The 57,671-nt window shown below is 47.1% G+C and carries 57 protein-coding genes, 6 tRNA genes and 1 riboswitch (1 of these 64 cut by a window edge); of the genes, 40 read left to right on the top strand and 23 right to left on the bottom strand.

Annotated features, from left to right (window positions below; all coding sequences use genetic code 11):
* Nucleotides 1-99: 99 nt before the first annotated feature.
* Nucleotides 100-933 (bottom strand): ABC transporter permease subunit, encoded by an 834-nt coding sequence (locus MKY01_RS07075; protein ID WP_127551326.1) that lies wholly within the window; start codon nucleotides 931-933, stop codon nucleotides 100-102.
* The gene (locus MKY01_RS07080) at nucleotides 926-1,831 is read right to left on the bottom strand and encodes an ABC transporter ATP-binding protein (protein ID WP_127551324.1); all 906 of its coding nucleotides are present in this window, start codon (nucleotides 1,829-1,831) and stop codon (nucleotides 926-928) included. Before MKY01_RS07080 ends, MKY01_RS07075 begins: the two co-directional genes overlap by 8 nt.
* Before the next feature lie 445 nt (nucleotides 1,832-2,276).
* Between MKY01_RS07080 and MKY01_RS07085 the strand changes: the two genes are divergently transcribed.
* Together MKY01_RS07085 and MKY01_RS07090 are read left to right on the top strand one after the other, a co-directional pair.
* Entirely contained in the window at nucleotides 2,277-4,112 is a 1,836-nt protein-coding gene (locus MKY01_RS07085) for an HSP90 family protein (RefSeq protein WP_127551322.1), read from the top strand.
* Nucleotides 4,112-5,161, top strand: coding sequence for a hypothetical protein (locus tag MKY01_RS07090; protein WP_127551320.1), 1,050 nt, complete (start codon nucleotides 4,112-4,114; stop codon nucleotides 5,159-5,161). Before MKY01_RS07085 ends, MKY01_RS07090 begins: the two co-directional genes overlap by 1 nt.
* A 152-nt stretch (nucleotides 5,162-5,313) precedes the next feature.
* On the opposite strand, the gene MKY01_RS07095 is transcribed toward MKY01_RS07090, so the two are convergent.
* The 4 genes from MKY01_RS07095 to MKY01_RS07110 all read right to left on the bottom strand — a co-directional run bounded on the left by MKY01_RS07095 (nucleotide 5,314) and on the right by MKY01_RS07110 (nucleotide 9,978).
* Complete coding sequence (locus MKY01_RS07095) at nucleotides 5,314-7,521, bottom strand: serine hydrolase (protein ID WP_127551318.1); 2,208 nt, start codon at nucleotides 7,519-7,521, stop codon at nucleotides 5,314-5,316.
* Between the two features lie 50 nt (nucleotides 7,522-7,571).
* Nucleotides 7,572-8,342, bottom strand: a complete 771-nt coding sequence (locus MKY01_RS07100) for a DUF3169 family protein (protein ID WP_127551316.1) — start codon at nucleotides 8,340-8,342, stop codon at nucleotides 7,572-7,574.
* Nucleotide 8,343: 1 nt separating this feature from the next.
* Nucleotides 8,344-8,553: a helix-turn-helix transcriptional regulator gene (locus MKY01_RS07105; RefSeq protein WP_017690042.1), complete on the bottom strand. Its 210-nt coding sequence runs from the start codon at nucleotides 8,551-8,553 to the stop codon at nucleotides 8,344-8,346.
* A gap of 174 nt (nucleotides 8,554-8,727) precedes the next feature.
* Nucleotides 8,728-9,978, bottom strand: coding sequence for an MFS transporter (locus tag MKY01_RS07110; protein ID WP_339286003.1), 1,251 nt, complete (start codon nucleotides 9,976-9,978; stop codon nucleotides 8,728-8,730).
* A 123-nt stretch (nucleotides 9,979-10,101) separates the two neighbouring features.
* Here MKY01_RS07110 and MKY01_RS07115 point away from each other — a divergent pair, with 123 nt between their 5' ends.
* Entirely contained in the window at nucleotides 10,102-11,985 is a 1,884-nt protein-coding gene (locus MKY01_RS07115; protein ID WP_339286005.1) for an ABC transporter substrate-binding protein, read from the top strand.
* Nucleotides 11,986-12,228: 243 nt separating this feature from the next.
* Here the strand turns inward: MKY01_RS07115 and MKY01_RS07120 are convergent, their stop codons facing one another.
* On the bottom strand, nucleotides 12,229-13,722 hold the full coding sequence (locus MKY01_RS07120) for a serine hydrolase (RefSeq protein WP_339286007.1): 1,494 nt from the start codon (nucleotides 13,720-13,722) through the stop codon (nucleotides 12,229-12,231).
* A 248-nt stretch (nucleotides 13,723-13,970) separates the two neighbouring features.
* Between MKY01_RS07120 and MKY01_RS07125 the strand changes: the two genes are divergently transcribed.
* The 6 genes from MKY01_RS07125 (at nucleotide 13,971) to MKY01_RS07150 (ending at nucleotide 22,756) form a co-directional block, all read left to right on the top strand.
* Complete coding sequence (locus tag MKY01_RS07125; protein WP_339286009.1) at nucleotides 13,971-15,167, top strand: DUF4367 domain-containing protein; 1,197 nt, start codon at nucleotides 13,971-13,973, stop codon at nucleotides 15,165-15,167.
* Between the two features lie 394 nt (nucleotides 15,168-15,561).
* A complete protein-coding gene (gene alr, locus MKY01_RS07130) occupies nucleotides 15,562-16,749 on the top strand; it encodes an alanine racemase (RefSeq protein WP_339286011.1) in 1,188 nt (395 codons plus the stop codon).
* A 260-nt stretch (nucleotides 16,750-17,009) separates the two neighbouring features.
* Complete coding sequence (locus tag MKY01_RS07135; protein ID WP_017690037.1) at nucleotides 17,010-17,291, top strand: ribbon-helix-helix protein, CopG family; 282 nt, start codon at nucleotides 17,010-17,012, stop codon at nucleotides 17,289-17,291.
* A gap of 3 nt (nucleotides 17,292-17,294) precedes the next feature.
* Nucleotides 17,295-17,645, top strand: a complete 351-nt coding sequence (locus MKY01_RS07140; protein ID WP_024630714.1) for a type II toxin-antitoxin system PemK/MazF family toxin — start codon at nucleotides 17,295-17,297, stop codon at nucleotides 17,643-17,645.
* Between the two features lie 234 nt (nucleotides 17,646-17,879).
* Nucleotides 17,880-20,069, top strand: a complete 2,190-nt coding sequence (locus MKY01_RS07145) for an alpha-galactosidase (protein WP_339286013.1) — start codon at nucleotides 17,880-17,882, stop codon at nucleotides 20,067-20,069.
* Between the two features lie 464 nt (nucleotides 20,070-20,533).
* Nucleotides 20,534-22,756, top strand: coding sequence for a Tex family protein (locus MKY01_RS07150; protein ID WP_253506395.1), 2,223 nt, complete (start codon nucleotides 20,534-20,536; stop codon nucleotides 22,754-22,756).
* A 179-nt stretch (nucleotides 22,757-22,935) separates the two neighbouring features.
* Here the strand turns inward: MKY01_RS07150 and cmpA are convergent, their stop codons facing one another.
* The gene (gene cmpA, locus MKY01_RS07155) at nucleotides 22,936-23,079 is read right to left on the bottom strand and encodes a cortex morphogenetic protein CmpA (protein WP_017690033.1); all 144 of its coding nucleotides are present in this window, start codon (nucleotides 23,077-23,079) and stop codon (nucleotides 22,936-22,938) included.
* Between the two features lie 182 nt (nucleotides 23,080-23,261).
* Nucleotides 23,262-23,618 (bottom strand): hydrolase/acyltransferase, encoded by a 357-nt coding sequence (locus MKY01_RS07160; RefSeq protein ID WP_339286015.1) that lies wholly within the window; start codon nucleotides 23,616-23,618, stop codon nucleotides 23,262-23,264.
* 119 nt (nucleotides 23,619-23,737) lie between these two features.
* Between MKY01_RS07160 and MKY01_RS07165 the strand changes: the two genes are divergently transcribed.
* The 5 genes from MKY01_RS07165 (at nucleotide 23,738) to MKY01_RS07185 (ending at nucleotide 26,899) form a co-directional block, all read left to right on the top strand.
* Complete coding sequence (locus MKY01_RS07165) at nucleotides 23,738-24,199, top strand: SprT family protein (protein WP_017690031.1); 462 nt, start codon at nucleotides 23,738-23,740, stop codon at nucleotides 24,197-24,199.
* A gap of 137 nt (nucleotides 24,200-24,336) precedes the next feature.
* The gene (locus MKY01_RS07170; protein ID WP_127551303.1) at nucleotides 24,337-25,044 is read left to right on the top strand and encodes a response regulator transcription factor; all 708 of its coding nucleotides are present in this window, start codon (nucleotides 24,337-24,339) and stop codon (nucleotides 25,042-25,044) included.
* Nucleotides 25,022-26,638, top strand: coding sequence for a HAMP domain-containing sensor histidine kinase (locus MKY01_RS07175; RefSeq protein ID WP_339286019.1), 1,617 nt, complete (start codon nucleotides 25,022-25,024; stop codon nucleotides 26,636-26,638). The genes MKY01_RS07170 and MKY01_RS07175 overlap by 23 nt, the downstream gene beginning before the upstream one ends.
* 90 nt (nucleotides 26,639-26,728) lie before the next feature.
* Nucleotides 26,729-26,804: transfer RNA gene (locus MKY01_RS07180), tRNA-Asn, on the top strand.
* 6 nt (nucleotides 26,805-26,810) lie between these two features.
* Nucleotides 26,811-26,899, top strand: a tRNA-Ser gene (locus MKY01_RS07185).
* A 222-nt stretch (nucleotides 26,900-27,121) separates the two neighbouring features.
* On the opposite strand, the gene MKY01_RS07190 is transcribed toward MKY01_RS07185, so the two are convergent.
* A complete protein-coding gene (locus MKY01_RS07190; protein WP_282319061.1) occupies nucleotides 27,122-27,820 on the bottom strand; it encodes a winged helix-turn-helix domain-containing protein in 699 nt (232 codons plus the stop codon).
* Nucleotides 27,821-27,927: 107 nt separating this feature from the next.
* On the opposite strand from MKY01_RS07190, the gene MKY01_RS07195 reads away from it, so the two are divergent.
* Nucleotides 27,928-28,587, top strand: a complete 660-nt coding sequence (locus MKY01_RS07195) for a flavin reductase family protein (RefSeq protein ID WP_339286023.1) — start codon at nucleotides 27,928-27,930, stop codon at nucleotides 28,585-28,587.
* A gap of 283 nt (nucleotides 28,588-28,870) precedes the next feature.
* A complete protein-coding gene (locus tag MKY01_RS07200; RefSeq protein WP_339286025.1) occupies nucleotides 28,871-29,542 on the top strand; it encodes an MgtC/SapB family protein in 672 nt (223 codons plus the stop codon).
* Between the two features lie 64 nt (nucleotides 29,543-29,606).
* On the opposite strand, the gene MKY01_RS07205 is transcribed toward MKY01_RS07200, so the two are convergent.
* A complete protein-coding gene (locus MKY01_RS07205) occupies nucleotides 29,607-30,503 on the bottom strand; it encodes a Cof-type HAD-IIB family hydrolase (protein WP_036610865.1) in 897 nt (298 codons plus the stop codon).
* 4 nt (nucleotides 30,504-30,507) lie between these two features.
* On the bottom strand, nucleotides 30,508-31,284 hold the full coding sequence (locus tag MKY01_RS07210; protein ID WP_017690024.1) for a DeoR/GlpR family DNA-binding transcription regulator: 777 nt from the start codon (nucleotides 31,282-31,284) through the stop codon (nucleotides 30,508-30,510).
* Between the two features lie 306 nt (nucleotides 31,285-31,590).
* On the opposite strand from MKY01_RS07210, the gene MKY01_RS07215 reads away from it, so the two are divergent.
* The 4 genes from MKY01_RS07215 (at nucleotide 31,591) to MKY01_RS07230 (ending at nucleotide 32,539) form a co-directional block, all read left to right on the top strand.
* Nucleotides 31,591-31,662: transfer RNA gene (locus MKY01_RS07215), tRNA-Glu, on the top strand.
* 106 nt (nucleotides 31,663-31,768) lie between these two features.
* Nucleotides 31,769-31,844, top strand: a tRNA-Lys gene (locus tag MKY01_RS07220).
* A gap of 17 nt (nucleotides 31,845-31,861) precedes the next feature.
* Nucleotides 31,862-31,944 (top strand) — tRNA-Leu (locus MKY01_RS07225).
* Between the two features lie 169 nt (nucleotides 31,945-32,113).
* Nucleotides 32,114-32,539, top strand: coding sequence for a helix-turn-helix transcriptional regulator (locus MKY01_RS07230; protein ID WP_036610863.1), 426 nt, complete (start codon nucleotides 32,114-32,116; stop codon nucleotides 32,537-32,539).
* A 108-nt stretch (nucleotides 32,540-32,647) separates the two neighbouring features.
* On the opposite strand, the gene MKY01_RS07235 is transcribed toward MKY01_RS07230, so the two are convergent.
* The 6 genes from MKY01_RS07235 to MKY01_RS07260 are packed head-to-tail and all read right to left on the bottom strand — an operon-like array spanning nucleotide 32,648 to nucleotide 37,431.
* Entirely contained in the window at nucleotides 32,648-33,619 is a 972-nt protein-coding gene (locus MKY01_RS07235; protein WP_339286027.1) for an urease accessory protein UreD, read from the bottom strand.
* Nucleotides 33,525-34,244: an urease accessory protein UreG gene (gene ureG / locus MKY01_RS07240; RefSeq protein ID WP_017690021.1), complete on the bottom strand. Its 720-nt coding sequence runs from the start codon at nucleotides 34,242-34,244 to the stop codon at nucleotides 33,525-33,527. The genes MKY01_RS07235 and ureG overlap by 95 nt, the downstream gene beginning before the upstream one ends.
* A 33-nt stretch (nucleotides 34,245-34,277) precedes the next feature.
* Complete coding sequence (locus MKY01_RS07245; protein ID WP_339286028.1) at nucleotides 34,278-34,973, bottom strand: urease accessory UreF family protein; 696 nt, start codon at nucleotides 34,971-34,973, stop codon at nucleotides 34,278-34,280.
* A 33-nt stretch (nucleotides 34,974-35,006) separates the two neighbouring features.
* Nucleotides 35,007-36,725 (bottom strand): urease subunit alpha, encoded by a 1,719-nt coding sequence (gene ureC / locus MKY01_RS07250; RefSeq protein ID WP_036610857.1) that lies wholly within the window; start codon nucleotides 36,723-36,725, stop codon nucleotides 35,007-35,009.
* Complete coding sequence (locus MKY01_RS07255) at nucleotides 36,722-37,111, bottom strand: urease subunit beta (protein ID WP_036610844.1); 390 nt, start codon at nucleotides 37,109-37,111, stop codon at nucleotides 36,722-36,724. Before MKY01_RS07255 ends, ureC begins: the two co-directional genes overlap by 4 nt.
* Nucleotides 37,112-37,128: 17 nt before the next feature.
* Nucleotides 37,129-37,431, bottom strand: coding sequence for an urease subunit gamma (locus tag MKY01_RS07260; protein WP_076209470.1), 303 nt, complete (start codon nucleotides 37,429-37,431; stop codon nucleotides 37,129-37,131).
* Between the two features lie 261 nt (nucleotides 37,432-37,692).
* On the opposite strand from MKY01_RS07260, the gene urtA reads away from it, so the two are divergent.
* The 5 genes from urtA (at nucleotide 37,693) to urtE (ending at nucleotide 42,589) form a co-directional block, all read left to right on the top strand.
* Nucleotides 37,693-38,943 carry an urea ABC transporter substrate-binding protein gene (gene urtA / locus MKY01_RS07265; protein WP_282319054.1) on the top strand — a complete coding sequence of 417 codons (1,251 nt, stop codon included), beginning with the start codon at nucleotides 37,693-37,695 and terminating at the stop codon, nucleotides 38,941-38,943.
* Between the two features lie 182 nt (nucleotides 38,944-39,125).
* Nucleotides 39,126-40,031, top strand: a complete 906-nt coding sequence (urtB, locus tag MKY01_RS07270) for an urea ABC transporter permease subunit UrtB (RefSeq protein ID WP_101314096.1) — start codon at nucleotides 39,126-39,128, stop codon at nucleotides 40,029-40,031.
* A 21-nt stretch (nucleotides 40,032-40,052) separates the two neighbouring features.
* A complete protein-coding gene (gene urtC / locus MKY01_RS07275; protein ID WP_076319163.1) occupies nucleotides 40,053-41,144 on the top strand; it encodes an urea ABC transporter permease subunit UrtC in 1,092 nt (363 codons plus the stop codon).
* Nucleotides 41,107-41,916 carry an urea ABC transporter ATP-binding protein UrtD gene (gene urtD, locus MKY01_RS07280; protein WP_127544206.1) on the top strand — a complete coding sequence of 270 codons (810 nt, stop codon included), beginning with the start codon at nucleotides 41,107-41,109 and terminating at the stop codon, nucleotides 41,914-41,916. Before urtC ends, urtD begins: the two co-directional genes overlap by 38 nt.
* Nucleotides 41,894-42,589 (top strand): urea ABC transporter ATP-binding subunit UrtE, encoded by a 696-nt coding sequence (gene urtE / locus MKY01_RS07285; RefSeq protein ID WP_282319049.1) that lies wholly within the window; start codon nucleotides 41,894-41,896, stop codon nucleotides 42,587-42,589. The genes urtD and urtE overlap by 23 nt, the downstream gene beginning before the upstream one ends.
* Before the next feature lie 30 nt (nucleotides 42,590-42,619).
* On the opposite strand, the gene MKY01_RS07290 is transcribed toward urtE, so the two are convergent.
* The 3 genes from MKY01_RS07290 to MKY01_RS07300 form a co-directional block, all read right to left on the bottom strand.
* A complete protein-coding gene (locus tag MKY01_RS07290; RefSeq protein WP_253506406.1) occupies nucleotides 42,620-43,255 on the bottom strand; it encodes a hypothetical protein in 636 nt (211 codons plus the stop codon).
* Between the two features lie 27 nt (nucleotides 43,256-43,282).
* Nucleotides 43,283-43,486 (bottom strand): hypothetical protein, encoded by a 204-nt coding sequence (locus tag MKY01_RS07295; protein ID WP_017690011.1) that lies wholly within the window; start codon nucleotides 43,484-43,486, stop codon nucleotides 43,283-43,285.
* A gap of 266 nt (nucleotides 43,487-43,752) precedes the next feature.
* Complete coding sequence (locus MKY01_RS07300; protein WP_162158974.1) at nucleotides 43,753-44,454, bottom strand: urease accessory UreF family protein; 702 nt, start codon at nucleotides 44,452-44,454, stop codon at nucleotides 43,753-43,755.
* Nucleotides 44,455-44,898: 444 nt separating this feature from the next.
* Here MKY01_RS07300 and MKY01_RS07305 point away from each other — a divergent pair.
* Nucleotides 44,899-44,981, top strand: a tRNA-Leu gene (locus MKY01_RS07305).
* 149 nt (nucleotides 44,982-45,130) lie between these two features.
* Here the strand turns inward: MKY01_RS07305 and MKY01_RS07310 are convergent.
* A complete protein-coding gene (locus tag MKY01_RS07310) occupies nucleotides 45,131-45,610 on the bottom strand; it encodes a glutathione peroxidase (RefSeq protein WP_036610823.1) in 480 nt (159 codons plus the stop codon).
* A 371-nt stretch (nucleotides 45,611-45,981) separates the two neighbouring features.
* Nucleotides 45,982-46,157, top strand: a riboswitch (cyclic di-AMP (ydaO/yuaA leader).
* 115 nt (nucleotides 46,158-46,272) lie between these two features.
* Here MKY01_RS07310 and MKY01_RS07315 point away from each other — a divergent pair.
* Both MKY01_RS07315 and MKY01_RS07320 read left to right on the top strand, forming a co-directional pair.
* Nucleotides 46,273-46,671, top strand: a complete 399-nt coding sequence (locus MKY01_RS07315; RefSeq protein WP_235193755.1) for a hypothetical protein — start codon at nucleotides 46,273-46,275, stop codon at nucleotides 46,669-46,671.
* Between the two features lie 127 nt (nucleotides 46,672-46,798).
* Nucleotides 46,799-47,482 (top strand): HAD family hydrolase, encoded by a 684-nt coding sequence (locus MKY01_RS07320; protein ID WP_339286032.1) that lies wholly within the window; start codon nucleotides 46,799-46,801, stop codon nucleotides 47,480-47,482.
* Between the two features lie 104 nt (nucleotides 47,483-47,586).
* Here MKY01_RS07320 and MKY01_RS07325 read toward each other — a convergent pair whose 3' ends face one another.
* Complete coding sequence (locus MKY01_RS07325) at nucleotides 47,587-48,882, bottom strand: Nramp family divalent metal transporter (protein ID WP_036611122.1); 1,296 nt, start codon at nucleotides 48,880-48,882, stop codon at nucleotides 47,587-47,589.
* A 400-nt stretch (nucleotides 48,883-49,282) separates the two neighbouring features.
* Here MKY01_RS07325 and MKY01_RS07330 point away from each other — a divergent pair, with 400 nt between their 5' ends.
* The 12 genes from MKY01_RS07330 to MKY01_RS07385 form a co-directional block, all read left to right on the top strand.
* Nucleotides 49,283-49,702, top strand: a complete 420-nt coding sequence (locus MKY01_RS07330; protein WP_036610819.1) for an organic hydroperoxide resistance protein — start codon at nucleotides 49,283-49,285, stop codon at nucleotides 49,700-49,702.
* A 210-nt stretch (nucleotides 49,703-49,912) separates the two neighbouring features.
* The gene (locus MKY01_RS07335) at nucleotides 49,913-50,158 is read left to right on the top strand and encodes a zinc ribbon domain-containing protein (RefSeq protein ID WP_036610816.1); all 246 of its coding nucleotides are present in this window, start codon (nucleotides 49,913-49,915) and stop codon (nucleotides 50,156-50,158) included.
* A 99-nt stretch (nucleotides 50,159-50,257) separates the two neighbouring features.
* A complete protein-coding gene (locus MKY01_RS07340; RefSeq protein WP_036610814.1) occupies nucleotides 50,258-50,536 on the top strand; it encodes a hypothetical protein in 279 nt (92 codons plus the stop codon).
* Between the two features lie 187 nt (nucleotides 50,537-50,723).
* Nucleotides 50,724-51,146, top strand: a complete 423-nt coding sequence (locus tag MKY01_RS07345; protein ID WP_036610812.1) for a thiol-disulfide oxidoreductase DCC family protein — start codon at nucleotides 50,724-50,726, stop codon at nucleotides 51,144-51,146.
* Nucleotides 51,147-51,245: 99 nt separating this feature from the next.
* Nucleotides 51,246-52,109, top strand: coding sequence for a DUF6612 family protein (locus MKY01_RS07350; protein WP_339286033.1), 864 nt, complete (start codon nucleotides 51,246-51,248; stop codon nucleotides 52,107-52,109).
* Between the two features lie 210 nt (nucleotides 52,110-52,319).
* A complete protein-coding gene (locus MKY01_RS07355) occupies nucleotides 52,320-52,703 on the top strand; it encodes a VOC family protein (RefSeq protein ID WP_047842030.1) in 384 nt (127 codons plus the stop codon).
* 161 nt (nucleotides 52,704-52,864) lie between these two features.
* The gene (locus MKY01_RS07360) at nucleotides 52,865-54,082 is read left to right on the top strand and encodes a ParA family protein (protein WP_339286034.1); all 1,218 of its coding nucleotides are present in this window, start codon (nucleotides 52,865-52,867) and stop codon (nucleotides 54,080-54,082) included.
* Nucleotides 54,079-55,383, top strand: coding sequence for an ATPase, T2SS/T4P/T4SS family (locus MKY01_RS07365; protein WP_339287112.1), 1,305 nt, complete (start codon nucleotides 54,079-54,081; stop codon nucleotides 55,381-55,383). The genes MKY01_RS07360 and MKY01_RS07365 overlap by 4 nt, the downstream gene beginning before the upstream one ends.
* 40 nt (nucleotides 55,384-55,423) lie before the next feature.
* Nucleotides 55,424-56,167: a type II secretion system F family protein gene (locus tag MKY01_RS07370; RefSeq protein WP_051153986.1), complete on the top strand. Its 744-nt coding sequence runs from the start codon at nucleotides 55,424-55,426 to the stop codon at nucleotides 56,165-56,167.
* A 12-nt stretch (nucleotides 56,168-56,179) separates the two neighbouring features.
* On the top strand, nucleotides 56,180-57,049 hold the full coding sequence (locus MKY01_RS07375; protein WP_339286035.1) for a type II secretion system F family protein: 870 nt from the start codon (nucleotides 56,180-56,182) through the stop codon (nucleotides 57,047-57,049).
* Nucleotides 57,050-57,060: 11 nt separating this feature from the next.
* Nucleotides 57,061-57,252, top strand: a complete 192-nt coding sequence (locus MKY01_RS07380) for a Flp1 family type IVb pilin (protein ID WP_282319039.1) — start codon at nucleotides 57,061-57,063, stop codon at nucleotides 57,250-57,252.
* Nucleotides 57,233-57,671, top strand: the 5' portion of a protein-coding gene (locus tag MKY01_RS07385) for a TadE/TadG family type IV pilus assembly protein (RefSeq protein WP_339286036.1). 239 nt of this gene lie beyond the right edge of the window; the window shows 439 of its 678 coding nt (coding positions 1-439); it begins with the start codon at nucleotides 57,233-57,235; its stop codon lies beyond the right edge, outside the window. Before MKY01_RS07380 ends, MKY01_RS07385 begins: the two co-directional genes overlap by 20 nt.

The raw sequence follows: 57,671 nt of genomic DNA on the forward strand, positions 1-57,671 counted from the left end.
ATATATCTCCACATCATAACCTGCACTTATTTATTTCTCAATCTGTATAGCGGAGCGACAGTGTAGTTTGTTGAATTTCGTCGCTACACTCCACATCATTCAGATCTGACTTTCCGCCAGTTGCTGACGACTATTCCACGACGTGACCAGACGAAGAAGAACCACACTTATGAGCAGGAGCACTGCTCCAATCATGACTAACATCCAAGGACCAATCAGCAGCATGCCACTGGCTTGACCAGCGACTAAGGCGATGAGGGGGAGGACAATTAATCCGCCGAGCTGATAGGCTTCCTGGAACCCACGGACCTTGGCCGAGATCAGGACGTTTAATAAAATGACCATAAGACTGCAAGCGGGAACAACCCACACGACAAGTATTATCCAGTTCAGATTGGGAAACATCAACGTTCCAAACATGGGATACATCAGAATATTGGCAATGATTCCGTAGATCAGGAAAGTAACCCAGGATAATAGAATGGAAGGGATCAGGGCAGCTAGCACTTTACCTTTAAAAAGAGTGTCCATGCTGATCGGTGTGAACAACAACCCTTCCAGCGTCTTGCGTTCCTTCTCACCAGCGAAACTATTGGCCGTCAGAATACTGGAGGCCATCACCGGAATGATGAGAAACAAGGGAGCGAACATATACATGGCCAAGTAATAGACAATACGATGATTATCTGTAGGCATGGAAGCAAGCTGAGGAATCTGTCCACCATGGGTTAACGCATCCAATGATTCGAGCAGAAAGCTGATGTTGCCCAGAGAACGAAGTTCCATTCTGGAGGCCGCCCACAGGAGAGCAGAGGGCATAATGATTCCGATAATCAGTGGAACGATCAACATGGGCAGCCAGAGCTGAACGCTGGCTGTGACGGACCGAATATCTTTACGTACCAGTGCACGTATGGCTTGGCGGTTATTCATGGTGGTGTGCCTCCCTTATGGCAAAATAGATACTTTCCAGATCACTGCCCGTGATGCGGGCCTGATAGACTTGACCATGCTCCGTTAATTGCCTTAGCAGTAATGGAATGTCTTCACGTGATGTAAGCTGAAACGTCGCTTTATGTGCGGAGATGATTTCAGGTGTGTAGTTGGTTGCTGTGTGCCATCCATCCGGCATGTCGGCTTCTACTTCGAGCTTCGGAGTGGACAGGTACCGGCTAACAATCTCCTGTTCCGTGCCTTCCTCCACGATGCGCCCCTTTTCCATGAAAATATAATGATCACAGACGGCTGACAGTTGGGACAGCACATGGGATGAGACCAGGATTGTCATCTTTTCTTCCTTATTTAACTGACGGATAATGCGTAGCACCATCTGAATTCCATCCGGATCCAGGCCATTGGTGGGCTCATCCAGAAACAGGATGGAAGGACGGTGCAAGAGTACTCGTGCAAGGCCCAAGCGTTTCTTCATGCCTGTGCTATAGGTGCCGACTTTTCGATGCTGATAATCCTGCAACTCGAACAGATTTACAAGCTCGTCGATTCGTTTCTTGGCATGCTTCAGGCCAAAAACATCTGCGAAGAAAGTCAGATTGTCACGCCCGCTCATATTTTCATATAATCCACTTTGCTCGGTAAGAGTGCCACACATGGCCAGTACTTTCTCTGCCTCACAAGCGGTGTCCAATCCGTTAATGGTTACCTGTCCACTGGAAGCGCCCAAAACCCCATTCATGATACGGATCAGTGTGGTTTTGCCCGAACCGTTGGGTCCAATCAACCCGGTGACACTGCCTTGTTTAACTGTAAAACTGACATCATGCAGTGCTTGATGCACTTTGAATTGCTTGGATATGTTGCGTACTTCGATCATGTATATTCACCGTCCGATCTGAGTTTGGAGATTATACGTGTGGTAGGCTGATATCGTTCAAATGGACGACAAAAAAGATCTATTCCTCCTTCAATAGTCCCGAATGTAAGATGCACATTTACCCTGAAGTCTGTCTGAAATCGGGTCTCAGGTTTGTTTTCACTCTGCCTTGTAACATGTATCCTTATTTTAGGGTAGAACATCCGTTTCATTGCTATTCATAACGTGGTAATGGAAGATAAGGCCTTACGTCTCATGAATGCCTGAAATATGCATATAACGCCGGTCTTGGTTATCCAGGGCCGGCTTGACGTGATGTTTTGGCGTGCCTGTCACGGGGAACGTCTGTTTCTAACGATTACATAATGAATTCGTCTAACACATCCATATGAATACATCGTATGGGTACATATTGTGTTTGGACGTAGAGGAAGGTGAGTGAGTCATGACAGCATCCAATGAATATCGTTTTCAAGTGAACCTGAGCGGGATGATCCAGATTTTATCCAACCATCTATATAGCAGTCCTAAAGTGTTCTTGCGCGAACTGATGCAGAATGCGACGGATGCGATTACCGCACGAACGGAGGCGGAGCCAGGGTATCAGGGTGAAGTTCGTGTTGAACTGACGGGAACAGGTGAGCAATTGACCATGATGGTGGAGGACAACGGCATCGGCTTGACTGAAGCTGACATCCATGAATTTCTGGCAATGATTGGACAATCCTCGAAGAGGGGGCAGCAAGCGCTGCTGGATGGAGAGACTTCGTTTATCGGGCGTTTCGGGATTGGGTTGTTATCCTGTTTCATGGTGAGTCACGAAATTGTCATGCTGACGCAATCCGCCAAGGGCGGACCTTCGATGGAGTGGCGGGGCAAGCCGGATGGCACCTATACGATTCGACAGTTGGATACACAGCTGTCCCCGGGGACCAAAGTATATCTGCGTTGCACACCGGACGCGGCGCACTACTTTGAACCGGATTATGTGAAAGAAGCTCTGTTCTATTACGGAGCATTATTGCCGTATCCGGTCACGCTTTATCATGACGGCGTGCAACATGTGGTGAATAGCGAGACCCCGATCTGGCTGATGGACCCTGCACTCGCACGTTCACGCAGAGCGGAGGTATTGGCTTTTGGTGAACGTCTGCTTGGTGAGCAGTTCCAAGACTTCATTCCGTTGACGACAGCTTCAGGCCGTACCGGAGGTATTGCTTTTGTACTGCCACACGCGGTTAATCTGAATGCCAAGCGTTCTCACCGGGTTTACCTGAAGCGAATGCTGATTTCGGAGAAGGCTGAGAACATTTTGCCAGAGTGGGCTTTCTTCGTGAAATGTCTGATTTGGACAGATGAGCTTCAACCGACGGCATCACGGGAACATTTTTATGAAAATGAAAAGCTGGAGGAAGTTCGCTCCGAACTCGGAGACGCACTTCGCAAGGGACTGGCCGACATGGCTGAGAGCCAGACGGAACGGCTTCAGAAGCTGATTCGTCTGCATGCTCTGTCCATGAAGGCATTGGCTGTGCAGGATCAAGCATTCTACGCGATGATTCATCGCTGGTTGCCATTTGAGAGTACGAGGGGTCACCGTGAATTGGGTGAGTTAATTGATGAAGGAGAGACATTGTATTTCACGTCCTCTGTTGATGAGTACCGTCAGATTCATCATGTAGCTTCCGCACAATCGATGCTGGTAATTAACGGTGGTTATATTTATGACAGCGATTTGATGGCGACACTGCCGATGACCGTGCACAACGTACACACGGAGCGGCTACAGCCGGATCAGGTCTCGATGAGTTTCACCGCTGTGCCACCCGCTGAGCGTAATCAGTATTATGATGCGTTGCGACTGGCCGATTCTGCCTTACAGCGCTTCCGTTGTCGGGCTGAGGTGAAAGGGTTTAAACCTTCGGATCTGCCGGTGTTGTTCACGCTGTCTCAGGAATCCTCAACACTTCGTGCGCTTGAAAAAGCAAGCGAGGAGAGCACGGAATTGTTCTCGTCTGTTCTGGGTTCATTGTCTTCTGGCATGAGTTCAGCAGGGTACTCAACTTTGTATTTGAACGTGAGTAATCCGATCATTCAGCGGGTACTGACATCACCGGATGACCAGATGACACCGATTGCCATCGAAATGTTATACGTCAATGCACTGATGATGGGGCATTATGCCATGAGCAAGCAGGAGCTTGAAGTGTTAAATCAGGGCATTGTTCGTTTTATTGATTGGGGTTTGCGTGCCAATACAGATCGTAAGGGAGATGCCTGATGAAGACAGAGATGGATTTTGAAGAACTGATGGACGAGGCCTATGGTTTGCCCAATGGTCCGGCGAAGCTTGGTATGCTGGAGGAAGCGGCAAGAGTTGCCGATGTGAACGGCATGGAGGAAGAGGCATATGAAGCAAGATCGGAGATTGTGGAGACAGCAACATTCTGTGGTTATCCGATGAAAGCACTGATTGCTTTTTCCTGGCAACTGGGCAAGTTCGACCAACAACCCGAAGAATATGATGAAGAAACGTTAATGTGGTCGTACAAATGGATATTGGGCAAGATGCCCGACTTCCCGGAAATATCACGCGAGAAGATCCTAGAGCTGTTGGAGGATTTCGGACGGCGCTTCAAGTCCTACGGTTACAGCGAACGCTCCTACTGGTATTATCGGTTCCGGATCTTTATGGATTTTGGGGAGCTGGAGGAAGCGGGACGTAGTTATGATCGATTCAGAACGATGGATCGTGACTTTATGAGTGACTGCGAAGCCTGTGAGCAGGATGAGATTATGCGATATTTCTTGTTAAAAGGAGACGATGAGAAGGTGTTGGAGGCGGCACAGCCTATCCTGAAAGGGCGTATGAGCTGTGCAGAGATTCCGCATCTGACTTTGTCTGAAATTTTGATGCCGCTATATCGGTTGGGACGGACTGCGGAAGCAGATAAACATCAGACCAAGGGATATCGGCTGATTAAAGGCCAGAACGATTTTGTGCAGAGTTTTGCGGAGCAGATGGATTATCTCACACGTACAAATCCGGCAAAAGGCATTGATGTGCTGGAGGAAACACTGGTGTTCGCTGCTGATCATGAAGATCCTTACGCCAAAATGTTGTTTTATGCCAGAACGGCATCGTTGCTTCGCCGCTGGGTGGAAGAATCTCCACAATACCGATTGCGTCTGCCAGCATCCTTCCCGTATGAAGGCGATCCGGGCGACCTGCTCAAGCTGGCCGATTACTTTGCGGAGCATGCTCAGACCGCTGCAACCAAGTTTGATCAGCGCAACGGGAACCTCCATGTATCTTCGTTGATCGAATAGAGACGGATATAACTTAGTAACCGATCGCTATAATGAGTTATGAAAAGTAACGAAACAGGCTTGTTCAAGAAGGATCGTATCCTTCTGAACAAGCCTGTTTTTTCTTGCATCATAAGCATGATCAATCTAATCGGTATGAAGATGTTTTATTTTTATTGTGCTGAAGTCACAGAAGGGACCGGCGCTGGTACAGGAACCGGCGCAGTTTCAGATGTCTCATCTGCAGGCTCAGCTCCTTCGGCAGGTTCTGCTTGTGGTTGTTGAGCTGCCATCAGTTCAGCGACGATTTGATCTGTTGGTTGGGTAAGCAGCGCATACATGATCGCAGCCTCTTCCTGACGAATCAGAGGTTTGCGGGAAAGGAAATCAACAGAACCATCCTCCATTACCTTCACCTCGGGTCCATGGATACCAAGCTTCGCCATCATCTGAATGGCTGGTACAGCCCATGCATCTGTGTGCCCCGCAAGTTTCACATCATTGAACAGTTCGCTAGGATATTGCAGTTGCATAATTCTCCACATCATGACCATTGCTTCCTGTCGGATAATCACTTGATCCGGCTTAAACTGCTGTTCGTCCGTGCCAGTAATCATACCCAACTCATATCCGAGTTGAATATATCCGGCCGCTGTATGGTCTGCCCAGTCGGTGTCAGCAGGAGGCGTAGTTTTGCTGGGCTTCAATCCACTCAGTTTAAGGGTGTTCTCAATAAATTCAGCTCGTGTTACACCTGTTTTTGGTTGGAAAGACTTGTTGCCATCATTCTCATAATATCCAAGAGATTGTATGGCGTAGATGGCTTCAGCATAAGGACTGTTCTCACGAACATCCCGGAAGCCCATAGGCTTTTGACCTTTTTTCTCATAACCCATAGGGTTGAGGTAAGGTTCTTTCATGTATGTGGTGCCATCTGCATATTCTTTGAATGCTGTGAATTGACCAGTCAATTCATCTTTGAAGAGATTATCTTCCACCTGAATCAGGTTGCGTTGACCTAGGAATACATCGTTAATGCTCAGTTGTCCTGGCTTATCCCCGCCACCTTTCAGGGAACTTACAATCGTGCTAAGTCGAAGATCGGCGTACAATCCGGTGAAGCGTTGCAGCTCAGCTGCGGATTGCGGCGTGTAATCCTTGAACTGTACAGGCTCTGCATATTGTGGGAAGAAGCTCTGAATGAATGCAGGGTAGAACAGATTACGAAGTGCTCCATTTTGATTATACGTCAGGAAAACGCCTGTATTTTGCTCGGGAATAAGGAAGAGATAAGAGCTGAATCCGGTCAGGTCGCCTCCTTTGGTAATGATACTTGGACTACTTCCTGCTCCGGGAAGCTGGAATGCAGCTTCGAATCCATACGTGGTGTTTGGTAACAGTGGATGAATGGAAGAACGGTACTGTTCCATGCTTTTCACTGTGGATTCCTTGAAAATTCGTTTGTTGTCCTTCACGCCATCATTCAGGAACGCAATCATGAACTTCCCGATGTCCTCAGCGGTAGACAACATGCCACCTTGAGGCATTGGTGTTGGAGAGATGGTGTACAGATCAAGCGGATTGTGTGCCGCATCATAGCCTGTGGCCAGCTGCTTTTGGAACTTTTTGTCCAGCATGAAACTGCTGTTATCCATTCCTAGCGGTTTGAAGATATGTTGTTGCATGTAGGATTCAAAGGGTTCGCCGCTTACATTTTCAACAATCATACCAAGCAGCAAAAACGAGAAATTATCGTACATATAGGCGCTACCAGGCTCGCGAACGACAGGAGGCATGTGTTGCTGTGCGTAATCCTCCATCGCTATGTACTTATCAAAATCAGTATGGATGTCTTCCTGTTGCGGATCACGGATCTCGAATCCGGTCGTGTGTGTGAGCAGGTTCTCCACAGTTACAGGTTTGTCAAAAGGATTATCAAATTCGAGCCCTTTCACATAGGTCTGAAAGTCAGCTTGCAGATCAACCTTGCCTTGCTCTACCAGCTGCATTACAGCTGCTGACGTGAACGTTTTGGAGACAGAGGCTACACGGAAAGCGGTATTTTTGGGATCGATCGCTGTTTTACTCTCCACATCGGAGAAGCCATATCCTTTTTCCGCCAGAACTTTGCCATCCTTCACAACAACAACGGAGGCTCCCACATAATGGGCTTTTGCCTCAGGTGAATCGAAGAATGAATCCAGAAATGCTGTAGCTGATTCGGTTGTCAGCGCTTTCGTCTTTCCTTGTTCAGCAGCTACTGGAGTCGCGGTCTCCGCCTGAACTGCGGGTACCCACAGACTGAGAGACAGAACCGCAGCCATAAAAGCTCCTGTTAGGGAGGTGAACCTGAAACGGGTCTTTCGTTTGGATAAATGCATGCAAACACTCCTTTATGAAAATATTTACAAAATAGTTACCTACTCATGTATTACTGATTACTCGCACGATAGGTTTCACGATAATAGATTCCGATGTTGGCAATCCAGATCACAGAGAGCATCACAATTGGGAATGGAGCAAAGGTAAAGAGCATCGAATATAGAACCATAGAGACCATTCCAACACCAAGAAGTACATTCATCATCTGAAAAGAACGATAGGCTGCGCGATAGACAATCCATTTCTCGCCTTCATCCAGCTTCTCAAAATGATCCTTCTTCATATTGCGCGAGTTCAGATCCAGAGTGCGCTCAGGATAATAACGGTTGTATCGCTTCACAGTCAGAGTTTGCACGACCACAACGATGATAATAGAGATACACGAAGCAACAAAATTCAAGAGGTTGAACAGTTCTGGAGAATTCGGCATGGTTCGGTTGGATGCATACAAGGACAAGGCAAGTGCTGCCCAGGTAAACGTAAGAATAACGCTGAATCCGCTGAGGATCATCGCTTTTCCGAGGGAGCGCTCTGCGGGTGAGATGAGTGAATCGGAATCTCCATAAGCATCATCTTCCATGGGAGGGACAGATGGCGTGCGGGAGAGACTGAAGATGTTCAACACCGTCATAACTACCACAAGAGCCGCCAGGATTGCGAATAAAAGATCATAGTCATAATACACGGACAGCGTCCAGTTCAAGTCAGAAGGGAGTTTACTCACTCCGCTAGCGCCGAGAAAACCAACTACAGCGCCACCGGCTGCATACAAGGGAAGACGCAACCGCTTTTTAATGGACGAGGATGATGAATTTTTCATTTTAATCTCCACCTTTCAGTTCAAAGATTTTTTCGACAGGTTCACGAAATACATGTGCTATTTTTAGTGCCAGAACGACCGACGGAGAGTAATCTCCACGCTCAATCAGGGCAATGGTTTGACGGGATGCACCAATGAGTTTGGCCAGTTCTGCTTGGGATAGCCGGTCTCTGGCTCGTAACTCCCGAACGTGATTGTGTAATTCTTCCACTTGCTCACCTCCATGAACCTAATGTACATGATATTTGACTAAATGTAAACTATAATATACAAAATGTTAAAGATAATTTACTTCTGAACGTTGATCATGGACATGAAAAAGAGAGCCAGTTGGGCTCCCTAGGATGATTATTTTGTTGTCCGAAAAGTTGCCAGAAAAGTGAAATCAAGATGCATCTGCACACGGCAGATGTTGATTCTGTTCCTCTGCCTTCCGAAGTAACATTCGGAAAAAGATGAGCGCTCCAAGCCCCATCAGGATATACAGACCAGCCATCGCATAGGAGGGCAGAAAGGCTCCAATGGTTAACCCGAGACTGCCGAGAAGGGCAGCAACGTTGTAACTCAACCCGTCAGCAGCCATATAGGCAGCACGGTCCGAATCTGGAATCATACCCGCGAGCATGACCTGACGAACAGGGGCATACATCAACTCTCCAATGGTTAGCAATATAGCGGATGAGATGAGTAACCAGGCCCAGTTGCTGAAAGCAAGTACGGTGAAACCTGCGGTGTAGAGGAGCATACCAACAGTCATAATAGATCGGGACTGGAAGCGACCTATCCATCTGGTGAATGGAATGGCAACCAAGGCAACCATTACGGTGTTGATGACCATGATCAGGCTGAACATATGCAGACCTGAGATATCTGAGCCGAGCAGTTGGGCGGTGAATTCATTTTTTAGACGAACAGCGATGTATTTATCCAATTGAAATTCCAGGGAGACTGCAAGTACAGTAGCCGTGAAAAATATCATGAAACGTTTGTCCTGAAAGACCGCCCAGTAGGTTTTCAATATGTTCCTCTGGATGGGAGCATCGCCATAACCTGATTCACGTTTATCCATTGTTTCACGAATCATAAAGATCAAAATAAACAGGGTAGCTAGGCTTTCAAGGCATACCAGACTGAACAATAGGAAACGAAATGATTCGAAAAACAGCCCGCCCATCAGTGCACCAAAAGTTACAGCAACATTTGTTGTCCAATATTGCAACCCATATACATAATGACGTTCATGTTCACTGCTCACGTCGACAATCATGGCATTAGCAATCGGCACGGTGATCCCTGAACTGAGACTGCTGAGCAGAAACATGAGGCAAGTGACGATGATCGAATCCATCCACGGCGAATTGGCGATGGCCAAGCCGAGTAGAGCCATGACTTGGAGACTTTGTGCGATCACCATTAATTTTTTTCGTCCAATTCGGTCAGACCAAGATCCTGCCCACAATCCCACAATCATGGAAGCCACAATATTGACCGTCAGCAATAACCCCGCCAAACCTGCGCCAATCTGAATACTCAGATAGATCGCCATGAATGGAATGATGGACTTTTGGGTCAGATCGGTGAAAAAATCAGTAATGATACGTATCCTGATGTTCGGGTGCAGATCGGCGTATTTCATAAATCGTTGTTCTTCCTTCCCACTGGTCATGTTGATGTTACTGAGTATAATGGAGGAAAACCTGAAGAAAAACTGTAGAAGCATCCGGATGGATTTCGTATTTTAGCAGAAGGTAGGGTATATATGGACGTATCAGAACATTACATTCAACTGCGATTAAACTTTCCACATGTACATGATGAACAAGAAGTACTTACAACGGTAGGTGAACTTGCCGATCTTTTATGTTGTACCATGCGCAATATGAACCTCATTATGAACAAATTCAAGGAGAACGGATGGGTCAGGTGGAACCCGCAACGCGGAAGAGGCAAAAAATCGATGCTGGTATTTTGTGTCCCGTTGCTTGAAGTGGCGCGTGAACGGTTTGACCATCTCCTGGATGGGAACAGGATGGAGGATGCCTATGAACTGGCCACCACCTTGCCAATTACGATGAGAGAACATCTGATGCAACAAATGCAACATCAATTCGGTCTGCGTTCGAATGGAGGGGACAGAGGACGAGTGGATACATTGCGGATTCCACGGAATATCCCTTTTAAGACATTGGATCCCACGCAGACGGCCATGTGGGGAGAAGTTTTTATTGTTGCGGAGGTTTTTGATCGTTTGGTTCGTTATAATGCTGAACACCAGGTCTGTGAACCGAGTCTGGCTGTGGCATGGGAGAGTCATTCAGAGGGGAGCGAATGGACTTTTTATCTGCACAAAGGTATACCCTTTCATCATGGCAGAATAATGGATTCAGAGGACGTGAAGTTTACCTTTGATCGCATTATCTCTGACAAGAGTAACCCGTGCAGGCCTCTGTTTGGATCTATTGAGCGCATAGAGACGTTGGACGAATTGACTGTACGTTTTGTGTTAAACAAGCCTAACTTCATGTTCCCGGATCTGATGAGTAGTATGTCTGCATCGATCTTGCCGAGAGATGTGGAGATGAATCCGCTCCATCCGATTGGAACAGGACCTTATCGGTTGACGCGTCATGATTCCAAGCTGCTTGTGTTGGAAGTATTCCCTTCCTACTTCCGAGGCCGAGCCTATATTGACCGCGTTGAAATATGGCAACTTCCCCATTCTGGGAGGGTGGAGTCCGTCATCAAGCATAATATATTTCCGGATGCGGAGCCTCGTGCCGTGCAGCATGAGATGCAGGGTGGCATGTATATGACGTTTAATATGCAGAAGGAAGGGCCGCAGCATGAGGTGAATTTTCGCCGGGCTGTTCAACAGCTATTGAATGCGCAGGAGTTGTCGCAAGCGCTCGGAAGCACGAACACGCAGGCTGCTTATAGTCTGATTCGAGGACGAGTACAGCAACCTTTAAAGGTGGGTTCAGATCAAGGGGAGCCAGGGAAACAGCAATCGGAACAACCGGATGGTTCGGTCACACCTGTACCTGACCTTTCCGTGGAGACCTCAATGGTGCGGGCCTCAGCATTATTGCGTCATAGCTCTTATCAAGGGCAGAGTTTAAGTCTGTGGGTGGAAGAAGGAGAGAAGATGGAGACGGATATGGTCTGGTTTGCAGAGAGATGTAAACAGATTGGCCTACATATCAACATTATGCCGGGAGATCCGGTCCACGCAGTCTATCAAGATGGGTTTGGGGATTGTGATCTGATCTATACAGGAGAAATCTTCAATGATAATGTCGTGCTGAGTCTCGTGACGATGTACACCTTCCAGAATACGTTATTCCTGATTGCGATGAATGATTACTGGAGACATGAACTGGAACAGGAATGTGGACGAGTGGTCATGATCCAGGAACCCGCGGAGCGGTTGAATAGATTGATTCGGCTAGAAGATCGACTGATTCAGGAGGCATTGCTTCTGCCCACATACAGCTTCAAGGAAGAACACGCCCATCATGATTCGCTGAGAGATTATCGTCTTGCGGGGTATGGTCTGCCTGATCTGCGCAGATTGTGGGTGAAGAGAAGCCCTGGGGCCGCTGAAGAGGATACGAGTTATCCGGTGTATATTCCGTTGTGGTAGGATTAGCTGCCACAACGGAAATGAATCAGGCGTTTTCTATATAAATTGAACTAAACATTTATACAAAACGGAGAGGACAGAAATAACCTGAGGAAGCAGAGCGTTCGCCTTTATCCCCGGATTTTCACTTTATGAAAAGAAATCAAAAAAATCTGGGGATAACAGCGATCAGAAGGTTGTTCTGTCATCGGAGTGACCAGTGTAAATATATTCATTAGTTCAATTTATATAGGTTCAGATCATTTACGAAACCCTGATGAATTCAATAGGCTTTGTACCCGGTTCAAGCAACAAAGGAATGGAGATGGATTGAGCAACTTCTGAAGATTCATTGAGGGTAAATGTATACGTGATCTTCAGACCGAATAACACAAATTCGACGGAAAACGTATCTTTCCCGGTGTATTCCATGGGCATTTCAATGGCGTTAAAGGTTGCTTGCAACCCGTCCGTTGTCTCTTGAATCGACATCTCGCCATAACCAGGATGCGTGTAAATACCCGCATAAGCGGTGTAAGGGCGATCACAAGGTATGATGTGAGGTTCTTCAATATTTTCCTCAACGGCAGTGTCTGCTTGAATAGGCACTTCCAGAGGATTCTCCGGATCAGCCTCCGTTTCTGTTGATTCTTTCCCCATTAATTTTCTCAATTTGAAACTCCAATTGACGGGCTCTAATCCAAGCAGTCGGTCCATGATATGAAAAGCAACCGTATAGGGAATTATACTTCCGTTGGTATTACTCAGAACCACGATTCCAATCTGCTCCTCTGGCAAAAAGGCAACTTGTGATGCAAAGCCATCAATAGCCCCACCATGATGAATCATGGCATGTCCACGATAAGGCTCAATCATCCAACCCAGACCATATGTACTCATAGGCAGTTCTTGGCTTATAAACGGCGAATCACTGGGCATCTGAGGACTATGCATAATCTTCATCTGTTCCTTAGATATCAATGACGTTCCTTCCCATTGACCTTGATGCAACTGGAATTGAAGCCATGCAATCATATCGATTAGATTGCTGTTAATGGAACCAGCAGGTCCTATGGCATCAATGGCTCGAAAAGGTATTCTCGTATTCTGACCATCCTTCTCCATATAAGGGTAAGCATAGTCAGGCTGAAGTTGCATTTTTTCAACAGAGAACAGACTTGAGTTCATACCCAGCGGATTAAATAGAGTCTTCTGAACCATCTGCTCCCACGAAGTTTCATTGAGCTGTCCAACCAGATAACCTGCCGTCATGTACATCAGGTTCTGATACTGCCATTTGTTTCGGAAATCCTGATTTGGCTCCAGATACTGTAATGTTCGAACAAGTTCTTCTCTTGTACGCGGGGAGTTGTACCATACCAACTCATGCCTTGGAAGACCGGAACGATGACACAGCATGTCGCGAATAGTTATACGTTCTGTTGCGATCGGATCAAACATCTTGAAGTCTTTCATATACGACTTCACAGGGGTATCCCAGTCGAGTATCCCCTGATCCACAAGCAGAGCAGCGGTTGCTGCGGTAAAGGCTTTGGTACTTGAACCGATGGCAAACAACGTATTAGGGGTAACTTTAAGTTTGGATTCCATGTCACGATAACCGTAGCCCTTTTGCCAGATGACTTCATCCTTATGGATCACAGCCACCGCTGTGCCGACACCATTCCATAATTGAAGCTGCTCGTCGATGAATTCATCCATTCCTTCCAGTGATGTGCTAAGCTTTGTTGTCGTCATACCTTTTCCTCCTAATATCCAATAAAAAGAATAATCTCCTACAATTCACTATGCCTTTTCTGGATAAAGTTAACATCCTCCCTGAGACTGATTTTGCGTAGCAATGCCGTATTAACGGACTTCACCGATTGCTTGTCAAACTAGTCCGCATATATCGAACAAGTCCCTCATAACATGTACTAATCAAGTAGGGATTCTGCTGCAAGCACAATCCTGAAGTGAAAACATGTGCTAAAGGGGATGATGTCATGCGCCGAATATCATGGATGCTTGCCATGGTATTGGTCTTATCGGCCTTACTTGCCGCCTGCGGGAAGAAGGATGCGGCAGCTGTGGTCAAAGATCTGAACGAAGTCGTAGGAGAGATGGAAAGTTATCAGGGGGCAGGCGTGATGACGCTGCATACCGGAGATACGCCGCAGCAGTACAAGGTCGAGGTATGGCATCAGAAGCCTTCCTATTATCGTATTGCGTTAACCAATGCCAAAAAGGATGTAACGCAGATTGTACTGCGTAACGATGAGGGTGTGTTTGTTTTGACGCCGAGCCAGAACAAGAGCTTCCGTTTTCAGAGCAACTGGCCAGATAACCAAGGACAGGTATATCTCTATGAAACATTGATTCGGAGCATTACGGGGGATACAACCCGTCAGTTTGCGGATGAGAAAGAGAGCTATGTTTTTGATGTAGCTGCCAATTATAATACACATGCACTCGTCAGACAGAAGATCTGGCTGAACAAAAGTGATTACGCACCGAAACAGGTTGAGGTATCCGACTCCAATGCCAATGTGGTCGTGGATGTGAAGTTTGATTCCTTCAAATTTGGTGCTGCATTTGAGAAAGACGCCTTTGACATGCAACGTAACATGACAGCAGCTACAAAAGAGGGCGGCCAAACAGGAACGGATTCTGGTGTAACTCCTGCGGAGCAAACAGGTGAGGGCGGTAAAGAACCTGCCAATCCTCAGACTGCGCCTGAACCTGATGGAGCCGTTACTGATGGACAGTCGGGTGTAGGTGGTGACACAGAGCAGCAAGGTACAGAAGGTGCTACAACAGGTCAGGAAGGCGAAGAGCCGACACTTGCAGAACCGGAAGGGGCAGACAGCTTCGGCGTGATTCAGCCGACCTATGCGCCGGAAGGCGTGCAGCTCAAGGACGATCAGATTCTGGAAGAAGCGGGAGACTATTCGGTTATGCTTCGTTATGAAGGAACGTATAATTACACGATATTCGAAGCCAGACCACAGGATCGAGCTGTATCACTTGCTCCATCCAGTGTAGTAGATCTTGGATTCACACTGGGGATGATCAGCGGAGATGCATTGAAGACTCTGACATGGATGACAGATGGCATAGAATATCGGATCACCAGTGCCGACCTGCCTCAGAACGAAATGGTACGCATTGCAACATCGATGCAGGAAGAGTCAGGCAAATGATTTTTGAACAAATGAACGAATAGTAGCATAAACATAAGGAATGCTAAGAAGCATCGGAGACCTGTTCTCCGGTGCTTTGCTTTGATGTAAGAAAGGTATTCATTTAGCGCTGTTTTTTTTACCCGATACACTCAATAAAGCAAAATGCGCTTCTACGCAGAGGGAACCGGGTAAATAATCGATATAAGCAGATTTTGCTTGGGTGAAAAGTGGAATTTTGCCCTGCTAATCTCGCTTATCGGTCTTCTTCTGTGTTCGCATTTGTTCTTCAAAAGGCGCACCTTACATCTGTTTTTGGATGCGAAACTTCGGTTCATTTGACAGTCACATGCTGGAGCATTACGATGGAGTCTGACGTGAGCCGGATTAAGATGATTAGAGAAGGTGACTTAACGTGCAAGGACAATATCGGCCGACCCAAGCGGAGATCAATTTGGATCATTTGTGTACTAACGTAGAAGCTTTCCGCGAGGCATTGCCTCAGGGCATGAAATTCCTCGCCTGTGTGAAGGCCAATGCCTATGGACATGGAGCGGTGGAGACGGCTAGGGAACTGGAACGAGTGGGTGTGGATTACTTAAGTGTGGCTTTTCTTGACGAAGCTCTGGAACTGCGACAACATGGGATTACGATTCCAATCCTGGTACTGGGATATACGCCGCCTGAAGGGATCGCTGTTGCATGGCAACATGATGTGACCGTCACACTGTTCAGCAGGGAAGTGCTTGACGCCATTCGACATCTGGATGCGAGCACATTCGCTAACCAACTGAAGGTTCATATTAAAATCGACAGCGGCATGGGCCGATTAGGTCTGTTGCCTGGCGATGAGGCATTGGCTTTCATTCAGGAAGTTGCTTCGCTCAATCAAGTGATGCTGGAAGGTATGTTTACCCATTTTGCCAGAGCAGATGAAGAAGACAAAACCTATACACTGGAGCAGTATAGACGGTTCCAAAGCGTAGTTCATGCGCTCAGGGATCAGGGATGTTCCATCCCGATTATACATACGGCGAACAGCGCCGCTGCCATTGATACACCGGAATTGTCCTATGACATGGTACGTGTGGGAATAAGCCTGTACGGACTGTATCCTTCGGCTGAGGTGAATCATCAGGTGGTGAAGCTGTCCCCGGTATTGACGCTGAAGACAAAAGCGGTTCTGATCAAAACACTGCCACCCCATTGGGGGATCAGTTACGGAACCCGTTATTTTACGCAAGGTTACGAACGAATAGCGACCCTGCCGATCGGATATGCAGACGGATTCTCCAGAATGCTGACAGGTAAAGCACAAGTGCTTGTACGCGGCCGCCGCGTCCCTGTCGTCGGTACAATCTGCATGGATCAGTGTATGGTGTCGTTACAACCTTTCGCGGAAGAGGCGGAAGAAATTCAAGTCGGCGAAGAGGTTGTCCTCATCGGTCATCAGTCTGGTGGCGTAATAACCGCAGACGAGGTGGCATCCCAGCTCGGTACGATTGCTTATGAAGTGATCTGCATGATGGCGCACCGCATTCCACGGGTATATACCCGCGGGGGAGCAGTAGTCGCCAGAATCAATCCACTTTTGACATCCTGACAGGTAAACTGGACGTCATTCCCAATAAACTTTTTTTCAGAACAGAAGGAAAACTGTCGGAGCATCTCGAATTATGTATGACGGTAAGGATTTAATTCCTGAATTGAGATGTTTGGTCTGTACGAATATTGTTCCCCGTGTTTATAATGGAGTACAGCATACTTGATATACTCGGGGCATATATATTCCTTTGTATAAAAGTTCTGGAAAAACGTAATACTGGTTCACAATGGCGAAAGGTTTGTGGGGGTGGAAGAAAGGTGGCCAACTTGCAGAACACCAAGCGGATCATGATCAGTTTACCTGATTATCTTTTGCAGGAAGTGGATGGCATCGTAGCGCTGGAGAATTCCAACCGCAGCGAATTGATTAGGCAGGCTATGAAGCTGTATTTAACGGAGCGTAAGAAACGTTACATCCGTGAAACGATGCAGCGAGGGTACATGGAGATGGCAAAAATTAATCTGACCATGGCATCCGAAGCCTTTCATGCGGAGGAAGATGCGGACAGCACTCTGGACCGCTTAGTTAGCGGGGTGTAGACATTGATCGTAAAACGTGGTGACGTTTTTTTTGCGGATCTTTCTCCCGTTGTCGGTTCCGAGCAAGGTGGAGTCAGGCCGGTTCTGGTGATCCAGAATGATATCGGCAACCGGTTCAGTCCAACTTGTATTGTGGCGGCTATCACCGCCCAAATCCAGAAGGCAAAGCTGCCAACGCATGTTGAAATTGATGCGGCGGCACACGGCTTTGACCGGGACTCGGTTATTTTGCTCGAACAAATACGGACGATTGATAAACAGAGGCTGACTGACAAGATTACCCATCTGGACGAGGAGACCATGAAATTGGTCAACGAAGCCTTACAGATCAGCCTTGGTTTAATCGATTTTTAAGGTAGCAACCAGCGTCTTGTACGTTGCACTGCCGTCCGTTGGCAATGGATGTTCCCGTAAGGGAACACACTGAATTCAGACTGTAACCAAAAGAGCGTATGACATCCTTCGGGCTGTTATGCGCTCTTTTGATTAAAGCTTGATGAAAGCGTAGAACATTGGCAATCTTTTCGCTATAATGAAACCTGAGAAACCGTTTACCGAAAGACCTATATATAGAGGTGGAGGAGACATATGAGCATTTACATCAATCAAGAGAAACTTCAATTTCATTTACAGACCCGCGAGGCCAGTTACGTATTTCAGGTACTGCCTTCAGGATATTTGGTGCATTTGTATTATGGCAAAAAATTACGCGACACCGATCTGAGCTGGTTGCATGTTCGTACAGAACGAGCATCTTTCAGTCCGAACCCGGTACCAGAGGACCGTACGATTTCATTTGATACATTGGCAGTGGAACTACCCGTGTATGGCACAAGTGATTTCCGTAATCCGGCTATCCAACTGGAACTTGAGAATGGCTCGACGGTTTCGGAGTTTACGTATACAGGCCATCGATTGGTCAAAGGAAAGACAGCGCTTACTGGTTTGCCAGCAACGTATGTTGAATCCGATGAAGAAGCAGAGACGCTGGTTATTGAGTTGGAAGACCGCGTTGCAGGCATCAAAATCGAGCTTTCCTATACAGCCTTTATGGCATTTAATGCAATTACACGCTCCATGCGTATCGTTAATGAGAGCGCTACCTCAGTGAATGTGGTGCGTGCGCTCAGTTCATCTGTTGATTTTCCGCATGCAGATTATGAATTGTTGCAGTTGTCAGGTGCATGGACAAGGGAACGTGATATCGTTCGCAGACCGCTTGCGTCAGGCCTGCAAGGGATTGAGAGCCGTCGCGGTTCAAGCAGTCACCAGCAGAATCCATTTATTGCGCTGATGACACCAGGCACGGATGAAGACCAAGGTGAAGTTTACGGATTCAGTCTCGTCTATAGTGGCAGTTTCACTGCACAGGCTGAAGTGGATCAGTTCCACACGACCCGTGTGTCACTCGGAATCAATCCGTTCGAGTTCAGCTGGAAGCTGGAGCCGCAAGAAGCGTTCCAGACACCTGAGACGGTTATGGTGTACTCGGCTGCAGGTTTGGACGGCATGTCACAGTCCTACCACGAATTGTATCGGGAGCGTCTTGCGCGTGGTAAGTTCCGTAATGCGGAACGTCCGGTTCTGGTCAATAACTGGGAAGCAACCTACTTTGGATTCAATACAGACAAGATTGAACAGATCGCTCGTGCTGGACAGAAGCTGGGTATTGAGCTGTTTGTCTTGGATGATGGCTGGTTTGGACATCGGGACAGTGACAACTCCTCGCTGGGCGACTGGATTGTAGATAAGAACAAATTGCCACAGGGACTGGATGATCTGGCTAACCGCGTAACAGGTCTGGATATGCAGTTCGGATTATGGTTTGAGCCTGAGATGATCTCACCAGACAGTGAGCTGTACCGAGCGCACCCGGACTGGTGTCTGCATGTGCCAGATCGTCGCCGGACAGAAGGACGTCAACAACTGGTACTCGACTTCTCTCGTCAGGATGTACGTGATGAGATTGTGCGGATGTTAACAGACGTACTTGGTTCTGCACCAATCACTTATGTGAAATGGGACATGAACCGCAATATGACGGAAGTGGGTTCTGCGTTGCTTCCGGCAGATAGACAGCGTGAGACCGCACATCGTTACATGCTCGGACTGTATGACGTTATGGAACGAATCACTTCGGCGTTCCCGAACATTCTCTTCGAAAGCTGTTCAGGTGGTGGTGGCCGCTTCGATCCAGGTATGCTGTATTACATGCCACAGACGTGGACAAGTGATAACACGGATGCTATATCCCGCCTGCGGATTCAATACGGTACGAGTCTTGTATACCCGGTAAGTTCGATGGGATCGCATATCTCAGCGGTACCGAATCATCAGGTCAACCGGATCACTTCGCTTGAGATTCGGGGACATGTTGCGATGTCGGGCAACTTTGGGTACGAGCTGGACCTGACAAAATTCACGGAGGAAGAGAACGACATCGTGAAAGCCCAGGTTGAGCTGTACAAGGAGATTCGTGGAACGGTTCAATATGGAACATTCCGCCGTTTGCTCAGTCCGTTTGAAGGCAATGAGACGGCGTGGATGTTTATTGCACCGGACGGAAGCGAAGCTGTTGTATTCTACTTCCGTGTGCTCTCTGAGCCCAATGCGCCACTTCAGCGCCTGAAGCTGAAAGGATTGGACCCTAATGCGGATTACCGTCTGAAAGGCGGATCAGAGACCTTTACCGGCGATGCCCTCATGTATGGCGGTATTTCGGTAGGCAGCACATCCGGAGACTATCTGAGCGAAATGTTCCGGTTCGAGCGCGTCTAGATAAGTGAACTGCATTTTATTTACACGGATACTACGATGACAGAACAACCTTCCAATCGCTGTTATCCCCAGATTTTTTGATTCCCTTTTCTCAAAGGGAAAATCCGGGGATAAAGGCGAACGCTTTGCTTTTTCAGGTTTTTTCTGTCCTCTCCGTTATCGTGTAAATGAGCAGTTTCACTTATTAGATTGCTATTTTATTTAGAGTTTTAAAAAAAGGAAGGACCGAGGAGCGTCGTGATGACGATTTTCGGTCTTTTTTTGACGTAATGGGGAAGGCTGGAGGATGACATCATTCTGTCAGAACTTGTATGCTTGCGGATTGATGGAAATCTGGACGTGATTCTGTGATAATATAGGGTAGAGTGGAAGAAACAAATGGTTCAACTATACTGTAATTACAGCAGCAAAGCTGCCCTGAAATGATTGTAACGAACGATTCAGGAAGGAAAGAGGGATTTATTTTGTCTGAACAGGAAACGGTTCTGGAACCCAATGAAGAAACAATAAAGGCAGAACGCCATGAACGAATCATCAAACAGGTAGCCAAGGAACTGTCACTGTCCTTGAAACAGGTCCGCACAACGTCGGAGCTTCTGGACGAAGGCAATACGATTCCATTTATCGCCCGCTACCGTAAAGAAATGACTGGAGAGCTGGATGAGAACCAGCTGCGATCGATTGAAGAACGCATTGTTTATCTGCGCAATCTTGAGGATCGCAAATTGGAAGTCATCCGTATTATAGAGGAACAGGGCAAACTGACCGGAGAACTGAAGCAATCCATTACGCAAGCTGTGAAGCTGCAGGAAGTGGAAGACTTGTATCGACCTTACCGTCAGAAGCGGAAAACGCGTGCCAGTGTGGCCAAGGAAAAAGGTCTTGAACCCCTTGCTGTATGGATCTGGGGTCAACCGAAACAAGGAGATGCACTTCAGGAAGCTGCGAAATATATCAATGCTGAACTGGGTGTAGAAGATGCGGAGTCGGCGCTTCAGGGAGCCAAAGACATTCTCGCGGAGAACATCGCAGACGATGCTGCCATTCGTGCCTGGATTCGTCGGTACACCTTGGATCACGGGATGCTGACTTCTGAAGCGAAGGATGCTCAAGAGGAGTCCGTGTACGAGAATTATTATGATTACCGCGAATTAGCCAAAAAAATGCCTCCACACCGTATTCTCGCAATTAATCGCGGTGAACGTGAGAGTATTCTGAAAGTCGGCCTGGACGTACAGGCAGAACCGGCCCATCGCCATATGGAAGGACAGATCATTCGTGGTGCTTCTGCCGTGCAGGATATCCTGCGTGATGTGATTGAAGATGCATACAAGCGGCTGATTGCGCCTTCCATCGAGCGTGAAGTTCGTGGAGAACTTACGGAAAAAGGTGAGAATCAGGCCATATCGGTATTCTCGGCCAATCTGCGTAACCTGTTGCTTCAACCGCCGATTCACGGCAAACGTGTGCTTGGTGTCGATCCTGCCTATCGTACCGGTTGTAAACTGGCTGTAGTAGATGATACGGGCAAACTGCTGGAAGTGGCTGTGACCTACCCAACGCCACCACACAACAAGAAACGTGAGGCTGCGGAAGTATTCCATCGGATGATCAAGCAATATGATATCGGACTGATCGTCATTGGTAATGGTACCGGATCACGTGAGACGGAGCAGTTTGTTGCCGAGATCATTCAGGAGAACGGTGATGAAAGTCTTGTGTATCTGATTGTTAACGAAGCAGGCGCGAGTGTATATTCTGCATCCAAGCTGGCCCAGGAAGAATTCCCTGATCTGGATGTTGCGGAGCGCAGTGCAGCTTCCATTGCTCGCCGGGTACAAGACCCGCTGGCGGAGTTGGTTAAGATTGATCCAAAAGCCATTGGCGTGGGTCAATATCAGCATGACGTATCCCAGAAGATTCTCGAAGAAAGCCTGAAGGCTGTCGTGGAATCCGCAGTTAACCATGTGGGTGTGGATGTGAATACAGCATCACCTTCGTTGCTGTCATATGTTGCCGGAGTTAACGCTACGATTGCCAAAAACATTGTGAAGTACCGTGAAGAAAATGGCCGGTTTACGAACCGCCGTCAGCTTCAGAAGGTGCCACGTCTGGGTGCCAAAACCTATGAGCAGTGCGTAGGATTTATGCGTATTGGTGAGGGAGAGAACCCGCTGGACCGTACACCTATTCACCCTGAGTCTTACAAGGTAGTGGATCAGCTGTTCAAGGAGCTTCAGGTTGCACTGGACAAGCTGGGCAGCAAGGAACTGTCGGTATTACTGTCAGAGCAACAGCCAGAACAATTGGCTGTGAAACTGGACGTAGGTGTGCCTACATTGCGTGACATTCTGGACAGCTTGCAGCGTCCGGGGCGTGACCCGCGTGAAGAAATGCCGTTGCCAATCTTCCGTACAGATGTATTGAAAATTGAGGATCTGGTGGAAGGCATGGAGCTGCAAGGTACGGTTCGGAACGTTATTGATTTTGGTGCCTTTGTTGATATCGGGATCAAGAGTGATGGGCTTGTCCATATTTCACAGCTCAGCAACGGGTATGTTAAACATCCGATGGACGTTGTGTCTGTCGGGGATAATGTAACGGTCTGGGTTATGAGTGTGGATACCAAAAAAGGCCGTGTCGGCCTGACGATGAAGAAGCCTGCTTCTGCGCAACAGTCTTCTTAATAGTAGGATTGGAGAACAGCCTTCCCTAACCAGGAAGGCTGTTTGTTGTCGACAGTAATAGTCCCGTTGTCCGTTCTAATTCCTCTAGTAAGTACGGTGGGCAATATGTGCATTTTCTTAAAGTGCGTGTTCAAAAGGCCATCCTTCGTAATCCGTTGCAGACTTTTATGAAGTACCTCTTAAAGTTCGTTCTCCGCGCTACGTGGTGTGCCATTTGCTGGTTTGTTACGATAAAAGAACCAGCATTCGTTCAGCAACTTGATCTGCCGGCTGTCCTTTTTGTGAAATGCACGCATTAGTTGATTGCAAAGCCATTGAGGCAAGGGTATCTCCTCCTCTTGCATAATTCATCTGTACGTTAGCATATGTGGCAATAGCCTGGACTGTGCGGGATAAGTGGAGGCCTCCGGCAAATCAATCTTGTTCACTCAAAAAAAAGCACAAATCCCAATTCAGGGAAATGTGCTTTTCGTTCTCATCATTATAAAATGATACCAGCGGTGAATTAGAGAGCTTCCATCTCTTCTTCATACCATTGTTCCAATTGGGCCTGAAGAGCCCGGATTTCGGTAAGCAGAGAAATCAAAGGATAATGGCTTTCACGTAGTGCTGCAAAAGATTCTTCAAGCGCATTGATATAATCAAGGCCGCCGATGATAGTAAGATTTTCGTTTAGGAGATCGAGGCTGTCACATTCGGCGATCGCCCAAGGCAGGACAGGGACATCTGTTGCAGTGAGTTTATCAATTTCCTTGTGCAGGCGCAGGTTGAGCGCACTGAGTTGATAGGCGTAATCTGCGGGCATTTCCACGAACTGCAAGTGTTGTTCCTGCTGCAGGATGACATAGCGCATTGTAGGCATAACGAGTAATAATCTCCCCTCATACATTCTACTTGACAGTGTAGCCTACGAAACGGTTAAAATTCAAGTATTATACCGGAAAAACAAATGCTCCGAGGGGGTGCAAGGAGAGGATATCGATGGAAAATGAGGAATTGCAACAATGGATTGAACAGGTATCACTGGATCATTTCGGAGTGCCGTTCACCCATGAAGCGTTGTTTAACAGTCGCCTGACCACAACGGGGGGGCGTTATATGCTGAAAAGTCACCGGATTGAGATCAATCCGCATCAACTCGAAGCCTATGGGAGAGATGAGGTTGAGAAAATCATCAAGCATGAGCTGTGTCACTATCATCTGCATATTCGTGGGCGCGGCTATCAGCATCGTGATCCGGAATTCAAGGCTTTATTGCAGAAGGTTGGCGGCTCGCGTTACTGCCAATCACTTCCTGACGGTAAAGGCAGAAAGCCGCTGCCATATCGTTATAAGCTGGTGTGCAAGAGCTGTGGTACGGAATATTTGCGCAAGCGGAAAATAGATCCTAAGCGTTATCGTTGTGGTCGTTGCGCGGGAAAACTGGGGCTTCACGACATATAGTAATTTTGTTTTGGAGTATAGAGCGGATGGATCTTAAGAAATTTGTAAATCTTTTGTTGGATTTCCTGTCATTTATCTGATGTAAACTGTTCATCAGTCCACATAATTCAGTTTAAATGAAAAGGAGGAGTGACCCTTTGAAGGCCCACAGTGTATTGGTTGTTGATGATGATCCCGATATCAGCAATGCGATCGAAATTTTTTTGCGTAGTGAAGGAATCGGGGTCTACAAGGCGTCGAATGGGGAAGAGGCATTGCAAAAGCTCCAGGCTCATTCTGTTCAGCTCATTATTATGGATATTATGATGCCTGGATTGGATGGACTGCAGACGACACTGGAAATTCGTGAAACCTCTAATGTGCCAATTATAATGTTGTCTGCCAGAACAGAGGATTATGATAAAATCGTAGGTTTGAACATCGGTGCGGATGATTACATAGCCAAGCCATTTAATCCATTGGAACTTATGGCAAGGGTAAAGTCCCAGTTACGACGCTTCACCGGCCTGGGTGCGCAGATACATCAAAGTTCCGAAGATGCAGAACAGGAGATTCAGGTTCGTGGCCTGGTATATAACAAACAGAAGAAAACAATGACCTTGGAAGGAGAAGATGTTAGGCTGACGCCAACCGAATTTCACATACTTAGGCTTTTTATGGAGAATAAGGGCCGGATCTTTGCTATTGATGAAATCTATGAACGTGTATGGAAAGAGCCTGCCTTTCAACCGGAAAATACAGTCGCTGTTCACATCCGCAGAATCCGTGAGAAGATTGAATTTAATCCCAGAGAGCCCAAATATATAAAGGTGGTGTGGGGTATTGGTTACAAACTGGAAGAATAATATGCTGGCTTACGGAGTTCGGATAGCAGCGATGATTTGTTTTACACTGGTGTTTATGAAGCTTGCTTCATTGAGGTATGAGATTCGATTCATTTATAAAGATTGGAATGTATCTGGTGTTATACCTTTGATCCTGCTCTTAGTCATTGGTACGGCGTTACTTGTGACTGCAAATCGTATACCTTTGCCTGAGAATAGCAAATATCGGAAGGTGACAATCTGGTGGAGTGAAAAACTTTCCTTGGATGCACATTTTATTACCTTATGTATAGGGTCCTTTCTACTGTTAAAAGTACTAAACGGGGTGACTTCAGATTATGGGATAACTCCTTACTTTTTCACTCGTCGATGGATAAATGATATTTTTGTTTATTTTATAGGCATGTTCATCGCTGGTCTCGGAGTGTGGTTTGTTGGTGTGCATGTAAGGGGGGCTGTCCGGTATATCGGGAATATGTCCAGCCATAGGCCAATACGAAACGAGATATGGGTATGGAAATGGTACAGTTTGGTGAAAAAGATTTTGGAGCAAGGCGAGCCGACTGACAAAAAAAGAATTCAGCGTTTAATCTTATTATGTATGGTGCAATGTCTTATGCAATTAGCGGTTATTTCTCTCGCGTCCATTAAGTCTTCAATGGTCATTCCATTTGTGTTTTTGACAGTTCTGATTAGTGTTTTCTTGGTATATAGTATGTTTCAACTGATTCATGTGGCGCAGCAACTTACGCAAGCGGCTAAGGAAATGGGAGAAGGCCGGTTCAATGTGCAGTTCCCAGAGCATGTAACAGGCATAATGCAACCATTGGTGACACAGATGAGCGGAATGAGACAAGGGCTCCAGAATGCAATGAAAGAACAGGTTACGAGCCAGCGTATGAAATCCGAGTTGATCGCTAACGTTTCTCATGATCTGAAAACACCTGTAACCTCTTTGGTTAGTTATATCGATCTGCTTAAGCGCGATGAGGGCACAGAGGAGGAGAAGGCTGGATACATTCAAGTTCTGGAGCGGAAAACGCAGCGTCTGTGTTTGTTGGTGGAGGACTTATTTGAAGCAGCGGAAATGGCGAGCGGAGATGTGGAACTTCATTTAAAACAGATAGACATGGGGGAGTTAATTCGACAGGCTGTAGCAGAATATAGTGATTCGTTCGAGCAGGCAGAGTTACAGATAAGGATTCGAGAGGAGACTGAGCCTGTATACGCAATGGTGGACGGCAGCCGGATGTGGCGTGTTATGGAGAATATGTTGGGAAACGTTTTGAAATATGGTCTGCCCCAATCCAGAGTCTATATTGAACTGATCGAACAAGGAAATCAATTGGAGTTTACGATCAAAAATGTATCCGCATACGAGATGGAATTCTCATCGGATGAGATTTTTGAACGTTTTAAGCGTGGGGACCGTTCCCGTTCAACGGAGGGTTCAGGTCTAGGCTTGTCCATCGCCAGAAGCATTGTTGAATTGCATGAAGGTTCTATGGGAATACAAGTGGATGGAGACGTATTCAAAGTAAGTGTTTGCCTTCCACGAGTAGACAGGGACATGATCCAAAATACTACCCAACTGGCGATGATCTCTTCCTTCTGAGAGGAAGAAAGCAATACAATTAGGAAATCTTGACAGGTCTGTTGACTTGGATTATTAATCATGATAGATTAATCTTATTCAAGTTAATTTTCCCTGATAGCTCAGTTGGTAGAGCACTCGACTGTTAATCGAGTTGTCACAGGTTCGAGCCCTGTTCGGGGAGCCATTTCTTGGAGAGATACCCAAGTGGCTATAAGGGGACCCTCTGCTAAGGGGTTAGACTGCGTAAGCGGTGCGAGGGTTCGAATCCCTCTCTCTCCGTTCTGAATTAAACTTCTCTGCAAAGGGATGAGAACCCTAAAGGTTCGTCGGAGCATAAGCTTCGTTAGCAATACTTCGCAGTCTCGAACGAAGTGAGAGTACTCCTCTTTCTCCGTTCTGATTGCACAAAAAATCCTCTTCACATTAGACCGGTTAACGGTCAGTGTGAAGGGGATTTTTTGCGTTTACTGATCTTTGGTTATCCCTTGTATATGCTTCTGCTTAAAGTGTGATGCTCAACACCTCGTATAAACCTTTCTTGCCTGCTTCCGTTACTTCGACAGAGCGACTTCCTGTTTTTTGACGAATCCAGTCCAGTTCCGCTAATCGATGTCTGAGTTGTTCCCCAAGCATACCTGAGAGATGATGACGGCGTTCGCTCCAATCCAGACATTTGCGAGCGATGGCACGGCGTGATCCCGGCTTCATCTGAAGTTCAATTCCAAACGTAGTGAACCACTGTATTCCTTTCTCTGTAACTTGATAATCCTTGCTGTGTGCCTCTTCGGGGTCTGAAAGATACCCCTTTTGTACTAAGGCTTCACAAAGCGAGATTCCCAATTTCCCGGCCAGATGACCATAACAGGTCCGTGCATGACTCAGTTGTTGAAGCTGATCGGATTGTTTGAGAGAGCGGATCTGTACAGGCGGAGCAATACTGGCCATGCTTTCAATCAGATTAGCAATTTCTTTGTTTGCAAGACGGTAGTATCGGTGGCGTCCTTGTTGTTCAACTTCGAGTAATCCTCCCTCTACGAGTTTAGCTAGATGGCTGCTTGCCGTCTGGGGAGTGACACTTGCCATATGAGCAAGCTCTCCTGCAGGCAACGCACGGCCATCAAGTAAGGATGACAGAAAAATAGCGCGGCTTGGATCAGCGATTAACGACGCAATAACAGTAATATTCGGATATACATTCATACTTCGATCATACCTGAACTATTACTGTATTACAATCGAGTTGTATCGTCCCATATGGGTCAGATTGAGCTTATAAATTATTGGAATGGGAACAGGAGAGGTACAGGATGAAAAAGATAACGAAACAGGACTTTGCTACAGAGCAGTTGTCCGCGAGTCCAGAAGTGATTCAACATGAGACGATGAATCCCAGTATTTTATATTATGGTACGCCTGTAGTGCTGCTAAGCACATTAAATGAGGATGGATCAACCAACCTGTCACCATTATCCTCGTCTTGGGCACTGGGGGATTGTCTGGTTCTCGGTCTAGGGACACAGGGCAAAGCCTATGAAAATCTGAGTCGACACCCGGAGTGTGTGATTAATTTACCAGATGCGACCATGTGGAGACAGGTTGAGGCATTGGGTCGTTATACGGGAGTTAACCCGGTTCCTGAGGAGAAAAGGCAGATGGGCTATGAATATTGTCATGATAAATTCACTGTAGCTGGACTGACATCCGAATGCTCGGTTCAGGTGGCTCCAGATAAAATAGTTGAATGTCCGCTCCAGATTGAAGCGGCTGTACAACACATACGTATTCCCGAACATACACCGTTCATGGCGATTGTGGAAGTGAAAGCGTTGAAGGTGCACGCGCACACAAGACTAATATCTGGACCGAACAAAATTAATCCGGAGGAATGGCATCCGCTGATATATAATTTCAGACATTATTTCGGATTGGGCAAGAGACAAGGGGAAAATTTCCGGGCAGAGAATTGACCTGAGTGGAGGCTTTTTATTATATAAGATGAATTAATCATTTACACGATAACGGAGAGGACAGAAAAAACCTGAAAAAGCGAAGCGCTCGCCTTTATCACCGGATTTTCCCTTGAGAAAAGGGAATCGAAAAAATCTGGGGATAACAGCGATTGGAAGGTTGTTCTGTCATCGTAGTGCCAGTGTAAATAATCTTTAGTTCAACTTATATAGTCATGTAAAGATTGGGTAATAGTAAAGATAGACTCATGTAAGCATATACATAATGAAAGAGGTGATGTGCATGGAAGTGGAATATTTGATGCGTGTACTCATAGCTGGAATATGTGGTGTGCTAATCGGATATGAGCGCAAGAATCGAATGAAAGAAGCGGGAATCCGTACTCATTTTGTGGTCGCCGTTGGTGCTGCCCTGATGATGATTGTATCGAAATACGGATTCCAGGATCAGGCTGGCTGGGACAATCTGTCCCTTGACCCTTCAAGGATCGCTGCACAAGTTGTTAGTGGTGTGGGGTTCATTGGAGCGGGCATGATCTTCACACAGCGTCACACGGTCAGGGGATTGACCACAGCGGCTGGCATATGGGCTACGGCAGGCATGGGACTTGCTGTGGGTTCAGGTCTGTATTGGACGGGTGCGGGCGTGACACTGCTTATTGTCGTGGCACAGATGTTACTGCATAGACCTACACGCTGGCTGGTATCCGCTCGAACAGAGACGTTAACCATCCATCTGCAAAATGAGGGAGAGGCCCTGAAGACTGTTTTGGCACTGCTGGGACAGGAGAAGATCCCGGTCATCGGATTTAAGACTGAACAGCAAACAAGCACAGACTCCGTGGAAGAGACTGTGCTTGAGTTCACGTTGCAACTACCGGGTTCATACCGGGGCGAGCAACTGATTATTTTGTTACAGGACGTGCCTCACGTTCGATCTGCGGAGTTAAAATGAAGAGAACCTGCATGGATCAACAGGTGATCATGCAGGTTCAGTACTTAATTCAGTATGGGTCCAATTACTGACCTTCCCCGACAATCGTTTCTGGGCGGGATACCGGTTTACCTTCAAGCAGGCACTCGATGGCATGGGCAACACCATGCTCCACATTGGTCAGCGTTATGGCTTTGGCTAATGCCTGGATTTCGGGTTCGCCATTACCCATGGCGATGCCGAGTCCTGCCATTTTTAACATGGAGACATCGTTGAAGTTATCGCCAATAGCTACGGTATCCTCCATGGATATGTTCAGGTGAGCCGCCAGTTTGGTTAGGGCATTACCTTTGGATACGTCCGGGTGCTGCATTTCGAAGTTATGCTCAAAGGATACAACCATGGCGACATCGGATCGGGAAGCAAAGTATTCTCGTCCTGTCTTTACTTTGTCCGGATTCATGGAGAAGGCCATAATATTATAGATGTAGGCTTCTGCCGGAATTTCCAGATGGCTGTTTACGCGGTGGTAGTCTTTTTTGTCATAGTGTTTCTTGATGGAGCGAATCATGCGTGCGATGTCCTCACCAGGGTTCGAACCAAGAACACGTTCCATCTCGGCGAGCAAGGTCTCATGACTGCTACGCGGGGCATAGATGCCTTGTTGCGTTGAAGCCTCATAATAGACATCATGATCTTCCAGCCACTGCATGACGGAAGCTGCTGTGTCACGCTCGAGCGGAAGATGGAATAAACGTTCACCGTCTGCATCATGAATTGTCGCTCCGTTGGAGCCGATAATCGGGGTTTTGATTCCACCTTCGCGGCTGATGGTCACAACATCGGAATAGACACGTCCTGTTGCAATGGTAACTTTCATACCGGATTGCTGGGCCTTTTGGATGGCTGCGGCATTCTCCGGGCTAATCTGGCTATCTATGTTCAACAAAGTTCCATCTAAATCTGTGGCAAATAATTTCATATATTTACAACTCCTTATCATCTGTAGGTTCAGGAATGAGAATCTCAACCTGTTGTTCGGCTAGAAAAACAAGCCATTCTTTGGTTGGCCATTGATCCGTAATCAATACATCCACCAACGACCAGTCGGCAAAACGATAACCATAACGTCTATCAAACTTGGATTGATCTGCAAGAACAACAACTTTCTTGGCAGCTTTCATCATTTGGTGTTTAATTTTCCCTTCCTCTTCGGAAGCACTGAAGCCATCCATGGTGATACCGCCAATTCCGATAAAGGCTTTATCTACATAATAGTGGGAGAGGGTCTCGATAACAGAGGTACCGTAGACATAACGTTGTTCCTTATCTACTTTGCCTCCGAGCAAACGAATCTGGACAGCAGTGTGATTGGAGAGAAGATCAGCGGAATGAATCGAATTGGTAATGACGGTACAGGATTTGCCGTTTAAGTTCTCGGCACAGGCCTGCACAGTCGTGGAAGAGTCCAGAATAATGATCTCGCCTTGCCTTACAATGGCCGCAGCGAGTTTGCCGATGGCCCTCTTTTCCTCAGATACATCGAGTAAACGGTCTTTGTAGGATCTGAATTCTTGCGGAGGAGGGGGGAGAATCGCGCCGCCACGTGTTCGGATAATGGCATCCTGTTCCTCAAGCTTAATCAGATCCCTGCGTGCAGTATCCCGTGATACATCAAACAAGGCGACAATATCATCGGCTGAGATGCGATTGTGTTTGCGTAGATGTTCAACAATGAGCTGCATTCGTTCTTCTTGAAACAAACATGTCACCTCCGAGTGTATGGATGACCGTACTTATACTGATACTTTAATTATAAGTATTCTTAATATGATTTGCAATATTATAAGTGAACGTAAGTTTTTATAAGTGTTTTGATAGATGGTTTACATTGTTCCTGCACGGGGATGACATTGGCATGAACGGGAGGTGGCTAATAACGGGGCTCTGAAGAAGAGTATGCAATGGGCAAAAAGGCTTGAAAAATAAATTTTAAAAAAAGTATTGCAAGTTCAAATTGTCCTGTGGTATACTCATTCTTGTCGCCAAGAAAGACAACTTGTTATTAAGGCCCGTTGGTCAAGGGGTTAAGACACCTCCCTTTCACGGAGGTAACAGGGGTTCGAATCCCCTACGGGTCATATCTTCACCACCTCATGAGATCTACATTTTCGATGAGTAATCCTCAAAGTCATTGCTCTTATAGACAAAAATGAAGCATGGCACATCCGGTGAAGTTTACAGCAAGAGCCATTAGCTCAGTTGGTAGAGCACCTGACTTTTAATCAGGGTGTCGAAGGTTCGAGCCCTTCATGGCTCACCATTTTTACAATTGAATATGCGGTCGTGGTGGAATGGCAGACACGCTATCTTGAGGGGGTAGTGGGTGTATACCCGTGGAGGTTCGAGTCCTCTCGACCGCATCACAGCAACAACATAAGATAGACTTCTATGATCATTCATGGGAGTCTATCTTTGTGTTATACGATATATCTCATCCTATTCCAGGCATATAAAGGCTGAGCATTCAGGAATAATGTGGTATAATTCAAGCAGATGAGTTGATTATTACGGTTGGAAGGCGGTTCTTGTATGCAGTCGATCTATGAGCGAATTGAACACCTGATTGCCGAACGAGGAATGACCAAGAAGGCTTTCTGCCAACAGCTGAAGATTAGCACAGGCAATCTGGGTGATTGGAAACGTGGCAAGTCTATTCCGAGTACGAATAAATTAATTGAGATTGCTTCGTTTTTTGATGTGAGCCTTGACTGGCTCATGATTGGACGTCCATCGAAGGAAGCGATGGTTCGGGAAAAACGGGAGGATTATTTTTTTGACGTTTTGCGGCAATTGAATTGCCAAGAAAGTGAATTATCGACTGTGGAACAGTCTTTTATCAGCGAATATATTGAGTTCACCCGTTACCGTAAATCCAAGGAAAGTAAGGATGCTGGCGATTATCGCTATAAACCTGAGAACAAATCAGAGAACGATTCTGAGGAAAACGAAGCGTAAGTGATATGAGCAGCATCCATAGACTGAATGTACAAAAACCTCTGGACTAATCCGAACACACTCGGAGACAGTTCAGAGGTTTTTTGGTGTTAACTACGCTTGATGTCCTTATTTACGAAAGACAAGAGTTTCTTTGCCCAGCAGATGTGGGCGGAGTGTGTTCCAGATCTGAAGACATTGCTCCTGAAGTTCCCAGGCTGCCATGCCGAGGAGTCGAACACCGATTCCACCTGATGCCAGCAAACTTGCGCCTGCGAGCATTCGTCCATCTGGTGGCAGCACAGATCTGACTTGCTCCAACTCCGCAGTACCAAGCCCTGGGGCAATCATCCATAACGCAGCGGTATGTGTGTAGTGAAGGAGAGACGCTGAGTGTTTGGGATCATCGGTATCCGGTTCGAGTCCGAATCGATCCCAGACAGCCAGTTGTTCACCTTGCCATATCTCCGTCAAGCTGCGGTAACGCTCGAATTGGAACGCTTCTCCCCGATGAATCCGTCCGGCAGACCAGATATCTGCATAGGCCAGGATTGCCTGTTCTTCCAGCTCAAAGGTTACAGTGAGCGAAGAAGAACTTCCCTTGAAAGGGATGACGCATTCAGGGAAGTATTCCAGCGTGGCCCCTTTTCCCAACCGAAAGTGATGATTAACGGATGAGGGAATGGAAGGTGTAGGATGGAGTCTGGTAGCAGATGTGCTACTCAGCATGACATGGGTGCCTTCACCTAATTCCCACTCGGAATAATAATGATCCCCGTTAAGGACTCCGGGCGAGACGTCTGACGTGTACATACATAATTCGGTTCCGCCTCCGGGAGGTCGAAAGGATCGGCTAAACCGGAGTGGTGCGCTGTAATAACGATCAGTCATGACAGTCCGGTCGCCTTGAAAGGCAAAGGTGGCCCGAAGCTCGCTGCGGCGTGTGACGGGTGCACCTGCACTTTCATTCCTAGTTATCTCTGTTCCCGTGGGGACAGAAGATGAATTAATGCGAGTGAGTGCCATGTTCATGGCTGTGTGAATGCAGATGTGCAGCGGAAGCATCGTCATCCATGTATTGATGTTCAAGCCAGTGGACAATCTCGGATACACCTTCACCGCTCATTAGATTAGACATGACATAAGGTCGGCCTTCGCGTACCCGTTCGGTATCATTTTTCATAACTTCCAGACTTGCGCCAACGTAAGGGGCGAGGTCGGTTTTGTTGATTAACAACAGATCTGAACGCGTGATACCGGGACCGCCTTTGCGAGGGAGTTTCTCTCCTTGGGCAACGTCGATAATGTATATGAACACATCAGCGAGTTCCGGACTGAATGCAGCGGAGAGATTGTCGCCGCCGCTCTCGATGAAGATCAGTTGCAGATCCGGGAAGCGTTCGATCAACTCGTCAACCGCTTCGAAATTCATGGAGGCATCCTCACGAATAGCCGTGTGCGGGCATCCGCCTGTCTCGACGCCAATAATACGCTCTGGTGCCAGTGCGTTCTGACGCAGCAAAATCTCGGCATCTTCCTTGGTATAAATGTCATTGGTGATGACAGCAAGACTATAACGTGTACGCAGTGCCTTGGATAGCTTCTCCACAAGGGCTGTTTTACCTGAACCTACCGGTCCACCAATTCCAATTCGCATCGGACGACTCCGATCAAATGCCTTACGTTCCCACTCCGGATGATGCGTATGATTAGCTCCTCCACACATAACAATTCCTCCTAAGTTAGATAAAAGTTGTAGTTAAGACATAAACAGCCGCGCGGGTAAGGTCTCATGCCGCATGGCGTAGATTTCCTGGGCGATTCCGAAGCTGTGCATATCTTCGGGGTCATTGTCTCGAATGAGAGCCCATTCCGCTTCGATATTATCAAGCAGTTTCTGAATCAACATCTGCGCTTCGGTTTGTCCGATGGGCAACAGGCGAAGTGCGCTGTTCACATAAGCGTTCACCGAGGTATACAGATGCCCGGTAACGGCTTCATCCAATTTAATCTCCAATTGATAGTTGATATAACCGTGAATGGTCGTGATGCCACAATACGCACCGTATTCCCGTATGGCCTCATCAATCAGGGAAAAGTCCATCCATGGATAGAGTGAACGGGCCAGCTTGAGCAGTCTCTTTCCCATCTTGTGGCCGCTTTCCCTGAGTTCCCGAGGGGAGCGCTGGGCGTGGACACGTTTGTCATACAGGGCAAGAAGAGCGGCATCTTGCTGTTTTATCGCCTGATAGACGCCTTTGATGGCAAGACCATCTAGTCGTACAAGACTGGAGTGAAGCTGGCTGCGAATAAACTGTTCAAGCTGCGCGGTATTTTGCACGGTGCCATCATGCGTGTAAGCTTCCAAACCGAAGGAATGGGAGAAACCACCGATGGGCAGGGCCGAATCCAGCAGCTGAACATAACGGAGTAGCTTCGTGCCACTGTTCATCATGAGTGCCCCCTTATCAGCTAATCCGTATTCCTATCAGAACATAAAGTACCGCTGTGCCATAGGCAACTCGTCTGCGGGTTCGCAGGTGAGAAGCTCGCCGTCGGCGCGTACCTCGTAGGTTTCGGGATCGACTTCAATGACAGGGGTGACGTCGTTATGAATCATGTCTTTTTTGCTTACTGAGCGACAGCCTTTAACGGGTTCAACCCGCTTTTTCAGGCCCAATGACTCTTTGATCCCTGCTTCTGCTGCGGCTTGGGAGACAAATGTGATCGATCCGCTGGCAATGGCGCTACCATAGGCTCCGAACATCGGTCTGCCAAATACCGGCTGAGGTGTCGGGATGGACGCATTGGGATCACCCATCTGGGCAAATGTGATCATGCCACCCTTAATGACAATCTCGGGTTTAACACCGAAGTAAGCCGGTTTCCATATGATTAGATCTGCCAGCTTGCCAACTTCCACCGAACCGACGAGATGACCGATTCCGTGAGCGATAGCTGGATTGATAGTGTACTTGGCGACATATCGCTTGATCCGATCGTTATCGGAGGGAGAATTCGGGTTGAGCTCAAGTTTGCCGCGCTGTTTTTTCATTTTGTCGGCTGTCTGCCAGGTGCGGATAATGACTTCGCCCACTCGGCCCATGGCTTGAGAATCGGAACTGATGATGCTGAACACGCCAAGATCATGTAAAATGTCTTCGGCTGCGATTGTCTCTGGACGAATCCGTGAATCGGCAAAAGCTACATCTTCCGGGATGGAAGGGTCCAGATGGTGACACACCATCAACATATCAAGGTGCTCTTCTACGGTGTTGCGTGTGTATGGTCGTGTTGGGTTGGTTGATGAGGGGATAACGTAGGACTCCCCAGCGGCCCGGATAATATCCGGTGCGTGTCCGCCACCAGCGCCTTCCGTATGGTACGTGTGGATCGTCCGGCCGTTGATTGCAGCCAGGGTGTTTTCGAGAAATCCGGTTTCGTTCAATGTATCGGTATGGATAGCCACTTGAACATCATGTTCCCCGGCGGCAGTCAGACAAGCGTCGATAGCGCTCGGGGTAGTGCCCCAATCTTCATGTAGCTTCAGGCCGATTACCCCAGCTTCAATCTGTTCAATTAAAGGTGCGGTACTGGAACTGTTGCCTTTGCCAAGGTAACCGATGTTCATGGGAAAAGCTTCTGCGGACTCCAGCATCCGGTGGATGTGCCAGGCTCCTGGTGTGCAGGTGGTGGCTTTGGTTCCTGTTGCTGGTCCTGTTCCCCCGCCGATCATGGTCGTGACCCCGGAGGATAACGCAGTCTGAATCTGCTGTGGGCAGATGAAATGAATATGGGTATCAATGCCGCCAGCGGTTACAATCATGCCTTCACCGGCGATGATTTCGGTGGAAGCACCGATGACCAGTGCGGGATGAACACCATCCATTGTATCCGGGTTACCGGATTTGCCAATGGCGCAGATGTGACCATCTCGAATGCCGATATCCGCTTTTACAATGCCCCAATGATCGATAATGATAGCGTTAGTGATGACAGTATCAGGGGTGCCGTCGCTTCGCAGAGCAGTGGTAGACTGGCCCATCCCGTCGCGGATAACCTTGCCGCCCCCAAACTTGCTCTCATCTCCATATACGGCATAATCATGTTCAATCTCTGCCCATAGTTCGGTATCCGCAAGTCTTACGGCATCGCCGGTTGTTGGTCCAAACATGGACGCGTATTGTTCACGGCTCATTCGTTTCATGAAGGTTCACCTCCATCTTGTATGGGAGGGGAGAACGTCTTCAGGAATGCCTCCAGTTTCACTGGATCGGGGGCTTGATCCGCAGAGCCTTCGGTTAATCCGTTGAACCCGTGAATCTGGCGTTTGCCGCCAAAGGTTGTGAGTTCAACCGGTTTCTCTTCACCGGGTTCGAAGCGAACTGCGGTGCCTGCCGGAATGTGCAGGCGATGTCCAAAAGCTGACGTGCGATCAAAGTCCAGTGCTGCATTAACTTCATAGAAGTGAACGTGAGAGCCAACTTGGACGGGGCGGTCGCCGCGGTTAAGGACAAGGAGTCGTAGGGTTAAACGATCCGGATGACAGATGATGTCGTCATCTGGCTTCAAACGGTATTCACCAGGAATCATGGTTTCTCCTGCCTTTCTCAGCGTATAGGTTCATGTACAGTAACCAGTTTTGTGCCGTCAGGAAATGTGGCTTCTACCTGTACTTCAGGAATCATATCGGGAACACCATCCATACAGTCTTCACGTGTCAGGATGGTGCCTCCGTATCTCATTAATTCGGCAACACTCATTCCATCCCGTGCTCGTTCCATCAGTTCGGAGGTCAACAAGGCGATGGCTTCGGGAACATTCAACTTGAGTCCGCGTGCTCTTCGTTCACGGGCGAGGTTAGCGGCCACGGTAATCAGGAGTTTTTCCTTTTCCTGCTCAGTCCAGTGCAAGGCAATCCGACCTTTCGCTTATAATGTCTGATATGTTCATGGATCATATTGTATGTTAAATATACTCACACAGGGTGAATCCTTTGTCAATAAGCTTCAAGGCATATTAGCAGTATGCATGAAACGAGTAGGCATGAAATAAAATTATGTAAGCTATATTGACATGAAGAGAGGAACCCTCCATAATTTGGATCAACGAACATTTCGGACGCAAATGACCTTAATGTTCGTCAATAGACTAAAAAAAGGGAGTGTAGGCTATTGAAGAAGAGGTCGGTCAAGTTATGGAGTATTTTGCTGGGTGCGGTCATTGTGATGACAGGATGTGTGGAGGGCACTGCGCCTCCTGAAGCTTCGGGTTCAGGTGGTACAGGAGAGCCGGCTGCATCCGGTGAACCGATTAAAGTTGGCATTCTTCACTCTCTCAGCGGAACGATGGCGATCAGTGAAGTATCTGTTAAAGATGCGGAGATGCTTGCCATTGAAGAGATCAACGCCGCGGGCGGAGTTTTGGGTAAACAGATTGAACCTGTAATTGAGGATGGCGCTTCGGATTGGCCTACTTTTGCGGAGAAGGCTGGAAAGTTACTGCAACAGGATAAGGTCGCTGCTGTATTTGGTGGATGGACCTCTGCAAGTCGGAAGGCTATGCTCCCGGTGTTTGAACAGAATAAAGGTTTATTGTTTTACCCGGTGCAATATGAGGGATTGGAATCGTCGCCAAATATTTTTTATACAGGAGCAACAACCAATCAACAGATCGTTCCATCCGTAACCTGGTTACTGGAGAACAGGGGCAAGACGTTTTATCTGCTCGGTTCAGATTATGTATTCCCAAAAACGGCCAATCAGGTCATTAAGGCACAACTCGCAGCAGAAGGCGGCCAAGTAGTGGGTGAAGAATACACACCGCTGGGCCATACCGATTACAGTACGATCATTAGCAAAATCAAAGCTGCGAAGCCGGATATTGTATACAATACGCTGAACGGAGATAGCAATGTGGCCTTCTTCAAACAATTGAAGGATGCCGGAATCTCCTCGGATCAGATGACGACCCTCTCGGTAAGTGTGGCGGAGGAAGAAATCCGTGGTATTGGCGCAGACGTATTGAAGGGGCACCTGGCTTCGTGGAATTATTATCAGACAACGGATACACCTGAAAATGCTACATTTGTTGCCAAGTATAAAGAAAAATACGGTGCTGATCGAGTGACAGCTGATCCGATTGAAGCGGGATATGTGGCGGTTTATCTCTGGAAGGCGGCGGTGGAAAAAGCAGGATCAACCGACGTGGAGAAGGTGAAGGCAGCTGCCAAGGGTCTGGAGTTTGATGCTCCGGAAGGTAAGGTAACCGTGGATGGAGAGAATCAGCATATCTACAAAACCGTACGGATCGGTGAGGTGCAGGAGGATGGGCAGTTCAAGGAATTGTGGAATTCTGGTGAGCCTGTCAAGCCGGACCCTTATCTGAAAACGTATGAATGGGGAGCAACCCTCAGCGCTAAATAACATAGAAACCTCGCAATAAAACAGGCAACTCGCTTCAAAGCAGCTGAAACATAAACGAGGGTGTGACAACACATCCTCTTACCGTATCGCGGTAAAGCGTTACTGTGATGTGAAAAATGTTACTGCCGCTAATTGAATTCATGTGAAATATCGAGAGTCACGGTATGGAGGAGGGGATAGCGATGGATATGTTTATCCTGCAGATGTTCAATGGCCTGAGTATCAGTTCAATTCTGTTGTTGATTGCATTGGGGCTTGCAGTAACGTTTGGGCTGATGAATGTCATCAATATGGCTCACGGTGAACTGATCATGATCGGTGCATATGCGACGTATGTAACACAAAATCTGTTCATGTCCTATGCTCCAGCAACGTGGTTTGGTGCCTATTTTGTTGTGGCTCTGCCGATTGCGTTCATTGTAGCGGCTCTAATTGGCTGGTTGCTTGAAGTGGTTCTGATCAGGCATCTGTATGGCAGGCCGCTTGATAGTCTGCTTGCGACATGGGGTGTAGGCATGATGCTGCAACAACTGGCCCGTACGATATTCGGAGCGCCAAACGTGGGAGTATCCAGTCCGGCTTGGCTCAATGGGGGATTGGCGATCTCGGATGGTATTGTATTTCCGTATAAACGAATTTTCATTATCGCACTGGTTGCGGTTGTGCTGCTGTGTATGTATCTCTATATCTATCGAACATCTTCCGGAAGACGAATGAGGGCTGTGATGCAGAATCGGAGTATGGCGGGGTGTCTTGGGATTTCGACCCGGCGGGTGGATGGCATGACCTTTGCGATTGGTTCGGGCATTGCCGGAATTGCTGGCTGTGCATTAACGCTCATTGGTCCGATTGGTCCTTCGCTTGGTACGTATTATATTGTGGATGCGTTCATGGTCGTTGTTCTGGGTGGCGTTGGGAAATTGGTTGGAACCGTGTGTGGTGCATTGGGGATTGGTATGTTCAACACGCTGTTCGAAACCTATACCTCGGCCTCCATTGGCAAGGTGCTTGTGTTTGTATGTATCGTTGCTTTCCTGCAATGGAAACCACGCGGATTGGTCGCGATGCGCACACGGAGTCTCGATTAACGTGAAAAAGGGGGTTAGTTCATGTCGGCATTACTCAAGACTGGCAGTCTGAAAATGAGAATCATCTGGGCGGTTGTACTGATCATGATGTGTCTTGCTCCACTAATCTCCACGGAGTTTCGTCTGAGTCTGTTAGCCAAGTTTTTGGCGCTGGCAATCCTGGCCATCGGTCTCGATCTGATCTGGGGATATGGGGGTGTGCTAAGTCTTGGGCATGGGGTGTTCTTTGGTCTGGGTGGGTACGCGATGGCGATGTATCTGAAGCTTCAGGCTAGTGGAGCAACGCTTCCTGACTTCATGGGATGGAGTGGTCTCAGTGGTCTGCCGTGGTTCTGGGAACCATTTCGCTCTTTCCCGGTGGCGCTGTTATTGGGGATAGCCCTTCCGGCATTGCTTGCCTTTGCTCTGGGGTGGTTTACGTTCCGCAACCGGATCACCGGTGTTTATTTTACCATCCTGACTCAAGCTTTGGTTCTTATTATGGTAACACTCTTTGTTGGTAAACAGGAATGGACGGGTGGGACAAATGGCATCACCGGATATAATTCGATCTTTGGTTTTACACTTCATTCCGCTGGAACGACGATTGCTCTCTACTATATAACGCTTGCTGTTCTGGTGATTGCGTATGTGCTCTGTCGTCGAATGGTGAACAGTCGGTTCGGCCAAGTGCTCGAAGCTGCGCGTGATGGAGAGAATCGGGTGCGATTCCTCGGATATGATCCGGCAGGCTATAAAACGCTGGCTTTTGCTTTTTCCGGTGCGCTTGCAGGCATCGCGGGCATGTTGTTTGTTCTTCAGGTGGGTATTATCTCGCCATCGATGATGGGGATTGTACCCTCCATTGAGATGGTCCTGTGGGTTGCATTGGGTGGTCGCGGTACGCTTATTGGAGCGGTCATCGGAGCGGTGGTGCTGAATGCAGCCAAAACAGGCATAAGTGAGGCTTACCCTGAAGGGTGGCTGTTTGTCATTGGTGGGCTTTTTGTAACGGTAGTTTTGTTCATGCCAAACGGTATTGTAGGTGTATATCGTCATGTCGTTCGCTTGCTGAAGCGGAGAGGAGAGAGTGCGCATGTCCAAGTCACTCGGGAAAAACCTAAAGTCTACTGAGGAATCAGCGGTGTTGTTAGCCGAGGATATTACGGTGGCTTTTGGTGGGTTCGTTGCTGTCAAAGGCATGAATCTGAAGCTGCATGAACATGACCTGCATTTTCTGATCGGACCCAATGGTGCAGGGAAAACAACGATGCTGGATGTGATATGTGGCAAAACAAAACCCGTGTCCGGCTCGGTGAAGATGGCGGATGGCACAGAATTAACACGACTGAAGGAGCACCAGATTGTTCGCAAAGGTGTGGGACGAAAATTCCAGGCGCCATCGATCTTTGCAGGTCTGACGGTGCAGGAGAATCTGACGCTGGCGGCGGAGACTCGCCGTTCCCCTTTGCAAGCCATCGGTATTCGTCGATATGGGAAAATGAGTGCTGCCATGGAGCATGTTACCCTCCAGATTGGTCTGCAAGACCGCGTTGATGCTCGTGCAGGAGCGTTATCACATGGGGAGAAGCAGTGGCTGGAGATTGGCATGTTGCTTCTGCAGGAGCCACGGGTGTTGTTGCTGGACGAACCAGCCGCAGGCATGACGGATGAAGAAACACACAAGACCGGGCGACTTCTGCAAGAGATTGCGCGTGAGCGCTCGGTTGTGGTGGTGGAGCATGATATGGAGTTTGTGCGAGAGTTCGCAGCCAAGGTAACGGTGATGCATGAAGGGAAACTGCTGAAGGAAGGTACGATGGCGGAGGTACAGGCAGACCCGAAAGTGGCAGAAGTGTATCTGGGCAAAAGGAGGGATGACCATGCTGTCGTTGCAACGAATTGAATCCGGCTACGGGGAAAGCAATGTGCTTCGTGGTGTGAACCTGGATGTACAGCCCGGACAGGTGGTGTGTCTGATGGGCCGTAACGGTGTGGGGAAAACAACGTTGATGAAAACATTAATGGGGCTGCTCAAATCACGTAAGGGTAGTATTCAGTGGCAAAATCAGGAGTTATCCACCTTGGACACAGCCAAGCGGGCAAGGGCAGGGATTGGTTATGTACCGCAGGGGCGGGAGATTTTCCCGCAACTTACGGTGAAAGAAAACTTATTGCTCGGTCTGGAGACAAGTGCACCGGGAGTAAAAACGTTCCCGGAGGATGTACTGGCGATGTTCCCAGTGCTTGCTACGATGTATGGACGGCAGGGCGGGGATCTGAGTGGTGGACAGCAGCAGCAGTTGGCATTCGCCCGGGCATTGGCTTCGCGTCCAGGGTTGTTGCTACTGGATGAGCCGACAGAAGGCATCCAGCCTTCTATCGTGGAGGACATTCGGCAGGTAATTTTGCAGCTCAAGGCAAAGGGGAACCTCTCGGTTTTGCTGGTAGAGCAGAGTATTGATTTTGTGCGAAGTGCCGCAGATTACATTTATATCATGGACAAAGGAATCATAACCCTGCATGGGACACCGCAAGAGTTGGATATGTCGCAGTTTGAACATCATCTCTCCGTATAGTTGTAGTTAGTCGGCGAGTGGAGAAAGGTTTCAGGAACGCTTGTCCAGGATATTCGAGTATTTCGGATATAACCGCCGGATGCATTCCGGACAGATGTCATGGGTGAATTCGGCGTGGGTATGCTTCTCCAGATAACTCTCAACGGAGTTCCAGTGTTCCTCTTCGTCCTTGATTTGTTTGCAGACGGCGCAAATAGGCAGCAGTCCGCGCAATGTGCGCACTTCAGACAATGCCTTCTTCAATTGGTGTTCTGTCTTTCTTTGTTCGGTAATATCCATGTGTGCAATTAAAGCGAGATCGGTATCCAGAATTGAATTTGCATAAGATAGAGGGGTGAGTTCTACACGAAACCACCTCTTTTCGTTGTATACAGTATACACGCAGATGTCATATGTATGATTTCGATTAAAGGGTATTCCGCGTTCTTTCAAATTCTGTGCGACAAGTGCCATGTTAGCGTTCTTGCCTCGTTTTGCCCAGGCTTCCGTCAGATGCAGGTAATGTCTATGACTACTGTGTATATCCGGGTTTGGTGAGCATTGACCAAGTCCCTGTTGCCAGGCACGGTTACAACTTTGGATAATCCAATTGTCATCAACGATGATGAGCTGGTGACGTATGGACTGGAACGACAGCCTCTCCAGATCGGATGTAACATGTCTCATGGATGAGACCCTCCTTTGGCAGAAATCTTATCTCAGTTCATCTGGAATATCCAAAATATCAGCGACCAGGTGCCTGAATCGGGTTGCTTTGCGTGTGCCATGAATAAGATTGGATAAACGATAGGGTGGGATGCCATGCTGTTCACAAAAGGTCTTCTGGTCCACTTGAAGTTCGGTTAGCCGTCGTTTGATGGCCCATCCGAACGGAGTAACTGGTTTTTTCTTGTTCAAAAGGGTTCACCCCTGGTTAGAATGTAGTATTCAGCCGCCCTTTCTTCATGTAGAATATATAGAAATGCGAGCTGTATGTTTTATTATATACGTAAATTCGTCATCTAACAATTAAAAAAGACGGAAAAAAGTGTATTTTGTGATTATAAATGGCGTAAATACGTAAATAAAACAAATAAAATGACAAAAAACACGTCGGCAAGGAGGTTGCCGCGTGTTTTTTAGTTTTTTTGAATGAAGGGGAGCAGGCATGAGGAGGAAGAGGATTAGGCCCTGTAGGCATGAAGTCCAGCTCCGAGCATATGGAAACTGGGGAAAAACGATTTCATGGACATTGAGGTTGGCTGTGCCAGTCCATCCGCAGCCGAGGCGCTGACGGTCTTCCATTCATTCTCCAGATCTGTGGCCAGGCGGACCATCAGATCCTTGGTTGTATCGTTGTTCAGGGGAATGACTTTGGAGGCTTCGGTTATGCAGGCATTCATGGCTGAATGCAGGTAACCAAGGACCGCCTCTTCGACCGGGATGTCGAGGTGGTGGTTAATCCAGGCATGAACAGTAGAGAGGCAGCCAACCGAATCGTATTTGGCAAAGATCTGTTCGAGCTGGCTGAATTCAATCCAGGGGTGCAGAGCTCGTGCAAGTCTGATCAATCGTTTACCCATGGCGGCAGCTTGTTCTCTGAGATCTCCAGGGGTTCGCTGAACATGGACAAGCTTGTCGATAAGAGCTATCCGCCATGTATCCTTGTGATCTGCTGCAGTATAGATACCTTTGATGGCCATACCTTCAAGACGAACGATGCTCGGATGCAACTGACAACGCATGAATGATTCGAGATCTTCAGCATTACGAATGGTACCCTCCCTGATATGGATATCCATGCCGAAGGAATGGGTGAACCCTCCAACCTGAATAGAGGAATCAAGCAGTTTGACATAATCGAGCAGCTTATTCCCACGGTTCACAATCATTCGCCTCCTGTGTTCGTTAAATGTCACTTAAAGTGACATTTATATTCCTTTTTGTTTGCTTTATGTTTAAAAATCCGAATTATATGATAGTTATCATCCCATAAATGTCCGCTTTTTGTCAATAGTATCCGTGAAAATTAATGGATTAAATCTGGAATTTAATATTTGTGTTATTTTATATAACTTATTGTGTTATTTATGTGGTGAAGTTCATGGAGGACTATATATAAGGAAGGACTATATATAAATGAATCAAAAAGATCGGCTCTTACCGAAAAAGAGGGGATCAAATCTAATCATATGCAGTTCATGGGTAAAGATGACGAGATTATGCGATTTTTGATGAAAATGCCTAGCTGAAAAAGAAGTATTAAAAAATACTTTACTTTTAGTTCTGAACCCGGTATAATCAATTCTGTTGCCGATTATTTACGACATGCGGTCGTGGTGGAATGGCAGACACGCTATCTTGAGGGGGTAGTGGGCGTATGCCCGTGGAGGTTCGAGTCCTCTCGACCGCATCATATGAACGATTAAAAAGAAGCTTTCCATTAATGGGAAGCTTCTTTTTTTGTCTTTTTCGAACAGTATGACATCAAAGTTGAGAAAAAAAGGCCACCCATTACCGGGGCAATGCTGCTCTACCTTCCGGCTACGGGTGGCCTGTGTATTATTTTTGAAGTAAGTTCTTGATATCTTCTTCAATCTTGTCCGGTGTTGTTTTGGGAGCATAACGTTTAATGACCTGTCCGTTCTGATCCACGAGGAATTTGGTAAAATTCCATTTGATTGCTTTGGAGCCGAGCAGGCCAGGAGCCTCTGTGCTAAGGTGTTGGAAAAGAGGGTGAGCGCTTGAGCCGTTCACATCAATTTTCTCAAACATGGGGAAACTCACGCCATAATTCATCTGACAGAACTCGGCAATATCGTCGGAAGATCCTTTTTCCTGTGCAAACTGGTTGCTTGGGAAACCAAGAACTTCAAATGGAGCATCTTGAAACTTGTCTTGCAATTCTTGCAGACCTTTGAATTGAGGGGTAAGGCCGCATGAGCTTGCCGTATTCACAATCAGGAGCACTTTGTCACGGTAGTCGGACATTTCAACTTCTTGACCGCGAAGGGTATTCACTTTGTAATCGTAGACTGTCATCTAAATCGCCTCCATTTATTTACTCTTATATCTTCTATTATATTGGTTGCAATTAAATATTGCAAAACTAATATGGTGTTAAAAGCATCAAAACAGGCAAGTTGTGCAGAATACGTGAATGAATTGCGAAGTGATTTACGCCAGAGTGAGAATTAGATAGCCTTGAAGAGATGGATAGAGTATAACCTTATTGTAAGCGTTATTATGAACGAGTATTGGCAAAAATCTGCCGATTCGGTGATCTGTAAGGACTTTACACCGTCATGGCGGGGGTGTATGATTCATAACGTAATTTCAATTTAAACTAAATTGTACTTGAAAAACGAAACAAACGATAATATCGCTCGATCTTACCTTAAGATATACGAACGATGTTTTAATCGCTGAGTTTCCATTCATTAATGAATGGGAAACGGGGGAACCAACGGAATGCGCTGTCCAGGACAGTGGGCATTCATGGGGTGAATTTTCCGGTGACAGCCGGAAATAGGGCGACTCTCGCGCCCGAATCCGTCAGCTAACCTCGTAAGCGTTAAAGGGAGAGGCAACAAGCCGTACGCTGGTTCATGGTGTTTTCGCCATGGGTTATTTAAGAAGCGTTCGGGAGGCCTTGGTCCCCCACGCTTCTTTTTTGTTGTCTTTTCACGCCAAGGGAGGAACGAATGATGGATACTGAGATGATCTTAGTGACTGCTCCAAATGAAGCAGGACGCAAATTTATCAAATTGCTGATGTACAAAAAAATGCCGTTTGCCGTTCTAACCAACAGTGCAGGGGAAGAGCGCAGACTCCGTAGAATCGGAGTAGAACATGTCATTCGCATGAATACGGCTGCAGCTCAAAAATGGTTTTTGCCGCAGGGCAGCGTAGGCAACGTGTTTATTTTCGAGAACAGCCTGAATCTGACCTGTCGTTATTTACAGATCTGCCGTTCATGGACATCGAAATCCCTGTGCGTCATTACGGAGCAGAGTCATCCTAAGGGCATCTATCGGGGCATGGGCGCAGACCGGATTGTATATTCGCTCAATGGGGAAGTTGGCTTTCTCCTCAATGGTTAATGCCATAGCTTGTGATTGCTCAGGTGTAAGGTGCCTGTTATAATTGAATGTATCGATAAACGGAAGTTTGAGGAGACTCATGCAGGATGGTGAGTCTTCTTTTTTATGCTTACAAGGAGGAATTGGCGTGCCGGATGTAGGTGGATTGAAATGGTTGTTTTTTGATGTTGGAGATACGCTGGTGGATGAATGGGAGCCGGTTGATGATATTATCGGACAGTTTGTCCGTGAAGCTTGTGCTTTGGGGTATCCGGTGACAATTGAGGCGGTACGCGAACTGTTCGCGAACTGTTACCGAAAATATGAGCAATGGCCTATGAGAGTGGCAATTCGCACATTTGTTGAAGACGAGGGGCATCAAAAACAGATTCAGGACAAGCTGAAGTTTCAAAAAGATCTTGAACGTCCTTTTCCTTCAGCAGATTTTGTTCTTCAGCAGTTGTCACGGCATTATCGCATTGGCATTATTGCCAATCAGAGTCCTGGAACGGAAGAGAGACTGGAGAGTTACGGCTTGCGGAAGTATGTTGATGTTCTGGCATGTTCAGCTGAAGAAGGAGTGTCCAAGCCAGACCCTGAGTTATACGCTGTGGCCTTGAAGCAGGCCGGTTGTGAACCGGAGGAAGCCGTCATGATCGGAGATCGGATCGATAACGACATTATACCTGCTCGGAATCTGGGCATGCGTACGATTCGAATTATGCAGGGTTACGGAAGATTACAGCCAGAACTATCGGATGACAACCGTGCGGATTGGACTGTTGATTCATTGGATCAACTCCTGCCGTTACTGATGCCAAATCAGGATTAGATTCAGATGGTTGTTTATTGGATTGCAACAATAAAGGCTGATCAACTGGGTATAAAATACCGGAGTTGATCAGCCTTTTTAGTATTTAGCCAATTAAAATGAGATTAGAACAACCGGATCGTCTGAATGATCAGATATACATTCAGCACAACGATAATCGCGGCAATGACCCATGAGATGATTTTGAGCCACAATTTGTTGGCGAATGCACCCATGCTTTTTTTATCACTTGTGAACATCACCAGGGGAATTACAGCAAAGGGCAATTGAAGCGACAGCACGACCTGACTCAAAATGAGCAGTTCTTCTGTGCCATGTTCTCCTGCAATGGCTGTCACAATTACCGCCGGGATGATGGCGATCAGACGTGTGACCAGTCTGCGCAGCCAAGCCGGAATTCGAATGTTCAGGAAACCTTCCATAACGATCTGTCCAGCGAGTGTACCTGTAAGGGTAGAGTTCTGACCTGATGCTAACAGCGCCACACCGAACAAGATACTTGCAACCGTAGTACCCAATAGAGGTGTCAGCAGATGATAGGCATCTGCGATCTCGGCAACCTGCGTCATACCAGCACTGTGAAATACAGCGGCAGATACAATCAGGATGGCTGCATTGATGAACAGGGCCAGTGTCAGCGCAATCGTAGAATCCATGGTCGAGTACCGAATGGCTTCTTTTTTGCCCTGTGGTGTCTGTTCGATCTGACGGGTCTGCACAATGGAAGAATGCAGGTACAGATTATGCGGCATCACGGTTGCTCCGATAATACCAATGGCAATATAGAGCATGGCCGGGTTTTGCAGAATCTCAACATTTGGTACAAAACCATGGAGCACACCGCCCATATCCGGTTTCGCCAGAAACAGGTCAATACCGAAGCAGAGGGCGATGGTTGCCATCAGCACAATGACGAGAGTTTCCAAAGCGCGGAAGCCTTTGTTTTGCAGAACAAGAATCAGGAGTACATCAACTGCGGTGATGATAACGCCGTATAACATGGGGATGTTAAATAACAGTTTTAATGCGATGGCAGAACCAATGACTTCAGCCAGATCGGTAGCTGCAATGGCAAGCTCACACAGAATCCATAACATCATAACAACAGGCATGCTGAATCGTTCACGACAGGCTTGAGCCAGATCCCGTCCAGTGACGATACCGAGCTTGCCAGCCAGCGACTGAAGGACAACGGCCATCAGGTTCGATAACAGGATAACGGATAACAAGGTATACCCGAACTGCGAGCCGCCTGCGATATCTGTTGCCCAGTTCCCCGGATCCATGTAACCTACGGCAACAAGGTATCCTGGGCCTACAAAGGCGAGGAATTTCTTCCACCATGCAGCATTCTGCGGAACTTTCATGGAACTATGTGCTTCTCCAAGGGAAGGGGTCATGCCCGCAGTAGACAATGATTCTCTTGAAGGAGCGTTGAACGGATTTTTTTTACTCATACGATAATCACCTGACTTTGAATTATTGATTTGGAGATATTGATGCGGTACAAACCGCTCATGATATATCTAAATTTTTATGTTTATTGTTACATTGTACTCCTTCAATTATTTTTGTCTAGTGCAACTTTTATGTATCAGCACAAAATTTCGGTTGTAGCTTGAATATGCCCCTTCGTATATTACCCAACCTTAGGGAAAATACAGCCATGGCATTGAAATGCATGAAAATAATAAAGTTGTAAAAGCTGATAAAGATACAAAATTGCGTTTCAAAATGAGCCGGAAGTTTAAATTGAAAGGAAGGCAGTAAAAAACTATATGGATAAGGGAGAGATTCTGAATGGAAGCTTTATATACAGCAGTAGCGACAGTTAAAGGTGGACGTACAGGTTCGGTGACTTCTTCGGATGGCGTGCTTAAGCATGATCTGAAAATGCCAAAAGAGCTTGGTGGCTCCGGTGGTGAAGGTACTAACCCTGAGCAACTTTTTGCCGCTGGATATGGAGCATGTTATGAAAGTGCCCTTGCCAATGTAGCACGCAAAGCAGGTGTGAAATTGGAGGATGTGGTCGTTACAAGTAACGTATCCATTGGTAAAGACCCTGCGGATGACGGTTTCCAGCTGTCTGTTCGTCTGGACGTTAGCATGCCTGGTGTAGATCACAGTCAAGCAGAGGAACTGGCCCGCAAGGCGCATGATTTCTGTCCATATTCCAAAGCAACACGCGGCAACATTGATGTTGTATTAAACGTAGTTTAAGATTTGACTCCTGGTAAGTAAAGGGAACATATAGAGCAGGGTATCCCAGATACCTGATGTTCGACTACAAAGCCCTGCTGGCAATCGGCAGGGTTTTGTGTTGATTATCATATAAGGACATGATGCAGGAGATTAGATGCCAGATCGCGTACTATTTTACATAATTGCACTCTCACTTCATGCTACACATTCCATAAAGGGGGAACGAAGATGAGTATTGAAGAGATGATCGAGCGGCGATTTGTGTGCACAAAATGCAGGGGTACGGATTGTAACATTAAGGAAGTTTCCATGTCAGGAGCAGGCCTGAGTAAGATGTTTGATATACAGCATAATCACTACTTGTTCGTGGCTTGTGCTTCCTGCGGGTATGTTGAAGTATTTGATCCGGATGTCTTGAAAGGGAAAAAACAGGGACAGGTAGGGACGATTCTGGATATTCTGTTTGGCGGGTAGACATGCGCGAGTTGACATTGATCTGAATTTTCTTTAATATAACTTAGTACTGAGTAGTGTCATTGCATGAACCAAATTTGAATTAAACAGGTGATATCCATGTCTTATAGACCGCGTATTGCAGATTTAGAATTAGCTTATGGTAACAAGGAAGACGGATTGTATGAATTCAAAATGAATTTGGTAGACGGTACAAAATGCCGTGTATTCTACACCCGTTCCCCGGAATGGAAGATGACCAATATCAGCCGTCTGCAGAAAACCCCTTGTCCAGTATGTCGCAAAGATTTCATTTGCAAATGTATGGACCAGTGGGCAAGTGACCTGCATCAACAGATGATCGATGACCAATGGATGGAAAAGGCAGTTACGGAGTAATTGTCGGACAGATACGAGCGTGGGCACAATGCCTGCGCTCTTTTTCTTTTATTTCCCATTAATGCGTGTTCAAAAAGAGCGGTGTTCATTCTTTTTGAACTACCTCTAGAAATAAATTTAGAATTAGTGAACAAGATGGCCCAGATTGGGTAAGTTACTCTAACCGCAACAATAGGAGGCAGCCAATATGACAGCAAATCAAACAGATGTGCATCAGGGACATCCGATCGTACTGGTGGATGGTGTCTGTCACTTCTGCCAGGGCTTAACCAAATGGATTATCAAGCGTGACCCGGAAGGAAAATATCATTTTGCATCGCTTCAATCGGATGTAGCCAAGGAACTGCTGGCGAAGGGAAATTTGTCGACAGACAGTATGGACACCTTTGTTCTGATTGAAAATGGAAAATACTATACACGTTCAACCGCCGCACTGCGATTGGCTAAGGGTCTAAAGTTTCCTTATCCGTTGTTATATGTGTTCATCATCATACCGAAATTTATTCGTAATGCAGTCTATAACTGGGTTGCTCGCAACCGTTATCGCTGGTTTGGTAAGGATGAAGCGTGTATGTTGCCTACACCGGAGATCAAAGATCGATTTCTGTGAAAAAGTCTCGTGCGACACATTGTATCCAAATTTGATGATTAATAGCGGAAATAATTGGGTAATGACTACAGATCATATCTATTTTGGGAGGAAAACAACTTGAAGAAGTGGACTACATTAATTATCGGGGCATTATTAGCAGTAAGCTTGGCAGCATGCGGAAACGACACAGACAACACGGCAACGCCGCCAGCGACCAACAATGAAACATCTAATGAGGGTAATACACCTGCGGAGCAGGAAACAAAGATCCCTACCCTGGATGAGTTGATTACCAAAACGAATGCAGCAACCAAAGAAATGAAAAGCTTCACAACTGAAGCAAACATTGATCAGAATCTGAAACTGGATGCTGGTGAACAGTCACAGGATCAACAGGTTAAAACATCGCTCAAAATGGATATCATCAAAGATCCAATGATGATCTACCAAGAGATGAAATTGGAAATGTCTGGGCAGGAAGCGCAGAATGTAAAGCAATACATCACTTCAGATATGATCTATTCACAAGTGGGAGAACAATGGGTTAAAATTCCTGAAGCTCAAACCAAAGAATTGGTGGAGCAGATGAAAGCAAGCATGAATCCCGAAGGTGAATTGGAGCAATTCAAAAAGATTGAAGAAGATACTGAAGTGACCGAAGAAGGCGACAATTATGTGATTAACGCTGACGTATCCGGTGATAACGTAAAGGAACTGGCCAAAGCCGTGATGGAGCAAAACGGATCGAATGCCCAGACCCAAGCGATGCTTGAACAAATGAATATTACAAGCATGAAGATGAAATATATGATTAACAAGGAAACCTATCTGCCTGCAGGTACGGATGTAAACATGGTCATGGAGATGGAACAGAATGGACAGAAAATGACGATGGACATGAAGATGAACAGTACATTTTCTAACCACGATCAAGTGGAAGAGATCAAGATTCCACAAGAAGCATTGGATAGCGCTAAATAATTTGGTTATGCCAAATGTGCTGAAGATGATTTAATGCGGTAAGCAAGCATCAATGTATGCCGTTTGCAGAGCACCTCTGAACTAGATCTGTGTGAGCCGAGAGGTTTACCGGATTAGAATCAGGGGTGTTTTTCTGTTTAGCGGAGATTATGGTCAGGGTTCAAGGTGTTATAGTATAGTCATATTGAAGTAGAGAGGGGGATATAAAAGATGATTGAATATGCACACATCCACCATGTTAGTCTGGCTGTACGTGATCTGGAAATCGCGAAGAAGTTCTACTCGGGGTTACTAGGCATGCAGGAGATTGAACGTCCAGCCTTCCGCTCCACGGGTACATGGTACGCTATCGGCAGCCAGCAGCTTCATCTGCTTCAGCACCCGGAGGGTCACACGTTACGTGAGGCTGGGATTGATACTACAGACGGCCACTTTGCGATCTGGGTCACCAGTTATTCAGGGACTATAGCCTGGCTGGAGCAGCAGGGAATTGAGTATGAAGCGAGACCTGACAGTGTGGCTGGATTCGCGCAGATTTTTGTGCTTGATCCGGACCGTAACATTATTGAGTTCGATTCACCGTATAACTCTTAAGGGAAAAAGGGTTAGAATAAATCCCTTGCTCCCCCAGAAATTGTATGCTATATTATCCATACATTCATAGCACGTGACGGAAGCACCGTCCATATACTGCATACTTATGCGGTTATTGGACGGTGCTTTTTTGTGCTTTTTGACAGGGAGGGAAGGAAAAATTGATTGTACTGAAGGTTGTTCTGGTTTCAAAGGATAGAGATTACATTAGCGCCTGGCTTGATTATGTACAGGGAAATTCATCTGGTCTTCATGTGCGTTTCACGGCATTCTCCCAAGAGGATTCGTTCAGGGATCACATGAAAGAGCAAGAAGGTCGAGAATTACCGGATCTGGTTATTGCGGAACCGGAGTTTCTGAATGACTGGCTGAATAACGGGGGAGAAGTATCAGGTGTACCTTGGCTAATGCTTAGTGAAGGGATGGAAGAGGTGGATGAGGCCAAGCGGCTGATGAAATATCAACCCTTGCCTGCTTTGCTGGATGCTGTGATGCATGCTTGCCGGCAGCCGCGCCGTAAGAAGGTTCACCATCCAGGGCAAGAGACTCTCTCCATCGGTGTAGTATCCGCTTCGGGTGGAAGTGGCAAAACGGCAGTGGCCCTGCATATGGCGAAGCAATTGGGACTTGCAGGTTATGCTGTTCTCTATCTGAATCTGGAGACGCTGGACAGTACGCTCCCGTTTCTGGAAAAGGGACTAACTAGAAGTGGGCAGCGTCACCCGGATGCGGAGACGGGATTGTCCCGCCTGTTATACGATCTGAAGGTGGGCAGGAAGGAAAACGGTAAGCAGTTACAGGTACAATCGAAGGGCGTAGATGGATATGTGGTCCGGCATGAAGCGTTGAAATCCGATGTGTTCTGGCCATTATCGAATCGGAAAGAACTGTTGCAAATGACTCGTGAGGATACGTCGAATCTGCTTCGTTATTTAACGGATTGTGGACAGTATGACGTGTTGATTCTGGATGGGGATTCCGGTTGGGATGGGCGCAGTGAAGGGGTGTTGGATACTGCAGATGCATTTGTCTGGCTGGTTGAGGATGATATATCTGCCATGTATCGTTGGGGACAATGGTTACAGCATGCTGAGCGTACGAAGCCAGATTTGTATGAAAGTATGCTCGAGCGTTCACGCTTTGTGGTTAACAAATATCGGGACAATGTCGTCAATGTACTTCCACGCCCTGATCTGCATCTGGATGCAGTGTTGCCCTATATTCCTTCTTGGAAGCAACTCAGTCAGGAGGAAGTCATGCTTAGTTCTCCGATCTTCCAACGTGAAGTGAAGAGATTATGTGCCATGCTGGTACAAGATGGCGAAGAAGAATTGAAGCAGACGGGACGAATTCAGAAGCAGGATCGGTGGGCACTATGACGGATTCATCCAATAGAATACTGGAGCGTGAAGAACAGTTTCAGATGATGCGCAGGGAAGTCAGGGCTGGCCTCGATTTAACCTCTTCCGCAGGAGATGATGAACTGTGGCAGGGGATAGAACGCAAAGTTCTTACTGACCCGAAGCTGGATGATCTGACCTCAGGAGAGCGTCATACGCTGGTACAGCGATTATTTGACTCCTTTCGTGGATTGGATATTTTGCAGCCACTTGTGGATCATCCCGATATTACGGAGATTATGATCAATAGTCACAAGGAGATTTTTGTGGAGCAGGAAGGTGAAGTCAGCCAGATCACCCTTGAATTTGAGTCCAGGGAACGGCTCGAGGATATTATCCAGATGATTGTGTCTGGGGTAAACCGGATTGTGAATGAGTCTTCTCCAATCGTAGATGCTCGTTTAAAGGATGGTTCGCGGGTCAATATCGTGTTGCCGCCTATTGCCTTGAAAGGCCCCACGATGACGATTCGTAAATTTCCCAGTGAACCGATGAAGATGTCCGATCTGATTGAAAAGGGAGCCCTGCATGAAGAAGCGGCAGAATTATTGCAGCAGTTGGTAAGGAGCAAATACAACATCTTCATTGGAGGCGGGACCGGATCGGGAAAAACGACCTTTCTGAACGCATTATCACAGTTCATCCCTGCCGATGAGCGGATTATTACCATTGAGGATTCGGCTGAGTTACAGATTGTTACGGTACCCAATCTGGTATCGCTGGAAACGCGGAATGCAAACACCGAAGGCAAGGGACAGATATCTATTCGGGATCTGATCAAATCTTCCTTACGGATGCGTCCGAACCGGATTGTGATTGGGGAAGTCAGGGGCGCAGAAGCGCTGGATATGTTACAGGCCATGAACACTGGCCATGATGGATCTTTGTCTACAGGGCACGCGAATACCATCTCGGACATGATCAGTAGACTCGAAACGATGGTGCTTAGCGGTGCGGATCTTCCTATTGCGGTTGTAAGGCAGCAGATTAGTTCAGCAATCGATATTTTTGTACATCTGTCCCGGCTACGAGACCGCTCACGGCGGGTGACAGAGATCAGTGAAGTGATTGGCATGCAGGACGGTGAGGTTATGCTGAATCCACTGTTTCGTTTCCAGGAACAAGAAGAGCGTGAAGGCAAAATTATTGGCGGGTTAGTACAGGTTGGAAAGTTGAATCAGGTGGATAAAATTCAGATGGCTGGGCTCGGGGAATGGCTGGATGAATACATAGAACAATATAGTGTTGGAATAGATTCATCAGATAACAACCTGAATTGAAGTTATTGGAAGGTGATTACTGTTGGGTGAAGCCAGACAGATGTTGACGGATTACACCGTATATACGCTTTCCCGGAGACAACGAATGGTCTGTATGCTGATTAGTGGTCTGCTGTTTTTTGGCATCGGAATTCTGTTTTACCATCACTGGTTGGCTGGAGCGATCCTGGCTGCGGGTTGCATATGGGTACCAAAACATTGGACTAAAGTGCTGTTGGAACGAAAAAGAATGACACTCAGTTTACATTTTAAGCAAGCATTATATGCATTATCTTCGGCACTTGCCGCAGGAAAATCGGTGGAAAATGGATTCAAGGAATCCGTAGAGGATCTGCGGATGTTGAACCCGGAAGCGGATACCGATCTGATTCGTGAGTTCACGATATTGCGGACACGGATGGAGTATGGACAACCAATTGAAGAGGCACTACAGGATTTTTCGGATCGGGCGCAGATTGAAGATATTACGAACTTTGCAGATGTGTTCATTACGTGCAAACGAACTGGCGGGGATCTGGTTGAGGTTGTGCGTCGTACCTCTGCGGTGATTGGTGAGAAGCTGGACATTCAGCAGGATATTATGGTCGCGGTATCGCAGAAAAAGTTCGAATCAAAGGTGATGTTTGCCGCTCCATTTATTTTTCTGATATTCCTCAATCTGACCGCCAAGGACTTTATGGAGCCGTTATATAGCGGGATGGGGTACCTCATCTCTAGTGGTGCATTGGCAGTACTGGCCTGCTGTTATCTGTGGGTTACTCGAATTATGGATATCAAAGTATAAGGAGCTGAAACGATGCTGCTTCCCGTTATAGTCGCAGGGATGCTCGGAGCGGGATGGCTGGTGCTGGATCGAACCCGGGGACAGACCTACCGGCATCTGCGCAAGCTGGATATGGAAGGATTACGACTGAAGAAATTGCATGGACCTTTCCTGTTTCTATTGGACAAGTTCGAGATTGGACGCAGATTGCCTGTGCTCATGTTTCGAATGCAACATGCCATTCAGAAAATGTATGGCATACAGCACAGTGGGGAGAAAACGATGCTCTATTGTGCTGAAATGCTGACCTATACGTGGCTCATGTTGCTGATAGGTTGTCTGTTAACACTCGTTGGAGATATGGGCATTGGAGGCATGGTAGGTGGACTTGCGTTGGGTATCTCGTTACCTTTTGCACTCTATAAAGACCTCAATACCAAGGTCCAACGAAGAGATCAGGACATCCTCATGGAGCTGCCCGAGCTATTGAATCGAATTGTTCTGCTGGTAGGCGCTGGGGAGACCGTTCAGCGTGCCATCGTTCACTGTGTGACAAGCCAGGGAGAACGGGATCATCCGCTGTACAACGAACTCAGAAAGACCGTGGGAGATTGGAATAATGGTTACTCATTTCAACAATCATTTGAACAGTTCAGCCGCCGCTGTGGCGTGCAGGAAGTGACGATTTTCACGACGACGGTACTGCTGAATTTCCGGCGTGGGGGAGGTGACTTTGTATTGGCGCTGCGGGATCTGTCACATGTGTTGTGGGAGAAACGCAAGGCTGTTAGTCGGTCGAAGGGAGAACAGGCTTCTTCCAAACTGGTGTTTCCGATGGTACTAATCTTTTTTACGATTGTGGTCATGATCGGGGCACCTGCTTTTATGATGATGAATATGTAGGAGGAATTGGGATGATGGAAGTGTTAAAAAACAAGGTAAGCGCATTTTGGAAAGAAGAGGACGGACTCGGCACGTTGGAGCTGATTCTGATTATCGGGGTTATTATCATTATTGCGCTGTTATTCAGGAAGGAAATTGAACGCATAGTAACGGGTCTTCTTAACAAGGTGGACACAAAAAGTAATGATTTTTTCCCGGGTTAACAGGCTGAAAAAGGAAGAAGGGAGCTTCACCGTTGAAGCCTCCCTGATCTTCCCTGTCGTGCTGTTTATTCTTGTGTTGTTGCTCTTTTTCACCATGTACATGTATCAAAAGACATTTTTGAATCAACACGCCTATGCAGCTTCCGAACGTGCAGCCTATAGCTGGGACAACAGCCACAAGCAGGCGATGACGGGTGAATTTGTCGCTGGAGAGCATGACAATCTGTACTGGAGACTGACGGACGATCGTATGCTTGGCGCACTGTTTGGCTGGGCGGGAGCGGACAATCAGGTTAGCGTTTCTGTACCAGCTGGTGAAGGCGGAAGTCTCTCGGAACAGAAATTAGCACAAGCGGTGCAACATATGCCCTCACCCATGAAAGGAACGATTGAGTATCAGAATTCTCTAATTCAGCGGA

It is taken from the genome of Paenibacillus sp. FSL R5-0486, from assembly GCF_037975155.1.
GTDB classification, from domain to species: Bacteria; Bacillota; Bacilli; order Paenibacillales; family Paenibacillaceae; genus Paenibacillus; species Paenibacillus amylolyticus.

Coding starts and splice junctions, on each gene's coding strand:
- MKY01_RS07330 (WP_036610819.1), top strand. CDS start 49,283: ATGGAAGCTTTATATACAGCAGTAGCGACAGTTAAAGGTGGACGTACA.
- MKY01_RS07205 (WP_036610865.1), bottom strand. CDS start 30,503: ATGAAATTATTTGCCACAGATTTAGATGGAACTTTGTTGAACATAGAT.
- MKY01_RS07375 (WP_339286035.1), top strand. CDS start 56,180: ATGCTGCTTCCCGTTATAGTCGCAGGGATGCTCGGAGCGGGATGGCTG.
- MKY01_RS07195 (WP_339286023.1), top strand. CDS start 27,928: ATGAAAAAGATAACGAAACAGGACTTTGCTACAGAGCAGTTGTCCGCG.
- MKY01_RS07365 (WP_339287112.1), top strand. CDS start 54,079: ATGACGGATTCATCCAATAGAATACTGGAGCGTGAAGAACAGTTTCAG.
- MKY01_RS07370 (WP_051153986.1), top strand. CDS start 55,424: ATGTTGACGGATTACACCGTATATACGCTTTCCCGGAGACAACGAATG.
- MKY01_RS07345 (WP_036610812.1), top strand. CDS start 50,724: ATGACAGCAAATCAAACAGATGTGCATCAGGGACATCCGATCGTACTG.
- MKY01_RS07090 (WP_127551320.1), top strand. CDS start 4,112: ATGAAGACAGAGATGGATTTTGAAGAACTGATGGACGAGGCCTATGGT.
- MKY01_RS07080 (WP_127551324.1), bottom strand. CDS start 1,831: ATGATCGAAGTACGCAACATATCCAAGCAATTCAAAGTGCATCAAGCA.
- MKY01_RS07145 (WP_339286013.1), top strand. CDS start 17,880: ATGAGCATTTACATCAATCAAGAGAAACTTCAATTTCATTTACAGACC.
- MKY01_RS07110 (WP_339286003.1), bottom strand. CDS start 9,978: ATGAAATACGCCGATCTGCACCCGAACATCAGGATACGTATCATTACT.
- MKY01_RS07340 (WP_036610814.1), top strand. CDS start 50,258: ATGTCTTATAGACCGCGTATTGCAGATTTAGAATTAGCTTATGGTAAC.
- MKY01_RS07335 (WP_036610816.1), top strand. CDS start 49,913: ATGAGTATTGAAGAGATGATCGAGCGGCGATTTGTGTGCACAAAATGC.
- MKY01_RS07165 (WP_017690031.1), top strand. CDS start 23,738: ATGGAAAATGAGGAATTGCAACAATGGATTGAACAGGTATCACTGGAT.
- urtC (WP_076319163.1), top strand. CDS start 40,053: ATGTCGGCATTACTCAAGACTGGCAGTCTGAAAATGAGAATCATCTGG.
- MKY01_RS07290 (WP_253506406.1), bottom strand. CDS start 43,255: ATGAGACATGTTACATCCGATCTGGAGAGGCTGTCGTTCCAGTCCATA.
- MKY01_RS07085 (WP_127551322.1), top strand. CDS start 2,277: ATGACAGCATCCAATGAATATCGTTTTCAAGTGAACCTGAGCGGGATG.
- MKY01_RS07095 (WP_127551318.1), bottom strand. CDS start 7,521: ATGCATTTATCCAAACGAAAGACCCGTTTCAGGTTCACCTCCCTAACA.
- MKY01_RS07200 (WP_339286025.1), top strand. CDS start 28,871: ATGGAAGTGGAATATTTGATGCGTGTACTCATAGCTGGAATATGTGGT.
- MKY01_RS07120 (WP_339286007.1), bottom strand. CDS start 13,722: ATGACGACAACAAAGCTTAGCACATCACTGGAAGGAATGGATGAATTC.
- MKY01_RS07380 (WP_282319039.1), top strand. CDS start 57,061: ATGATGGAAGTGTTAAAAAACAAGGTAAGCGCATTTTGGAAAGAAGAG.
- MKY01_RS07190 (WP_282319061.1), bottom strand. CDS start 27,820: ATGAATGTATATCCGAATATTACTGTTATTGCGTCGTTAATCGCTGAT.
- MKY01_RS07315 (WP_235193755.1), top strand. CDS start 46,273: ATGATGGATACTGAGATGATCTTAGTGACTGCTCCAAATGAAGCAGGA.
- ureG (WP_017690021.1), bottom strand. CDS start 34,244: ATGTGTGGAGGAGCTAATCATACGCATCATCCGGAGTGGGAACGTAAG.
- MKY01_RS07245 (WP_339286028.1), bottom strand. CDS start 34,973: ATGATGAACAGTGGCACGAAGCTACTCCGTTATGTTCAGCTGCTGGAT.
- MKY01_RS07310 (WP_036610823.1), bottom strand. CDS start 45,610: ATGACAGTCTACGATTACAAAGTGAATACCCTTCGCGGTCAAGAAGTT.
- MKY01_RS07160 (WP_339286015.1), bottom strand. CDS start 23,618: ATGCCTACAATGCGCTATGTCATCCTGCAGCAGGAACAACACTTGCAG.
- MKY01_RS07355 (WP_047842030.1), top strand. CDS start 52,320: ATGATTGAATATGCACACATCCACCATGTTAGTCTGGCTGTACGTGAT.
- MKY01_RS07075 (WP_127551326.1), bottom strand. CDS start 933: ATGAATAACCGCCAAGCCATACGTGCACTGGTACGTAAAGATATTCGG.
- urtE (WP_282319049.1), top strand. CDS start 41,894: ATGCTGTCGTTGCAACGAATTGAATCCGGCTACGGGGAAAGCAATGTG.
- MKY01_RS07115 (WP_339286005.1), top strand. CDS start 10,102: ATGGACGTATCAGAACATTACATTCAACTGCGATTAAACTTTCCACAT.
- MKY01_RS07125 (WP_339286009.1), top strand. CDS start 13,971: ATGCGCCGAATATCATGGATGCTTGCCATGGTATTGGTCTTATCGGCC.
- MKY01_RS07325 (WP_036611122.1), bottom strand. CDS start 48,882: ATGACCCCTTCCCTTGGAGAAGCACATAGTTCCATGAAAGTTCCGCAG.
- MKY01_RS07230 (WP_036610863.1), top strand. CDS start 32,114: ATGCAGTCGATCTATGAGCGAATTGAACACCTGATTGCCGAACGAGGA.
- MKY01_RS07255 (WP_036610844.1), bottom strand. CDS start 37,111: ATGATTCCTGGTGAATACCGTTTGAAGCCAGATGACGACATCATCTGT.
- urtD (WP_127544206.1), top strand. CDS start 41,107: ATGTCCAAGTCACTCGGGAAAAACCTAAAGTCTACTGAGGAATCAGCG.
- ureC (WP_036610857.1), bottom strand. CDS start 36,725: ATGAAACGAATGAGCCGTGAACAATACGCGTCCATGTTTGGACCAACA.
- urtB (WP_101314096.1), top strand. CDS start 39,126: ATGGATATGTTTATCCTGCAGATGTTCAATGGCCTGAGTATCAGTTCA.
- MKY01_RS07100 (WP_127551316.1), bottom strand. CDS start 8,342: ATGAAAAATTCATCATCCTCGTCCATTAAAAAGCGGTTGCGTCTTCCC.